This is a genomic window from Scytonema sp. UIC 10036 (assembly GCF_009725235.1).
Genome location: NZ_WJFC01000019.1, coordinates 57,672 through 103,514, shown reverse-complemented (window position 1 = coordinate 103,514; position 45,843 = coordinate 57,672). Strand labels below are relative to the sequence as shown.

36 protein-coding genes, 2 pseudogenes and 3 CRISPR repeat arrays (1 of these 41 cut by a window edge) are annotated in these 45,843 nt (G+C 40.8%); of the genes and pseudogenes, 25 read left to right on the top strand and 13 right to left on the bottom strand.

The window, feature by feature from the left end:
• The first annotated feature begins 214 nt into the window (after nt 1–214).
• Together F7734_RS11740 and F7734_RS11735 are read left to right on the top strand one after the other, a co-directional pair.
• Nucleotides 215–997: an SDR family NAD(P)-dependent oxidoreductase gene (locus F7734_RS11740; RefSeq protein ID WP_017742082.1), complete on the top strand. Its 783-nt coding sequence runs from the start codon at nt 215–217 to the stop codon at nt 995–997.
• 13 nt (nt 998–1,010) lie between these two features.
• Complete coding sequence (locus F7734_RS11735) at nt 1,011–2,111, top strand: serine hydrolase domain-containing protein (RefSeq protein WP_155744812.1); 1,101 nt, start codon at nt 1,011–1,013, stop codon at nt 2,109–2,111.
• A 297-nt stretch (nt 2,112–2,408) separates the two neighbouring features.
• Here F7734_RS11735 and F7734_RS11730 read toward each other — a convergent pair whose 3' ends face one another.
• The 3 genes from F7734_RS11730 to F7734_RS11720 form a co-directional block, all read right to left on the bottom strand.
• Entirely contained in the window at nt 2,409–3,653 is a 1,245-nt protein-coding gene (locus F7734_RS11730) for a hypothetical protein (RefSeq protein ID WP_155744811.1), read from the bottom strand.
• A gap of 9 nt (nt 3,654–3,662) precedes the next feature.
• Nucleotides 3,663–4,889 (bottom strand): serine hydrolase, encoded by a 1,227-nt coding sequence (locus tag F7734_RS11725; RefSeq protein ID WP_155744810.1) that lies wholly within the window; start codon nt 4,887–4,889, stop codon nt 3,663–3,665.
• A gap of 349 nt (nt 4,890–5,238) precedes the next feature.
• Entirely contained in the window at nt 5,239–5,430 is a 192-nt protein-coding gene (locus F7734_RS11720; RefSeq protein ID WP_155744809.1) for a hypothetical protein, read from the bottom strand.
• A gap of 6 nt (nt 5,431–5,436) precedes the next feature.
• On the opposite strand from F7734_RS11720, the gene F7734_RS11715 reads away from it, so the two are divergent.
• Nucleotides 5,437–5,751, top strand: a complete 315-nt coding sequence (locus F7734_RS11715) for a DUF3303 family protein (RefSeq protein ID WP_347566173.1) — start codon at nt 5,437–5,439, stop codon at nt 5,749–5,751.
• 76 nt (nt 5,752–5,827) lie between these two features.
• Nucleotides 5,828–6,034, top strand: a complete 207-nt coding sequence (locus tag F7734_RS11710) for a type II toxin-antitoxin system HicB family antitoxin (protein ID WP_155744808.1) — start codon at nt 5,828–5,830, stop codon at nt 6,032–6,034.
• Nucleotides 6,035–6,223: 189 nt separating this feature from the next.
• Here F7734_RS11710 and F7734_RS11705 read toward each other — a convergent pair whose 3' ends face one another.
• The 4 genes from F7734_RS11705 to cas1 form a co-directional block, all read right to left on the bottom strand.
• On the bottom strand, nt 6,224–6,454 hold the full coding sequence (locus tag F7734_RS11705; protein ID WP_155744807.1) for a type II toxin-antitoxin system HicB family antitoxin: 231 nt from the start codon (nt 6,452–6,454) through the stop codon (nt 6,224–6,226).
• Nucleotides 6,455–6,471: 17 nt separating this feature from the next.
• Nucleotides 6,472–6,669, bottom strand: a complete 198-nt coding sequence (locus F7734_RS11700) for a type II toxin-antitoxin system HicA family toxin (protein ID WP_166481856.1) — start codon at nt 6,667–6,669, stop codon at nt 6,472–6,474.
• 119 nt (nt 6,670–6,788) lie between these two features.
• A complete protein-coding gene (locus tag F7734_RS11695) occupies nt 6,789–7,040 on the bottom strand; it encodes a DUF3987 domain-containing protein (RefSeq protein ID WP_347566172.1) in 252 nt (83 codons plus the stop codon).
• Between the two features lie 39 nt (nt 7,041–7,079).
• A CRISPR array of direct repeats spans nt 7,080–7,474; the repeat unit is 35 nt; unit sequence GTTTCCATTAGTTCGACTTCCGAAGAAGTTCAAAG.
• A gap of 280 nt (nt 7,475–7,754) precedes the next feature.
• Nucleotides 7,755–8,759 (bottom strand): CRISPR-associated endonuclease Cas1, encoded by a 1,005-nt coding sequence (cas1, locus tag F7734_RS11690; protein WP_155744806.1) that lies wholly within the window; start codon nt 8,757–8,759, stop codon nt 7,755–7,757.
• A gap of 193 nt (nt 8,760–8,952) precedes the next feature.
• Between cas1 and F7734_RS11685 the strand changes: the two are divergent.
• Together F7734_RS11685 and F7734_RS11680 are read left to right on the top strand one after the other, a co-directional pair.
• A pseudogene (locus tag F7734_RS11685) lies at nt 8,953–9,551 on the top strand (IS607 family transposase).
• A gap of 78 nt (nt 9,552–9,629) precedes the next feature.
• Nucleotides 9,630–11,345, top strand: a complete 1,716-nt coding sequence (locus F7734_RS11680) for a hypothetical protein (RefSeq protein ID WP_155744805.1) — start codon at nt 9,630–9,632, stop codon at nt 11,343–11,345.
• On the opposite strand, the gene F7734_RS11675 is transcribed toward F7734_RS11680, so the two are convergent.
• On the bottom strand, nt 11,342–12,229 hold the full coding sequence (locus tag F7734_RS11675) for a reverse transcriptase domain-containing protein (RefSeq protein ID WP_347566171.1): 888 nt from the start codon (nt 12,227–12,229) through the stop codon (nt 11,342–11,344). The two genes, F7734_RS11680 and F7734_RS11675, sit on opposite strands and share 4 nt — an antisense overlap.
• A gap of 191 nt (nt 12,230–12,420) precedes the next feature.
• Here F7734_RS11675 and F7734_RS11670 point away from each other — a divergent pair, with 191 nt between their 5' ends.
• The 14 genes from F7734_RS11670 (at nt 12,421) to F7734_RS63355 (ending at nt 33,242) form a co-directional block, all read left to right on the top strand.
• Nucleotides 12,421–15,996 carry a hypothetical protein gene (locus tag F7734_RS11670; protein WP_155744804.1) on the top strand — a complete coding sequence of 1,192 codons (3,576 nt, stop codon included), beginning with the start codon at nt 12,421–12,423 and terminating at the stop codon, nt 15,994–15,996.
• Nucleotides 15,997–16,542: 546 nt separating this feature from the next.
• Nucleotides 16,543–17,487: a cytosolic protein gene (locus F7734_RS11665; RefSeq protein ID WP_155744803.1), complete on the top strand. Its 945-nt coding sequence runs from the start codon at nt 16,543–16,545 to the stop codon at nt 17,485–17,487.
• Nucleotides 17,488–17,647: 160 nt separating this feature from the next.
• Entirely contained in the window at nt 17,648–17,878 is a 231-nt protein-coding gene (locus F7734_RS11660; RefSeq protein WP_155744802.1) for a CopG family transcriptional regulator, read from the top strand.
• 145 nt (nt 17,879–18,023) lie between these two features.
• The gene (locus F7734_RS11655; RefSeq protein WP_155744801.1) at nt 18,024–18,182 is read left to right on the top strand and encodes a hypothetical protein; all 159 of its coding nucleotides are present in this window, start codon (nt 18,024–18,026) and stop codon (nt 18,180–18,182) included.
• Nucleotides 18,179–18,340, top strand: a complete 162-nt coding sequence (locus F7734_RS11650; protein ID WP_155744800.1) for a hypothetical protein — start codon at nt 18,179–18,181, stop codon at nt 18,338–18,340. The genes F7734_RS11655 and F7734_RS11650 overlap by 4 nt, the downstream gene beginning before the upstream one ends.
• A gap of 200 nt (nt 18,341–18,540) precedes the next feature.
• Nucleotides 18,541–19,290: a CRISPR direct-repeat array (repeat unit 35 nt; unit sequence GTTTCCATTAGTTCAACTTCCGAAGAAGTTCAAAG).
• A 525-nt stretch (nt 19,291–19,815) separates the two neighbouring features.
• On the top strand, nt 19,816–23,184 hold the full coding sequence (cas10, locus tag F7734_RS11645; RefSeq protein ID WP_155744799.1) for a type III-B CRISPR-associated protein Cas10/Cmr2: 3,369 nt from the start codon (nt 19,816–19,818) through the stop codon (nt 23,182–23,184).
• Between the two features lie 115 nt (nt 23,185–23,299).
• The gene (locus F7734_RS11640) at nt 23,300–24,493 is read left to right on the top strand and encodes a type III-B CRISPR module-associated Cmr3 family protein (protein ID WP_243146824.1); all 1,194 of its coding nucleotides are present in this window, start codon (nt 23,300–23,302) and stop codon (nt 24,491–24,493) included.
• Nucleotides 24,494–24,496: 3 nt separating this feature from the next.
• Nucleotides 24,497–25,402: an RAMP superfamily CRISPR-associated protein gene (locus tag F7734_RS11635; protein ID WP_155744798.1), complete on the top strand. Its 906-nt coding sequence runs from the start codon at nt 24,497–24,499 to the stop codon at nt 25,400–25,402.
• A gap of 2 nt (nt 25,403–25,404) precedes the next feature.
• Nucleotides 25,405–25,794, top strand: a complete 390-nt coding sequence (locus F7734_RS11630; protein ID WP_155744797.1) for a hypothetical protein — start codon at nt 25,405–25,407, stop codon at nt 25,792–25,794.
• 54 nt (nt 25,795–25,848) lie between these two features.
• On the top strand, nt 25,849–27,564 hold the full coding sequence (locus F7734_RS11625) for an RAMP superfamily CRISPR-associated protein (protein ID WP_155744796.1): 1,716 nt from the start codon (nt 25,849–25,851) through the stop codon (nt 27,562–27,564).
• A gap of 47 nt (nt 27,565–27,611) precedes the next feature.
• Nucleotides 27,612–28,922, top strand: a complete 1,311-nt coding sequence (locus F7734_RS11620; protein ID WP_155744795.1) for an SAVED domain-containing protein — start codon at nt 27,612–27,614, stop codon at nt 28,920–28,922.
• A 132-nt stretch (nt 28,923–29,054) separates the two neighbouring features.
• Nucleotides 29,055–29,912: an Rpn family recombination-promoting nuclease/putative transposase gene (locus F7734_RS11615; RefSeq protein ID WP_166481852.1), complete on the top strand. Its 858-nt coding sequence runs from the start codon at nt 29,055–29,057 to the stop codon at nt 29,910–29,912.
• Between the two features lie 861 nt (nt 29,913–30,773).
• Nucleotides 30,774–31,908: a CRISPR direct-repeat array (repeat unit 35 nt; unit sequence GTTTCCATTAGTTCAACTTCCGAAGAAGTTCAAAG).
• 894 nt (nt 31,909–32,802) lie between these two features.
• Nucleotides 32,803–32,994: a hypothetical protein gene (locus tag F7734_RS63360; RefSeq protein ID WP_243146823.1), complete on the top strand. Its 192-nt coding sequence runs from the start codon at nt 32,803–32,805 to the stop codon at nt 32,992–32,994.
• On the top strand, nt 32,985–33,242 hold the full coding sequence (locus F7734_RS63355) for a CHAT domain-containing protein (protein WP_243146822.1): 258 nt from the start codon (nt 32,985–32,987) through the stop codon (nt 33,240–33,242). The genes F7734_RS63360 and F7734_RS63355 overlap by 10 nt, the downstream gene beginning before the upstream one ends.
• A 221-nt stretch (nt 33,243–33,463) precedes the next feature.
• On the opposite strand, the gene F7734_RS11605 is transcribed toward F7734_RS63355, so the two are convergent.
• Nucleotides 33,464–34,354, bottom strand: coding sequence for a hypothetical protein (locus F7734_RS11605; RefSeq protein WP_347566170.1), 891 nt, complete (start codon nt 34,352–34,354; stop codon nt 33,464–33,466).
• A 241-nt stretch (nt 34,355–34,595) separates the two neighbouring features.
• Here F7734_RS11605 and F7734_RS11600 point away from each other — a divergent pair, with 241 nt between their 5' ends.
• Nucleotides 34,596–35,528: an Rpn family recombination-promoting nuclease/putative transposase gene (locus F7734_RS11600; RefSeq protein ID WP_155744794.1), complete on the top strand. Its 933-nt coding sequence runs from the start codon at nt 34,596–34,598 to the stop codon at nt 35,526–35,528.
• 280 nt (nt 35,529–35,808) lie between these two features.
• Nucleotides 35,809–36,144 (top strand): hypothetical protein, encoded by a 336-nt coding sequence (locus F7734_RS11595; protein WP_155744793.1) that lies wholly within the window; start codon nt 35,809–35,811, stop codon nt 36,142–36,144.
• 73 nt (nt 36,145–36,217) lie between these two features.
• On the opposite strand, the gene F7734_RS11590 is transcribed toward F7734_RS11595, so the two are convergent.
• From F7734_RS11590 to F7734_RS11575, 4 genes and pseudogenes are all read right to left on the bottom strand, one after another.
• Entirely contained in the window at nt 36,218–36,511 is a 294-nt protein-coding gene (locus F7734_RS11590) for a J domain-containing protein (protein WP_243146821.1), read from the bottom strand.
• Between the two features lie 291 nt (nt 36,512–36,802).
• Nucleotides 36,803–38,467, bottom strand: a pseudogene (locus F7734_RS11585) (dynamin family protein); the annotation flags it as partial.
• Between the two features lie 204 nt (nt 38,468–38,671).
• Entirely contained in the window at nt 38,672–40,753 is a 2,082-nt protein-coding gene (locus F7734_RS11580; RefSeq protein WP_155744791.1) for a dynamin family protein, read from the bottom strand.
• A 139-nt stretch (nt 40,754–40,892) separates the two neighbouring features.
• Nucleotides 40,893–41,225 carry a DUF3040 domain-containing protein gene (locus F7734_RS11575; RefSeq protein ID WP_166481851.1) on the bottom strand — a complete coding sequence of 111 codons (333 nt, stop codon included), beginning with the start codon at nt 41,223–41,225 and terminating at the stop codon, nt 40,893–40,895.
• Between the two features lie 382 nt (nt 41,226–41,607).
• Between F7734_RS11575 and iscB the strand changes: the two genes are divergently transcribed.
• From iscB to F7734_RS11560, 3 genes are all read left to right on the top strand, one after another.
• Entirely contained in the window at nt 41,608–42,984 is a 1,377-nt protein-coding gene (gene iscB, locus F7734_RS11570) for an RNA-guided endonuclease IscB (RefSeq protein WP_243146820.1), read from the top strand.
• Nucleotides 42,985–43,497: 513 nt separating this feature from the next.
• Nucleotides 43,498–44,355, top strand: a complete 858-nt coding sequence (locus tag F7734_RS11565) for a hypothetical protein (protein WP_155744790.1) — start codon at nt 43,498–43,500, stop codon at nt 44,353–44,355.
• Between the two features lie 9 nt (nt 44,356–44,364).
• On the top strand, nt 44,365–45,843 hold the 5' portion of the coding sequence (locus F7734_RS11560) for a caspase family protein (RefSeq protein WP_155744789.1). The gene runs 447 nt beyond the window's last position; 1,479 of the gene's 1,926 nt are visible here — the first part of the coding sequence; the start codon lies at nt 44,365–44,367; its stop codon lies beyond the right edge, outside the window.

Here is a 45,843-nt window from a genome sequence, read left to right as displayed (position 1 = left end):
GGACAAGGGGGACAAGGGGAACAAGGGAGACAAGGGAGACAAGGGGGCCAAGGGAGACAAATGGCTAATGGCTTATGGCGTATGGCTAATGGCTAATGGCTAATGACAGTAATTACCTATGTAAATTGATAGAGAAAGGCTTTCTACCATTAGCAGTATGAATAAATAGTGTTTTTCATGTTACACAGCTGTTGTAATAAAAATAAAAATATTTATGCAACTAGCAGGTAGAGTCGCTCTGATTACAGGGGCTGGTTCAGGTATCGCTAAGGCAGCTGCAAAGTTATTTGCTTCGTCTGGTGCTAAAGTTGGCGCATTGGGACGCACAAAGGAAGAACTCGAAGAAACTGTTGCGGAAATTCAAAAGAACAACGGTGAAGCAATACCTTTAGTTGCCGATATTTCAAATCCAGAACAAATGCAACAAGTCACGCAGGAACTTGTTGATAAGTGGGGAAGATTGGATATTGTGTTTGCTAACGCTGGCATTAATGGTGTATGGGCATCTATTGAAGAATTGTCTCCTGAAGAATGGGATAAGACTATCAACGTCAACCTGAAAGGAACATTCCTGACAGTTAAGTATGCCGTGCCTTACTTGAAAAAGCAGGGCGGTTCTGTCATCATTACCTCATCTGTCAACGGTACGCGCATCTTTAGCAACACGGGTGCAACTGCGTATTCTTGCTCAAAAGCTGCACAAGTGGCTTTTACAAAAATGGTTGCGTTGGAACTTGCCAAGCATCGCATTCGCGTCAATGTCATTTGCCCTGGAGCAATTGAAACTAATATTGAAGAGAACACTCAAAGAAGGGATTTAGAACACATTCAAGAACCTGTGGAGTTTCCTGAAGGCAAGATTCCTTTAACTGATGGTAAGCCAGGAACCTCAGAACAGGTAGCACAGTTAGCCTTTTTCTTAGCCTCTGATGCTTCGAGTCATATTACCGGTACCGAAGTTTGGATTGATGGGGGAGAATCATTGCTGAAAGCTTAGCAAACAATTCTCAATGCCGAAGGTTTTCTCTCGAAGACAATTTCTCAACCACAGCAGAAAGGCTTTCGTTAGTCTTTCTGCTTTTAGTCTGGTTAGCCTATACCGCAACCGTTCTGTTTTCTGTGCAGATAAAATCATTGCTCATTTAGAAGCCCAAGTTCCCGCACTCATGGAAGCTGAGTTAATTCCTGGTTTGGGGCTGGCTATTATTCAAAATGGAGAATTGTTTTGGACTCGTGGTTTTGGCGTCAGAAATAGATACACTAAAAAACCCGTCGGTGATAATACTATATTTGCTGCTGCTTCCTTAAATAAGCCTTTATTTGCTTATGCCGTGTTGAAATTGGTGGAACAGGGAAAGCTCGATCTAGATGCTCCTCTCTCAAAATATACTGCTAAACCCTATATTTCCGATGCGAGAATTCAACTCATTAATATTCGTAAGGTATTATCTCATACAAGTGGTTTTCCCAATTGGAGTGGTAACAACCCTCTGAGCATTAAATTTCCTCCCGGTACAAAATTTAGTTATTCAGGGGAAGGGTATCTCTACTTACAAAAAGTCGTACAAGACATTACTCAACAGCCTATAGATGAGTATTTGCGCCAACAAATTTTAGCTCCTTTGGAAATGAACAGTAGTAGCCTCGTGTGGCGAACTGCATACCAAAGCATAGCAAGTGACGGACACGATCGCAAAGGCAAACCAATACCCATGAGTCAACCAAAACGGGGAAGTGCAGCAGGGAGTTTACGTACTACTGCTACTGACTATGCCAAATTCCTCATAGCTATGATGGGTTCTGGTAAAGTTGATAGCCCCATACTGACACAAGATAGCTTGGAAGAGATGTTGCGATCGCAGATTAAAATCAATCAGTTTTTAGATTGGGGGTTAGGTTGGGGATTAGAAAGACTAGAAGGTAACAAATTTTTTTGGCATTGGGGCGATCTCGGTACCTTTAAAAGTTTCACCATTGCTTCTAGGGAATTAAAAACGGGAATTGTCATTTTTACCAACAGTCAAAATGGTTTAAAAATCTGCCCAAAAATTGTTTCCCAAGCAATCGGTGGAAAACACCCAGCCTTCAACTTCTCAATGATAGATTATTAGTTTGTTAGTGGTTGGTGGTTAGTTGTTAGTAGGGGCGCGACGCCTTGCGCCCGTACATAGTTAGAAAAGTTTTAGGCGAATGTAATGATAAGATTTTTCAATTCACCCCTCATTCCCTCTCGTTCCCAGGCGGAGCCTGGGAATGACTTGTAGGAGGCTCCGCCTCCAATACTGCTCGGTTAAGGAAATTGTCGCGGGAGACAAGCAGGGGATGCAGGGGTTGCACCTTTGTGAGGGGAGGAAAAAACGGCTTAACCGACAAGTATTGGCTCCGCCTCCAGTCACAAAACCTTGAGCCTAATTCATAACCTCAGCCAACATCAAATTTGAATTAGTCGCTTCATACTTATAGCCAATCCCAAAATCTAGAGGCTCAATACTCTTATTATTTCGATAGATTTTTCTCAAACTTGGTTGATAGCGATTGGCAAACAAACCAATGGGACTGATATATGAACCGTAAAACTTTAAATTCCATTTAGAACGATTAAAAGCAGTGAGAGGCATACCAGAATCATCTTGCAAGATATGACTGCTTTCAGCTAAAATTTGCTCTCTCATATTAGAGAATCCTCCATTGTACATTAAATACGAAGCAGCTTTTAAATAAGTAACCTTTTTTCCTAAATTTGTGATGAATCGGCTAAATTCTGGTTTTCTTTCCAAACCATAGTTGGATAAGTCATTGGAAAAGTAATATAAAGTACGCGATCGCTCTTCTCCTTTGGCGACAAAATCAATTTTTACTCCAGGAATCATCCCTTTTTTATATTGTTGGATATCGGCATTTTTATCTAATCCGATATACTGGAAATTGATAATGCGATTTTGAGTACGTGCTAGAAACACATACAAAATAGGTAACACTCCTTGGTTTCTTAAATCTACCTTCATATCATTAGTCATAAAAAAGCTAAATTGTAGGATTGCGTAAAGAGAACTTCTCACTTCCTGCAATTTCAGATTTCGCTGACTTTCTGAAAGATTTGACAGATTGGGAAGAATGCCTACTGGCTCTAAACCAACCAGCACGTATTTCTCGCTCTTTGGAAATAAGGAATAAGCATATAAAAAATCAGGGCCGCTAAAGGGATAAAATAGAGATGGAGAGGTAGCATTAATTTGATTGAGTTCTTGTTGCGACCAATTTCTTACTTTTTCTAACTGTCGTACTTCCAACTTTGTCCAAGCATTGTTAAAAAATTGTTGATGCGATCGCCAGGTATCACTTTGTTGAAACTTTGCAAGCGGGCTATTCTCGACTTGTATACCAGCCAGAAATTTTGCTGTATTGGTTAAATATTCAGCTTTGGCTTCATCCAATTTTGGCTGAACTTCCATCGCAGCTTTTGGATTGACTCTTTTTGGAGAAGCTTTGGTTTTTGAAGTAGAATTAACTAACTGTTGATTGTTAGCAGGTTGAATTGTGACATTTGCACTCTCATAGTTATTGGCAAAATGACAGCCACGTAGTAAAATAATACCTCCAGAAAAAAGGCAAACAATAGATAATAAAGCTTGAAAATTTGGATTGTTTTTCATAATTATCAATTACTTTTTTGAACTACGAGAAATCATGCGTTTATAAACAAGACGAGAAATTTTTGGAAAAATTTGAACATCGTCAGCATATGCTGAAGTTCCAGAGAAAACAACCAAAATGTAAGTTGTTCCTTTTTTCCCTGTATCAACCATTGCTGTTTCCGCCCGTGCAATAGATGTCCAGCCTGCTTTAGAATAAAGCTGAGCATCAGTGTTAGATAATCCTTCTCCAAAAAAGCTCCATATAGGATTAAAACCTGAATCTATGGTTTTTTTCCAAACTTTCGGGTTTAAGTCTCTTTTGAGCCATTCACACATTTTATAACTGGCTTGTTGAGAAACAGCTTGCTTGGCGTAACAAATTTCGTAAATCAATCTAGCAGCGTGTCTTGTGGTTATTTTATTCCAATTGCGAATTGGATCGCCCAGTAATTGAGATTCGCTTCCTTTTGGTTCTAAAAAATTGATATGGTAGATGGGAAAGGTTTTTTGAATAATGTTAATATTTTTGTAACCAGCTTCTTGAAAAAATCGGTTGAGTTGCTGTCGTTTGTATTTCCATGGTTTAAATTTTTCTTCCTTTAATGTTGGGCTAGAACGGGTACTTGTGATTAAGTCAACAATTAAGCTGGCTGCTTCGTTATCAGATTCCTTAATCATTTTGCTCAGGTAGGGAGTAAAGTCATCTTCACTTTCCCAGATATTATGTTCCAGTTGTGCGTACAACAAAACCATCCAAAACATTTTGATGACACTAGCAGGATACCTGGGGGTATCTTGTGTGTATCCCGCCGTTTCGCCAGTTTTTGCATCTATTAAAGTTATCGATATATACTGTCTGGGCAAATCTTGCTCAACAGCAACATTGACAGCTTCATTAACAATTTTTTGTAATTTTGGGCTATATTTGAAATTGGGAGGGGTTTTGAGATTGTAATGCACTTCTGAATCTTCTTGCCCTGCTTGACGGGAGGGAAAAGGCAGCGATCGAGCAATAGCCCAATCCGGTAACTCAGAAGGAGTGGGATGCGGTTTAACAGTTTTGCGATCGGATGTTTTGATAGATGCATGAACGGGAACGACTTGAGGTTCAACAGAGGGTTTTAAGATTTGTGAATGGAATGGTTGCGTAACAGAAGAATGTGCTGAGCCTTTTGTGAGAGATTTAGTCAATCGGATGCTTGCTGATAAGCCTAAAATTATCAGTAAGACTATTGCAGAATTTAATTTTTTCATATCTTTTGCAATGCACAACTTTGGGGTTTCTTGTGAAGAAACCTTAGCTAAGCACGATTGCTTTGTTATTCAATTGTTTATCACTTGTTTAATAGAATACGGCGTAATGTACCAGAGATACATCGTCAAGTCAATAGGTTGTGGTTAGGAGGTAGAGAACTAAGTAGCAATTCCTCATCTTTCTCCTCTGCGCCCTCTGCGCCTCTGCGGTTCAAAAGTCAATTATTTAACCGCCGAGACGCAGAGTACGCAGAGGGAATAAATGAGAGGGCTATTAATTTTCCAAAGTTTTTATCCACCTTGACAGGGCTAGGGATAGGGGCGCAAGGCTCTGCGATCGTACTGAGGTTCACACCGATTGTTTTGGCTTCATCACGAGTGCTACAAGGAAAGCAGCAATACCGCAAGTCAAACCTAAAAACAGCCACAGTCTCAAAGATCGACCTTTATACCAAGCAAGTACTGCAGCCATACCACCGACAAACCAATGAATGAGCAGTAGTAAGTAAAGAGTTTGTTCGCTACTAAGACTTAAAGTCATAATGAGGTGATTAAATATCAGTTGAGATGTATCAAGGAAGAAGACGGTATGTTATTTATGGTAGTCGAGCGATTTGGAGAGGGTAAGGCTAAAGAAATTTATCGTCGATACTTAGAAAAAGGGCGGATGATGCCAGAGGGCTTAAAGTATATCGATAGTTGGGTTGAGGTTAACTTTAACCGATGTTTCCAATTAATGGAATGTGATGATTTACGCCTTTTACAGCAGTGGGTGCTGGAGTGGCAAGACTTGGGAGAATTTGATATCATACCCGTTGTTTCATCAAAAGAAACTCTGGAGATAATTACACCTATGCTTTGATAAATATTCTCCGAGTGCTGAAAAAGCTGGAAGAGATGGAAAAAGCACAAAATAAGGAAAAAGAGGAACCAGAAGCATGGGCGATCGCTACAGCATGGTCATTCAATGGTCGCAGGAGGATCAACTTTTCTTAGTACATTTGCCTGAGTTTCCCTGGCAGCAATTTCATACCCATGGTAGAACTTATGAGGAAGCGGCTAAAAATGGTCAGGAAGTCATAGAGGCTTTTGTTGAGATGCTGACTGAAGAGAATCAACCACTACCGATCGCTTCACCTACATAATTTTTCCGTCATAATTCCTTGTATATCGGACTATAACACGCTACAGCTAGGATGGTGAGAGCGATAAGCGCTCTTTCAGCTTGCGCCGAAGCGATCGCTCATCCAAGAAACAAATAGACACATTGTAGGGGCGCAATGCCTTGCGCCCCTACGGTCTGTGCTTCCTGGTTTCTATTAGTTCGACCTATTTTAGGCGACTTGGACTTGGAAAGATTGCTCTAGAGTTTTTGGTTCTGGCAAAGGTTCACCGATTTCTATAGATGTTTCAATTAACATTTCTAGAACTTCTTGAGCGTTTTTCAGCGCTTCAGAGTAGGTATCTCCATGAGTATGGCAGAACTCTCCCCATTCGGGAAAACTAACGACATAACAGTTATCTTCATTAGACCATTGAATGACTATCGTGTAGTGAGAATTCATTCTTGTTCTTCCTCCTGTTAAGCTTTTCTAATTATTTCTACCCTTGCAATTGCATTCTTAACATCTTTTTCCTGATAAGATCTGGCATCGTCTCCATCTTTGCCCGATCGATTAACTCTACCTAATAGTAAAGGATGAAACCAGTTAGTGTGACTACCTTTCCCTGGTTTATATGTAAATCCTGCTTGTAGTAACAGGCTTTTTAGTTCTCTGATTTTTTTTGCATATACTCAAATTATATTCTTACCCAATACTGCAAGGTATCTTGAAGATTTTCCATTGAGACAAGCACCGAATGCAGTAGATGAACCTTTGTGCAGGGGAGAAAAAAGGTTTAACCGACAAGTATTGAACCAACCCCTAAGCCACCGCGATACCGATCGCGAGTTTTGAATAACCCTGCTAGTTCATCTCGGTAATACAGCAGTCCCCGTGGGTTTTCGCTATGAATCCGCTGTAACGTCTCTAGCATAATGTCCTTAGTCAAGTAGCGCTGGCGGACTGGGGAAGTTGGCAACTCTTCAGGTGAGCCGCTATTCTGCTTGTTGTTTTTACGTGCTGTCTGCAACTTATTGTATTCAACCACTTCTATGTGATATTTCCCCCCCTATTTTCTCTTAATCAAGCAGTATTGAGTTCGACTTCCGAAGAAGTTCAAAGATGCAGTACTCCTAAAGTTTAATACCGGTGAATATTACGGTTTCCATTAGTTCGACTTCCGAAGAAGTTCAAAGATGATTCTGGCACCCATAGTGCTGTTAACTGCGCTGTCGTTTCCATTAGTTCGACTTCCGAAGAAGTTCAAAGTTCTACTCCTGCTGAAGAACGAGACATAGTTGTTTGTTTCCATTAGTTCGACTTCCGAAGAAGTTCAAAGAAAAAAATGCCTTGAGTTGATCAGTAAGAAGTCATGTGTTTCCATTAGTTCGACTTCCGAAGAAGTTCAAAGCTTTTCTCTACAAGTTCAAAACAATTCTCTTCTAGAGTTTCCATTAGTTCGACTTCCGAAGAAGTTCAAAGGCTAGACTTGTGAAAGCCTTACCCTGACTGAATTATAAACCCCATTATCTGAGGGGGTCAAGTTTTCAGCCAAATTATTAGCAATTCTTCTCAATAAACTCATAACCAATCACCTTCAAACCCTTATTCAGCAAGTTATCTGAGGGGGTCAACGATAGAATGAGGCTTTCAGCCATTGCTTGACCCCCTCAGATGCTTATCAATGAGAATATTTTGATAAGCTGTGCTAATGCATTACTCAGAGTGTTGGGTTTCGTTCCTCAACCCAACCTACCCAAAATTATAACTTCCAAATCATTGGTCGATACATCTCAACTTCACCCATCAAACAAGCGACATACTCCCGTACCTGTAATTCCAAACATCTCCGGAAATTTACTTGATTTCCTGTATGGGGGTGGGTTATCTCTGATTGTAATTTTTCTTCCCAATGTTTGAGAAATTTTTTGAGCGAATGCGGTTGGAGGTAGACTCCATTTTTTTCGTCGGGTGGCGTAAACTCTTCTATTGTAAAAATGTTGGAGTTAATCAAATAAGCTACTAGCGAATCGACTAACTGCGCTCGAAATTCTTCCATCAAATCGCTGACTAAGGCTGGATGGTTGTCGCGGGGTACGTGAAGATTACCAAAGTGAGTGTGTAAACCTACTGCTTGGATAAATGAGAAGACGTTTTGACTCAATAATGTATATCCCAAACTCAATAAACTGTTAATGGGGTCTGTTGGCGGACGTTTTGTACGCTTATCAAAAGAAAATGCTCCTGTAAATAAAGAACCTAAAGCTTGAAAGTATAAGGTGGCTGCTTTCCCTTCATATCCCCGTAACGCATCCATTGAGTCAGCTTGCACTAAATTATCCATCAAATCGGCAATTAAGTCGATCGCAGATGCTGCTATTTTTGAAGGACGACGACGGTTTAATTTGAGAAGTAAGGCGCGGGAATTATGCAATTTTGCTGAGACAATATTCTCTGCTTGTTTTCTGGTAAACTCAGAGTCTTGCGAACAGAGTACCTGACGCATTAAGTATTCAACTTTTGCATTGCCTTCTGTTTGCAGTCTACCAAAATAACGCCCTCTTTGCGATAGGTACATAATTGGAATCCGTCGCTGTAATGCACAAGAAACAGCTCCATGGGATACATTACAACAACCAAACAAAACAATGTTGCTGACACGGTTTACGGGAACTTTTATCCGCAACTCTCGTTGATAAAAAACTTGAAACTGCTGATTTTGTATGCTCAAGTAAGCGCCTTGGTCGGTGACGTATAATGTAGACATAGAATCCTGCCAAATGTGAGAGATTGGTGCTTTGGGTAAATTGCTGGGTTTGCTAATATCGCAAGCCTTTGGGGGACGAGATTCAAACTTGAGTTTGCGTTCTTTGGGACGGAAGTAAGGGTTTGAGGCAGTTAATCAAAAATCTTGAGAAAGTTGTATAATTCTATAGAAGGCAAATTAAAATCTATAGAAAATGAAAAAGTACTTAGCGATTGGAGAGGTGGCAAAACTCAAAGGGGTAAGAGTAGAAACTGTCAGAGACTGGACAAACTCAGGAAAATTGGAGTTTATCACGACAGATGGAGGACATAGGCGATATCCTATTGAACAGTTTCTTGTTCAGCCCAACCAAAAATCTAGAATAACTATTCTTTATTCACGAGTAAGCTCTCACGACCAAAAAGAGGATCTAGAACGTCAGTGTCAAGTTCTACAATCTCTACAACCAATGCCGAACTTATTAAAGATTTGGTTCGGGGACTCAACTATAAAAAGAAGGGATTAACTCGTGTTATCACTTTGATAACTCAAGGATTGGTAGCGGAACTAGTGATTACTCATAAGGATAGGCTGTTAAGATTTGGGAGTACCTTGTATTTTCACTATGCGAACAGTTTGGAACTAAAGTGACGATACGATTGGCAGCCAACAGAAACAACCTTTGAGCAAGACTTAGCTACAGACGTGTTGGAGATTATCACAGTTTTTTCGGCGCGTCTTTATGGTTCCCGTAGCCGAAAAAATCTCAAACTCATGAAAGAACTGCACGAGATATCTTTGCAAGATATTTAAAAAAATCTGGTGTTGACCTTGCCAAATCTCCCTATATCTGTGGTATGATTTATAGACGCGCACAAAGAGGATGTTAGTGTGGCAGAATCAACCAAAACCTATACAGACCAAATAAACTTTTGGCATTGGGGAGAGTTATTTGCTATTTCCAATTTAATGGATTCTGCCCGCCATTATTGTTTGTCCATGATTTTAGCTGGAAAAAGCAAACTTGATTGCAATAAGGAATTACAAGCCAAATTTAATATAAATAAACGATACAGCAGTTCCATATACAGTGAAGTACAAGGAATTGTCACTAATGTCAATAAAAACAGAGCCAATCACATTAAAGTTTTAGAAGGTCAGCTTAAGTCCATAAAATCTGATATCAAAAAGCGCTCTAAGCAAATTAAAGAATTCGCCAAGCAAGAAAAGAAATTAACCAATCAGAAAAATTCTGCAAAAAAAGGATTTAAAACTAGTAAAACCAAAATCAAAAAGGCGTGTAGCGTTTACGCCAAGCCACGTGAAACAACGCAACTCCAAGACGCGAAATTTGGTTTGCATCAAAAGAAACGACGATTGTATGTACTTGAATCACAATTGGCTCATTTGAAGTCCAAATCACCAAAGTACACGCTACCAGATATCGCCAATAGTTTTGTATTGGTGGGTAGCAAGGATGAGTCATCAGGCAACCAACTAGCGCAATTCGATTACATTGAAAAGACGGATCAATTCGTACTATCTATCCGCACTCCCTATGCACTAGAAGAAAGATTGGGTGGTGACTACATTCGCATTGATGGGTTGAATTTCAAGCATGGCAAACACGATCTGGTTGAATCCATCTCAGAGCGTTGCTACAAGGTAAAAACTAAAGACGGGACTGAGAAATGGGCGATTGGATGTAGTGCCGTCACGTTGCGATTCTATTGGAAAGATAATTGTTGGTACGTTGCCGCCACAACGGATACTAATCTTCCAGAAATTACGTCTGAGTATTTGTCTGGTTATGTTGGTATTGACCTCAACGCCGATTCGATTGGATGGGCTGTCTGTGACGATAGCGGCAACTTACTCGAATATGGCGACTACAAGTTGGATTTGCATTCCAAAACTTCTAACCAGAGAGAAGCGATTCTCTGCGATGCAGCCACTTTTGTCGCATTGAAAGCACAGCAATACAACTTTCCCATAGCATCAGAACAACTAGACTTCTCCGCGAAAAAGAGACAACTTAAGGAGAAAGGGAAAAAATATGCCAGAATGCTTTCATCATTTGCTTATTCCCAATGGAATGAAGCTTTGGATAGTGCTTGCTCAAAATACGGGATTTATCATAAGAAAGTAAATCCTGCTTTTAGTAGTAAAATTGGGATGCTCAAGTTCATGTCTATGTATGGTATGAATTCAGCATCATCGGCAGCATTTACGATCGCACGTCGCGCCAGAAGATTTTCCGAACGATTGCCCAAACAACATCATTTACTTCATTCCAAGTCCGCCTATCCAATTGGAAAGCACGTTTGGTCGCAGTGGAGTAAATTGTCAAAGAACCTTAAGTTAGTTCCGAGACACCAATATTTTAATGCCCGTCTTAACAGGACACGAGTGGTTACGAGCAATCGTCACTCTACTTATTCTATAGGTGGGGACGGACTTTTGCTCAATCCAGTTCAACTGGAGCTATTCGAGCTTGGTGTAAATCCAAGGGGAAATGATGCAGTAACCGTTGCTGTGTCTAGGTCTAGAAAACCTCGTAGATGTACAAAAAATTCATTTACTCAGATTTCTCTAGATTTAAATTAGCGGTAACCAGATTCGTTTGTTACCCATTCCCCTTCCCGTTCAACTTGTCGTGGTGGCGGTGCGTAAACTTCGCCCTTGACAAATCGATAACCCAGGAAAGTAAACTCATCGCTTGGAGCAAAAATTTGTGTTTTCTCTGGCTGGAGATATAAATAAAGTTCTCCGAGCCAATCTGTGACTTTGTCCAATGTGCGGTTAGCTTCCAACCAACTGCTACAGGCGATCGCAAAATCATCTCCGTACCGCACCAAATTAATTCCGTAACTGAGACATTTTTTATCAAATTCAGTCAGGTATAAATTGGCTAACGCTCCAGAAAGGACACCGCCTTGTAACACTCCCTTACCTGGATACACGGGTTTTCCCGCAATGACAATTCCCGATCTCAGTTGTCCTTCTATTAATTGCACTACAATTAGTTCTAGCTGTAATTCCTCCAATGCACCGAACAACAACGCCCAACAGAGATTGTCAAAAAAGTCCGCGATGTCAGCTTTGATAATCCACTTTGGTTGGAACTTGTAGTAGGAATATAAATGCTGTACCGCCTGTTGAATATTCCTTCCGGGACGATAGGCGTAACTACAGTCAAGAAAAGCATCTTCTAGGGGAAAATACAGTTCTTCAAGTAGCAGACGCTGCACGATTCTGTCCCGAACGGTAGGAATACCAATCAAACGTTTACCACCGTTTTTTTTGGATACATAAAATCCTTGTGCGGGGCTGGCGTGGTATGATTCAAGTAGGACTTGACGGAGAATCACCTGCAACTCGGAATTGACAGATGCAGCAAACAAGTCTACAGTAATGCCATCCACACCAGCATTACGACTTCCCGCACGGACTTGAGACCATGCAAAAAGTAGATGTTCTAGAGTGAACATAATTGGGTAAAAAGTAAAAAGTGACAAGAATAGCAACCCAGGTACTTGGCTTACACCCGCCTGGGGACTAAGGAAAAAACCTTATATATTTATCATTGCAGGTGCGTATATGAGTTCGTATATGAGTTGTTGACTGATTTATATGAGTTCGTATATGACTTAAAAAGAGCAAGCAGATTTTGGGTAAGTTTATGGCAAAGCGTTCCCTTATCGCATCGTCAGAAGGTATCAAACGAGCCAGACTTGCTCTCACGCGCCGCAAACTGACGCAATCAGCTTTAGTTCAAGAACTGGGGACATCATGGTCTACTATAAATAAATTCTTCAACAGTAAGCCCGTTGACCGCTACATATTTGCCACAATTTGTGAAAGACTGGATTTAGATTGGCAAGACATCGCCGCGCCATTACCTGCTGATAAAGAGGAGGAGAGTGGAAAAGAAGGGGAGATCTCATCCGAACTTGCAGCTGTCAAACACCATTCACAACTTGCTAGAGCAGGTCTTGACCCATATATTCTACCTCGGATTCCCCGCGAACCTTTATTACAAAAATGTGTAACAGCCATTCAACGGGGAGTGAAGGAAAACAAACGCCGCGTTATCCCCATCCTGGGTGCAGCTGGATATGGTAAAAGTACGATTCTTGGTAGTATTTACGACGAGCTGGAGAAAGAGGAAACTGCTTGGGTGGCTTTGGTACGGTGTAGCGATCTGATTGAGACTGTTGACACTTTTGCTGTTGAACTTGGTGAAAAAATCAGCGGTGTTCGGGAATCTATTGTAAAAATAGCTCACAGGTTAACCGCTCAGCATGGTAGAGGCGTACTGCTGATTGATACTTTGGATTTAATTTTGGAGAAGAAATTAGTCCCAGTGCTACGCAGTGTTTTGTTGCAGTTATTGGAGAACGGGACGACTGTTGTCTTTACTTGTCGCGAGTCTGATTATAGAGATTTCTTTGAACCCCATCACGAAAGCTTTGCAGGTTTTACCGATAGTATAGAGCGATGTCTCATCCCTGAGTTTAACAATGATGAAGTTAAAGAAGCGGCGAAAGCCTTTTATCAAAAGGAGTTTGGCGTTGAGACACCAGAAGTTTCGATAAACTTTGCGGAAAAAATTATCGCACTCTCTACAGATAATAAATCTCTAGCAGATATCACTCGCAATCCGTTGTTACTCGCCTTGATGTGCAAGTTATTTGGCGAAGATGGTAACGTTCCAGAAGACTTGACTGTGAGTCAACTCTATCAAAAGTACTGGGATATGCGAATTGCGACAAGCCGCAAACAACACCCAGACAGCCGCCGTATTGGAATGGTGAAAAAAAATCTCTGCTTGGCGATCGCAGAAGCTATGTACAATTCTTCTGACGAACGTCTGCGTGATTTTGTTTATGAAAATCAACTGCAACTCAATGAAACGGAATTTCTGGCTTATGAGGAACTTCAAAGCGATGGAATTTTACAAGAGTTGGGTGCGGATAGGGTAAGTTTCTTTCACCAAACCTTTTTAGAGTATGCGATCGCTCGCTGGTTTGAGTCAACTCCCAAGGGAGAGCAAGAGAAACATCATCTATTGAACCAATTGACGCAACCTGAAAACGCCTACATAAAACACTATATATGGCCTGTTGTCCGTCAACTGCTCAACCTTGTCAACTTTGCTGAATTTTACCGCATTGCTGACACCTTGGAGAAAGAAAAACTTTTACCATTTCGTACAGTTGCTTTTGCATCGGTTTCCCGCACTGAAGTAGAGAGTTCCAACATCCTGTTGCAACTACTGCAAAACGCTCTTCAGCAGGGTGAAGCTTACCAAGATATACTGCTTGTTGCTGCTTCTAGCGCACCTAACCGCCATATTCAAAACGTGTGGACGCTGCTTTTAGAAATCATGAACAAAGCCGGAATGACATCAGCCTCTAAAGCAGCAGATATCGCCGGGGAGTTACTGACTCGCATGAAAATTTCCACAGAAAATCCTGTGGAACAAGCAATCTTGGCTGTGAGCGATCGCCAAGCTGCATCCAAGCGCGAACGAGAACAAAATTCTGTTAATATCTTTGGTAAATTGGTGACTTCTTACTCGAAGACACCGAAAACTTGGGGACACGGAATAGATGTTCGGGTATTGAATTCTCTGAAAGAGCATTATTTTTGGTTTGGGAGTTACACTCGTGCGGTAGTGATTCAACTGTATCTGACTCCTGGTGTTCCCATTGAATTACAGCAGGAATTTCTCTTTCATATCATTCAACGGCGAATAACGGAGCAAGAAAGTGAGAAAGAAAAAGCCATTGAGTTATTAGAACATTTGCTACCCAGTTTAATTCCATTAAAAACTTCAGTCTTTGGCTCTTCCTTTCTAGAAGCACTCAATGCATCCTTAGCTTCTGGTTGGGATTTAGTTCAAGCAACCGCAGTCGGTTATCGAGCGGTAACAGATCGGGAATTAGTCAAGATATTAATCCATGAGTTATTGCAAGAAAATGTTCCTGAAAGTGAAAAAGAGAAACTTCGTCGTTGTCTCATCGCCCTCAGTGAAGCTATCAATCATGGTGGAGGAAATTCTATTGCATTGAGTTTACTTGCTTTACCAATTGTTTCTATAAGTCAGAATCAACTATCTCTTATATTCTCCTTAATAGCTAGAATTACAAATCAAGCCCAGAATGGCAAGTCTATCTCAGAAGAATTAACCTTAAAATTGGCAAACTGGATTCTGCCAATAGCCAATATTTATCCTACAGAAGTTATCCCAATTATAGATTATTTATCTTCTTTAGAAGTTCAGTTAAAACCATCAGTGGAAGAACTCTTAGAACAAAGCTTTCCCCATCTCGCTCCGCAACAGTTAAACTTAGTCATCAAACGATTGCATAATATTCCTCCATTGCTAGAGTCTTATCTTATTTCAAACAAGAAGTCTAAAGAATCCAGACTAGCATTAGTCAGATTGTACAAGCAGCAGGTAGAAAATGTACAATCTAGAGCGGCGATCGCATCCCTTTTTGGTTTGTGTCTGGATGATAGCCGTGAAATCGCATTAGATGCTGGTAAAGCTGTCCTCCAGCTTGTAGAACAAAAGCATGAATTTAAAGCACTGGACTTTATCTCTACTATTGCTAAGACTAAGATTTTAGGAGTACGCCAAAACTGCTTGAAAGCATTAATTCAAGTTGTAGAATCGGGTGGAGAGACGACAGAATCTGATATTTTGGAAATTTGTCAAATTTTGAAAGATGAAAATGCTCCAGAACTTGTACAACCGTTTTATAGTTTAGCGATCGCATGGATTGAACGCACTAAGTCTATTACAGATGAGTTAGCGGAATTTATTTTTAATTTTACAAATCGCCTGGTTAGCTCCAAACAAGAAAAAACAATTCATAACGGAATTGCTAATTCTGCGTTTATAGCATTAAAAAATATTGCTAATTTAGAATATTCTCATCTTAGTGTGCAGTTAGGCTTGTGTACTAGGAATTTGCTGCGTTGTACAAATGTTATCAAGGTAAATAATGGATTTCTTATTGGTTTACTTGAGAAATTGACTAAGTTTGACCCTGATTTTCTGGCTTGTATAGTTCGAGAAGATTGTGTGACAGAAACTGATGTTTTACCCAGTGCAAATATTTCTGCGGTTACCGTAGCAATTTTATACACACAAGGACAATATTCACCTTTACTGGATGAAATGCTAAACAATGAGAGGATTCCTCAAGAAGTCAAGAATCTCATTATCAGAGAAAGAGAAGGGTGATAAAATACAGCGCTTTGCATCTGAATGAGGTACACCCCCCTTAGCAAGCTACGGTGGTGTACACAAGTTAGATTTACCCCACCCTAACCCTCCCCTTGGAAAGGGGAGGGAACTAGAAATTCAATTTCCCCCCTTTCCAAGGGGGGACTAAGGGGGGTAATTTTCGTACCTCACTAAGTTGAAATCTGCTGTAATTTGTCATTGAAAATTTTTTCTCTGCTCTCTGGTGCGTCTCTGCGGTTCAATAAATTATTTTTAAACCGCAGAGGCGCAGAGGACACAGAGGTAAGAGTGAGAAATTTAACTCCGGCGAATATAATTCGCGACTATACAAACGAAGTCCACCTACGTGGATTTTCATACACACTCACGAGAGCGCACTCCTCAAAAGTCGATATAGTATACCATCTAGTTCAATATTTGTCACTCAATTGGTATCATACGTGACCAATTTGCTCGGAGGCTGTCTCAAGGTATTTTATTGAACTATTTCTATGTAACTCTACATACAGAAGATTTCTGTAAAGATGGTGATAAGAGTTAAAAATGAGCAACCCGCAAACAGAATTTGATAGTCCTTGGAAAGACATACTACAAATATATTTTGAAGACTTCATGCGCTTCTTTTTCCCCCAAGCTCATGAGGAGGTGGATTGGACGCACGCACCAGAGTTCTTAGACAAAGAACTGCAGCAAGTGATGCGGGATGCAAAACTGGGGCGGCGATTGGCGGATAAACTGGTGAAAATTTACCTGAAAACAGGAAAAGAAGTTTGGGTACTTGTACACATTGAAGTCCAAAGCCAAGAAGAAAGCGACTTTGCTCAACGGATGTTTATCTATAACTACCGCATCTATGACTGTTACAAGCGCTCGGTGGCTTCGTTGGCGGTTTTAGGAGATGAACGCAGTAATTGGCGACCCAATCAATTTGGTTATCAGTTATTTGGTTGTGAAGTTGGTTTTAGATTTCCGATAGTAAAATTGTTAGACTATCGATCGAGGTGGTCAGAGCTAGAAGCCAGCCGCAATCCCTTTGCAGTGGTAGTGATGACCCACTTAAAAGCTCTACAAACCCGTAGCGATCGCACAAAAAGGCTTGAGTCGAAGCTAGAATTGACTAAACGACTATATGAGTTGGGCTTCAGTCGGGAAGATATTATTAACTTATTCAAGTTAATCGATTGGATTATGAGCCTCCCTGAAGAATTAGAGCAAGAATTTTGGCAGGAATTTCGGAATTTTGAGGAGTCTAAAAGTATGCCGTATATTACGAGTGTCGAACGATTGGGGATTAAAAAAGGTAAACAGGAGGGACTACTTGAAGGTATATCCTTAGGTTTGAAACTAAAATTTGGTGGATCTGGTCAAACTTTATTACCAGAAATCGAAGTAATCCAAGACGTGAGTTTATTACAAACAATTCTCAAAGCTTTGGAATCAGTCAGTACACTAGAGGAGTTGCGTCAAATTTATCAAACTCACAACTGATAGTTGGTAGTTACGAGCGTAGTATGGTGCAAAGCGCAAAGCTGAACGCACCATACTTATTCTTTTTCCCAGAAGCTCATGGGGAGGTAGATTGGATCTCAAAGCTGTAGAATCAGTAAGTACAGTAGAGGAGTTGCATGAAAAAACATAAATTTTGCATATGCTAGAGACTCAACTTTCTCTCTCCGAACAAATCCAAAATGCACTTGGCGAAATTTCTCAACGTACTGGTAAATCCGTGAATGAATTGATTTATGAAGCCATAGAGATATTTGTTAGCGAGAATCAACAAAAAAAACGTCGTGATTTAATGCATAAAGCACGAGGTATTTGGGCAGATAGGGAATATTTAAACAGTAGAGATATCAGACAAGAATGGGATCGTTTCTGATAGAAATAAGTAGTCATGCAAAATAAATTATTTAATCGGGAGAAGGAACTCTGAACGGAAAACAGGCAACAGTGCTGGATTACAGCGATTTTAGCTGCTTGACAAAATATATAAATATTTATCCATAAGTACTTAGACAATTAGTATGCCAAAAAGATTATTAATCCATACCGATGTTTTAATTGATTATTTGCGCGGACAACCTCAAGCTATCCAATATTTAGAAAGTTTAACTGAATCTCTACTAGTTTCTTCAATTACAATAGCAGAACTTTATTCGCTAACTGTCAAGCAGAGATTTTGATAGTCAATGAGCATCAAAACTTATTGCAGCTACCTGAACAAGTAGAAAAACTGCAAGCACAAGGTATAGAATCTTTGACAGAGTTGTCTGGTATTCGTGGGATTTCGCTAACTGTACTAATGGAAACTTTGGGAATTAAAACGTCGGAATATGTTTGATAGTCGAGTTACTATCCCACTCAAAGATTACCTAATTAAATGAACCGCAAAGACGCAAAGTACACGAAGAAAGAAGAGAAGATCGGTAATCTTATGGTGGGAAGGGAGTCGCTATACAGCACCTATTGTAGGCGTCCTTGCTCAGCATTTTCACGCTCCTGACAGAAGCAATAGCGTTTTTCAAAAAATTTATCAAGCAAAGTCTAGAGTGTCCAACTTCCGAAGATGTTCAAAGCTCTGTACCAGCAATACGCTGGCAATGGAGAACTATCGTTTCCATTAGTTCAACTTCCGAAGAAGTTCAAAGATAGCGTAGTTTCCAGTAAATGGGACTTGATATTACAGTTTCCATTAGTTCAACTTCCGAAGAAGTTCAAAGTTAATAAAGCGGGTACCAAAACAGGCGTTAAAACGGTTTCCATTAGTTCAACTTCCGAAGAAGTTCAAAGATTTTAACGCATTAATAACAAGCCATAGCTCGTCAGAAGTTTCCATTAGTTCAACTTCCGAAGAAGTTCAAAGCTTTAATCCGGCAACGTACCGGAGGAAGTGCCTAGTTTCCATTAGTTCAACTTCCGAAGAAGTTCAAAGCTTCCTATCGAGAAGGTGGTAGGTCACGTGACAAATTTGTTTCCATTAGTTCAACTTCCGAAGAAGTTCAAAGATTTTGTTGAAGGTTCTGACTCCTCAGTTACACAAGCAGAGTTTCCATTAGTTCAACTTCCGAAGAAGTTCAAAGAATTGAAAGTCCTTTACACTGGCAAGAAAGGCCAGTGTTTCCATTAGTTCAACTTCCGAAGAAGTTCAAAGTGTTGGGCTCAACTTATCTGTTGATGCCAATACACGTTTCCATTAGTTCAACTTCCGAAGAAGTTCAAAGATTACTTCTCTCGAGTGGATCCTAAGGAAGACCCCGTTTCCATTAGTTCAACTTCCGAAGAAGTTCAAAGGCTAGACTTTTGAAAGCTTTGCCCTGACCGAATTATACACCCCATTATCTGAGGGGGTCAAGTTTGTAACCAAATTATTAGTAATAATTCTCAATAAACTCATAACCTACCACCTTCAAACCCTTATTCTGCAAGTTATCTGAGGGGAGCAACGAAAGAATGCGGGTTTCAGGCATTGGCTGACCCCCTCAGATGCTTATCAATAATATAAAAATTATAATTTTATCTTATTAATAAAGAGTGCCATACATACGCACGCGTTCGTGAAGCGCAAGCCCTATCCAACTTATCGCACTACACCCACTCCCTCAAAAGCGCTTGCTCACTGCCATTTTCATACAACAGTAACATATAATTTTCAACAATGATTATTATCTCAGTATTTTTCCGGAATAAGTTCTGTTGCTAGAGAATTACTTAATTAATACACCAAAATTTCACTTAGATACATCTGTAAAATAACACACGCCTTGAAACACCGCTTATTTAACTGCTTTAGACTTTATAACTCTATACTCTAGCTATATGAATTTCTACCAGCGTAAGTTATATGCACTACTACAATCACCAGAAGTGCGGGAATGGAGACAAGACTTATTCTCTCAAGTAAAATGTCTCGAAAGTGACTTATCTAGACTTAAGGAATGGTGGGATCTCAAAGGGAGTGTGCTAGCACAAGATATTGGCTCTTCCTCCGATCGCGTTAACCTATTGCATCTAGAACGGAGTCAAACCGCAGAACAAGTGACTGTTCGTCATCCGATCAGTGCTCAAAAGCAACAGATTGCGGTGTTAGATCTAAAAAAACAGCCGAATATTAGTCATATCAAAGAAGAACCAGACGCTAAAAAAGTTTTTTGGTGGTTTTGGAGATTTTACCCAGAACTACTAGCAGAAGCGCAACACGATGCATTACTCTTCCCCGCACATACAGTCATACCCGACTGTCCGCTACACAGCCACCAAAGTACAGTATCAGCATTGACTGGTGCGATGTTTCCCGAATCTTGGCAAATTCCTGAATCTAGGGAGAACAAAGAACAATACGAACAACATCGAATTCCTTATCTATTAGTCTTTACCTTTTCACCAGTGCAGGATTTCATCAAATCCTCACGGAAATTCCTTGATTTTTGGGCGGGTTCGTACCTATTGCACTACCTCAGCACCCGGTTGTGCTGGCTTATCGCCGAACACCTTGGACCAGATGCTGCGATCGTACCCTCCCTCTGGAGCCAAGAAATTATCGACGCATTCATTGTGCAAAAGTATCCTGATTTTGCATCCGATCTCGCACGTCTCCACGATGGGAAAAATCCAGTAGAGAGGTTTAAAGAAAAAATATCTACCAGCTTAAGCACAGCAGGTTTCCCCAACGCAATTACCGTTTTAGTTTCAGGAGAAGAAGAAGCGAGGGAATGGGGAAAACGTCTCTCTAAAACACTCACTGAAGAATGGGTCACGATAGGTACGAAAGTCAAAAACCACATTAGAAAAAAAGTCATAGATTTTTTAGATAATCAAACCCCAGAAAAATTAGAAACAATACTGAACGAAGCCTTCCCCGAACTTAAAAATACACCCACCGCTCTTGACATTTACCGACAAGAACTGCAACTTCTAAGGCGACAATGCTGTTGGGAATGGAACAAGCTTTGGGAAGCCCAACTCAATCACACTTGGGAACCTTACTGGACAGCCATACCGCTAGGAAACCCAGAACAAGCATTAACCATTAATAAGGGAAACAATAGTTCCTTTGATAAAGATTGGATTGATTCCCAAACTGAAATAGCTCGACCGCTTTGGGACTTACGGTTTAATAATGTACCAATCCGATTTTGGACTTTTCTCGTTAATTCAGATTGTCTGGCTGGTATTTTATTTTTACGCGAGTTCCTTATCGATTTACCCAACCAATTTGAAAAAAAACTTTATACAGATCTAAACGTTGGAACCTGGTGGGGTAGCATCCAGCAACGCTTACGTCATTGCTTAACTAATGTTAAGTATACCCGTAACTGGCAAATTGCAACTGCTCCCGGCGAACGTTCTACAATATCAGGTCAATTGAGTGCTGTTCACCCTCGCTTGAATTATCAAGTCAGAGAATCTCCCGAAGGACAAATACGAGATTTGCGGGAGGGTAGCGGTGTAAAAGCAGGTTCGATGCGCTTATTTTGGTTCGTCATGTCCAAAGCGTATCCGGGTTTATTTAATGGTTCTGAGAAACTCAATGCACTAGAACTCACCAAGCGGATGGCTTGGGTGTATGGAGGTGTAGCAGAATCTTTGGGAATTCCTTTCCAACTTAGCGAAGAGTTGCTACCTGATGAAGTGGCTTCCGAATTGGAGGAAGAGCCAGAAACTAGCAACCAAAACTCGAACGAATTCACCAAAATCATTGATTACGAACAGTTAATCCGATTTCCTAACCTGAGTTCCATCGCCGCAGCTGCTTTTGCACGGGAATATCCGAATTTGGTGAAAGCTTACAGGAGTAATTTATATAAACTTTTTCAACAACACAAAAATCAGTTTTCACCGGAGCAGCGACGCGCCTTTTATGCTAAAACCAGCCGTCCCTTCCACGTTCCGAATACAGATAACGCAATTCAGCAGAAATTTCCTAACCTCAAAGGCGGTTACAACGGGGTGATGTTTTCTAGTAAATGGCTCATTGATGACATGGGCTTGCAAGAACAAGAACGCACCACTGCAAGCAGTAATACAGATTCATCCCGAGACCAAAACAATCAGAAACAGGTTAGCATTTTACGAGAAATTGTTCAAAAAGCCCATCAACAAACAGGTTTTGGTGATAGCAGTCCAGCCGATTGGTGGGTCATTCTTCTGGCTGATGGAGATGGAATGGGTGACTATGTCTCTGGCAAAAAACTCAAAAAATACAGGTATTATGTTGACATCAATGCTGTTAATAAAGACATCGAAGGTTTTGACAGGAGCTTGTTCGCTCAACTACTCGCTTGTACTCATAAACGCATGGGACCAGCCACCCATGTTGGCTTAAACCGCGCCCTACTAGACTTCTCCAATCGCTTGGTTCCTTACATAACAGAAAAGCGATTTTGCGGTCGTGTTATTTACAGTGGTGGCGATGACGTAATGGTAGTCTTACCTGTAGAAGATTTACCAGAATATCTATTATCATTACGTGCTGCTTGGAGTGGAGGAAAAGACCCCAAGAACGAGTTTGAAAACAACCGCAATGGGGTTTGTTCCGAGCCAAACAGCCAAATAGGAGAAGGTAAAACAACAGGTTACTGGTATCCAGGTCAACAAGTAAAAGAACTACCGAAACGTCCCCACTTCACCATGGGAAAAGATGCGACCATGAGTGCTGGTGTAGTCATTGCTCATAAAAGCGTTCCCCTACCCACCGTCCTCGAAAACCTTTGGGAAGCAGAAGCAGGGAGGGCGAAAAAAATGCCTGGTAAAGATGGTATTTGCTTCCGAGTCATATATGGAGGTGGTAACCAGTTAGAAGCACTCATGAAAGGAGAATTACTGGAGACATGGTGGGACTGGGTGAAGGAATACAAAGAATACCAAGAAAATCTTGCGCCCTTGCTGTATCGCTTAGCCGAAGAATTACCCAAACGTGCTTCTATCACAGAGAATGACCAACTGTTCTCTAAAGCAGCCAAAGTCATTATGGAAAGTCGGGAAAACAGCAAGAAACTGGATATTTTTTCAGACATCAAAAAATGGCTAGATCGATGGGAAGAATGGGCGAGAGGAAATCCTGAAGCTATAGGCGCAAAGCCTGAAGATTTAGGCAAACTCCTGAGATTTACCGCTTTTTGGGTCGATAAGCGAGTAGAACGTCACAAATGGAAGGAAAAATTAGACACTCACATTATGTCAAGTTAAACAATTACGATCTACCTCACGCAAAGGCGCAAAGACGCAAAGGTACATCAAATTATATCAATCTCATTGTTACAGAGAATTGGTATCAATACGCTAAAACTTTTACAAATGACCAATGACAAATGACATTCTCATGAAATGGTATAAAATAACCCCATTAGATGTACTACTTTTTCGCGATTGCAAACCTTTTAGCCCAGGAGAAGGTTCATGGGCGAAAGGATTATTCCCACCAATGCCAATAACAGTCTTTCAGGCGTTGCGATCGCTTCTACCAAAAACCGACAGTAAAGACCAACGAACCCAACGCGATTTGAGATTTCTTGGTCCCTTTTTATTAGATATCAACCATACCCTTTGGTTACCCACACCCAAAGATTTAATATGCTTGTATCCCCCTGGGGAAGACCGCAAAAGCGCCACTGATAACTGGAGCGAAATTCAACGCCTGCAACCCCTTGACCGTCAATGTAAGACTTGGAAGCACTTAGTATTTGATGAAGAACAAATCGACCCTCTCGTTCTAAATAAAACATGGAAAGGGAATATCAATCCGCCTCACCCTTGGATAAAAGCTGAAGCATTATTTGATTACCTTGGCGGTAGAAAAGATAGCACTAATTGGCGGAAAGATGACTTTCACAAGAATCCCTGGGACACACAAGTTTTACCTCACATCCATATGCAAACTGATAAGCGACAAGTTAAAGATGCTGATGGCTACTTTACCGAAGTCGCAGTTCGTCTTGAAGAAGAATGGTGTTTTATTGCAGCTTTGAGTGGTGATGAAATTCCAGAAGGCGTTGTGCGGTTGGGAGGAGAGGGACACCGGGCGTTAGTCTCGCCATTGCAGAACTTAGAACCCAAGCAATTACAAGAAGAAAGCAACAAAGACTATGAAAAGCGCCAAAAATTCTATGCAACCCTGCTTGAGAGGTTAGCAAATCCGAATAGTCCACAAAAATTATCGACAATTGCTTACCTTCTTACCCCAGGACTAGCACTGTTTGACGAAACAAGATATAGCTGCTATCCCAAAGCTTGGAAGCAACACCTAAAAGGATGCGCTACAGACAAAGCTTTACTGTGGGGTGGAGTCTCAACAATGCGTAAAGATATGGAGGACAAGACAACAAGGGAGGAGTTTGCACTGCTACCGCAACGGGCGTTTGTACCGCCTGGGACAGTGTACGTCTTTGACGGTGAACCACCTACAAACCCGCAGTTATTACCCGAAAAAGATGGGCGGTGGTGGAAAACTTTTCAACAGCTTAATTATGGAAAACTTTTGTGGGGACAAGGAACTTAATCAATGAATGATTTTCGTACTGGATATCTTTACACGCTTGCGCCAATTCATTGTGGTGGCGAAGGAGATTTAGGAAATATCTTAGATATTGTCCGCGAAGTACACACCGATTTTCCATACATTCCCGGTTCTTCCCTAAGAGGTAGCCTGCGCTGGGATGTAAACTCTATTAACCCAGCCGCCGCAGATAAATTATTTGGCAAAGAATTGAGCGCAGATGGACAAATGGGGATTCATCAAGTTTGGTTTGGTGATGCTCGTTTGCTATGGGTTCCGATGCGAACAATGTCAATGAATGGTAATCGAAATGTATTCACTTGGGTAAGTTGCCATTCGCTAATTCGCGACCATGCATTGCTATCTAGATTACCAGTAACCGGGTTTCCTGACAATCCTGTAGGAACTCACACGGGTACTTATTATGTCGCCGATGCTCAATTGCAAGTTTCTAAACCTGAGACAGAACTTCAACAGCAAGCGATCGCCTTAGCTGGGGATTGGACGCCATCGCTTTCTAGTGCAGTTAAGTCAACATGGGAGAAGAACCGTATTGTCCTCCCTGATAGTGATTTTCAAACCTTGATGGAGCATTCCTTGTGGACACAAATTCGCAATAAAATTAACAAAGTTGGTGAAGAAGAGGAAGACGATTCTGAAGGCGGTGCAGAAATTTTCTGGACTGATGTTTGCATTCCCAGAGATACTATTCTCTACTACTCTTGGGGTTACAAATTAAACAAACTTAATCCAGTCACCGAACCAGAACATAATTTATTAAAAGATGTTGTAACAGGGCTATTCCAAATTGGAGGACAAGCCAACATCGGACGTGGTTGGGTGCAAGGCTGGGTGACAAATAAAACTTTACCTACAGAACAACCAAATCAACTTACGCAGGTGGAGAGTTAGTCATGGTCAATCCAGAACAAATGAGCCTTACCGCTCACCAACATATTCAAACATACCTGAGCATCAGCGCAAAAAAAGCAATTGACAAAGAAGACTTGAACGCTATTTTAAGGCTATCTCAGCATTTGCGAGTTTTTGGATTGCTTTCAGCCGCAGCCTATGTCAACCAAACAAATGCTCAAGAAGGAAGAGTGCGATCGCGTACTGTTCCCGTGTGGAAATCGCTGCTCGGTCAACTGCTCGATTCCCAAAATCCACCTTCTGAAAAGGAATTACGTGAAGCGATCGTCAACATGGCAAAAGAAGAACCAGAGAAATATATAGCAACTTGGCGCAAAGTCATGATGCTATCTAACTATTGGAATTTCTGGGCGCGAGCTTATTCTGTATAAGCTATTTGCAAGAATTCTTACGGTTTATTTGCTGCTTTTAACTTTTAACTTGTTATGTATACTGGACCTCAGCTTGCTCAATTACTTGAAAATCAGCATCAACGCAGAGCCAATTCAGACTTATTCAAACAAGGGAATTTTACTCTATATTGGAGAACCAAAGTTGGCTCTTTTCCCCACCCCGATGTAGAGACAATAGTTTCTGCAGGAGAACCTTGCGGTGCATGGTGTCCTACAGAGGGACGACCGGAAGACAGACGCACTGTGGGTGATAACTTGGATCTAATGTCGGAACTTCCGCTCAATGGTTACATTCCTGCTTCCTCGATTCGGGGAGTTGTGCGTGCGTGGGCAATAAAACGTCCAAGCATCCGCAGTCAAATGTTAGAATTACTGGGGTATCAAAAAGGCAATGTCATTCAAGCTGGCAAAATCGAATTTTTAGATGCATGGCCTGTAGAACCGACCAAACTCGTCTTAGATATTGTCAACCCACAACAAGAGTTCCAAGTCTACCATCAAGGACAAGGAACCCCCCTTTCGCTTTATACCTTAGGAAACGGTGAAGACGGCGTTGAAGTCACGGTAGCAATTCGGGGAATTTCTGGTAAAGCTACCCGCCAAGATGTAGAAACAGTCTGGGAATGGGTACAGCAAGCTCTGGGTGTTTATGGAGTTGGTAGTCGTACTTCTGTAGGTTACGGATGTATTAAAGCACCTAATGGGTTTCAACCATCACCAGAACTGCGCCAAGCTGAAAATGGTTACACAAGCAAAACGTTTGAATTCACACTCTATACCCAAGGGTGTGCTGGACCCGATAGAGAACAACAGGAATTCCGCCCTTCCCATTGGCGCGGTTGGTTGCGTTCCTGGGTGTTGCGATTTCTGCTAGGGGTGATGTCGAAAGAGAATGCAGAGAAAACGCTATGGGAACTGATGGGAACACTGGAACCAAAAACTCACAAAGGTTGCGTGCGGATAAGCATGACTCCAAGAGAAACGTGGGGCGAGAGATCGACGAATTTACCCTACTTTTATGTTTGGCAGGGAAAATTACAAGTGACTGCACCAAGCAAAATTCTTAACACAATTATTCTACCAATTATGAAATTCGCAGTTAGCGTGGGAGGTGTCGGTAGAGGATGGCGGCGTCCGTTGCATATTTTTCATATGGATAATAGAAGGGCTTTCTCGCGAGGAAGTTTGTTGATCGTGAAACATCACGTTCGCAACCAAGAGGGACAATGGCAAATAAAGCTTTTTGGGTTACCACTCAACCCAGAAAGTTGGACTTCTGCATATGAAAGATGGTTGACAGATGTGCGATCGCAGTGGGCTGATAGAATCAACATTGATGCAAATCGGTTGTTAGCAGCTGAAGTATTTTCGCCAAAGACTTGCGCCATTTATGCAGTCCCCGGTCCCGATGCCAATCCAATTGATGAGAATGATTTTGAATGGTTGGAACCCAATGCCATACAAACGCGTGGAGAAGGTATGCACCTTATCTACGAACAAACCCCTCCCTACGATTACAAGCGCAATCCCGATGTTGGAGGAAATGCAGCTAATGGCGATCCTCATTGCTCGTGGGTCAGCATTAAGCGCGTGAACATCCGAAATCGGCAAGAAAATACAGAATGTCAAGAGATAGTTTGCTTGTTTATGGGCGGAAAAACACCTCAGTCAAATCATATTCGTTGCCACTTTCTTCAAGATTTAGATGAAATAACTGGAGCAGTACGTTTATTTGGAGTTCAGCCTTAGTACAAAGTCTTGTTGATTCATGCATACTATATATACCTATTAATACAATGGCTAATAACATAAAAAAATGTATCTTAATTCTCTCAGCCAACCCCACGAATACTACCCCTCTGCGCTTAAATAAAGAAGTTCAAGAAATCAAAACGGCAATAGAACGGGCTCAACAACGCGACCAATTTGAAGTAAAGTCGTGCTTGGCTGTTACTCACAGAAAATTACGACTGGCGATAGTGGAAGAAAATCCCCAAATTGTTCACTTTTGTGGACATGGAATGGGAGAAGAAGGGCTAGTCTTGGAAGACGATTCAGGTGAAGTAAATTTTGTCAATACTCGTGCCTTGGCAGAACTATTTAAATTATTTGCAGACAAGGTAGAATGCGTGCTTCTAAATGCTTGTTATTCAGAAGTCCAAGCAAAAGCGATTGCACAGCACATTGATTATGTCATTGGAATGAAACAAGCCATTGGCGATCGCACTGCCATTGAATTTGCTGTTGGCTTTTATGATGCGTTGGGAGCAGGTAGAGACTATGAATTTGCCTACAAACTCGGTCGTAGCAGCATTTCACTAGCAGGAATAGACCAAGCAGATATCCCGATTTTGAAAAAGCAGCCTAGAGTTCGCCTTTGGGTGCATGGTTGGGTCAAGCAGATGTATGACAACTCACCAACTGTTGAACTTGACTGGAGAGAATATTTTAGCATTGAGACTCCATCTCAACCCCGTCGTATTGCCAACCAAGAAACTTGGGATAACATTTTACTCCCAAGTTTACTACAAGTACGGGAAGAAGTATCCCAAGGACATACTGAATTAACTGTTGATATTCGCGGTAGGCTTCCTCTTTCAGCAGCAGTCGTCATTGGTCATGTTTTCCAAGATACTGGAGGATATACCTTGCAAGTAGAACAAAGAACCACAGGACAAAACGAGTTGTGGCGATCGGATATTAGTCCGTCAAAAGCAAAGTTTAACATTATCACGGAAACTGGCAAAGTTGGAGAACACCTTTTAGTGGCGTTGGGAATCACAGGTGATGCATCAGGAGATATAGGACAACTATATCAAGATTCACCCACTCCATTCAGTGCTGTTATTTACGCACAGCCAGAAGCGGGTACTGGAGAAAGGGCAATTAGTTCTAATGCAGATGCGATCGCACTCACAATTGATGCTAAAGAAATCATTCGCAAAGCTCGCCAAAAATACCGTGCAACCAGCACGCACTTAGTTTTATTTGCACCGGTTAGTTTTTGTTTCTTCTTAGGTCAGCGATTAAGAGTTATTGGTGATGTCACTTGTTACGAGCGGGTTGCTGAAAAATACTTGCCTTCAGTTAAACTTTGTACGGGGTAACAATTCAAAGGTACAGAGTTCCCCAACCAACCCTGCAATATTTTTTAAGCCAGTCTGGTTGTAATTGACACAAGATGATGGTATCGTTACAAGACAAATTTCTCAAACTCACCATCATTAGAGGAGTTACTTGTGAGACGCGATGCCATTTTTTATACAATTTTCAAGCGGTCTCCCAGATTGCTGTTTGAATTGGTGGAACAACCACCCGCAAAGGCTGAAAGTTATCGTTTTGAATCCGTAGAGGTGAAAGAACCCACATTTAGAATTGATGGTGTGTTTTTACCACCTCCAGATACTTCACCGCAAACTATTTTTTTTGCCGAAGTTCAATTTCAGAAAGATGACTTGCTGTACCATCGCTTCTTTTCAGAATCGCTACTATACCTGTATCGCAATCCGTCGCTGTATGATGATTGGTACGGGGTGGTAATTTTCCGCTCTCGCAGTTTAGAGCCGCAAAAGACCAATCTCCATCGATCGCTCATCAATAGTTCACAAGTCCGACGTATCTATTTAGATGAATTGGGTAACCCCGAAGAGCAACCAGTCGCGATCGGTTTGCTGCAATTAACTATAGCGTCGGAAGCGCAGATGGTGACACAAGCAAAACAATTAATTGAGCGGGTCAGGGCTGAAGAGCCAAGCACCTTACCTAAGGATGACATAATAGACGTAATCACAACCATCGCTGTTTACAAGTTTATTAATCTCAGTCGTGTTGAGGTCGAAGCCATGTTAGGAATTGATTTAGAGCAAACCAGAGTTTATCAAGAAGCGAAAGCAGAAGGTCGTCAAGAAGGTCGTCAAGAAGGTCGCCAAGAAGGTCGCCAAGAAGGTCGCCAAGAAGGTCGTCAAGAAGGTCGCGAAGCATTAAAATTGGAATTGGTGCCGCGAATGTTAGCACGTGGGATGACACAACAAGAGGTCGCAGATTTACTTGGGTTACCCCTTGCACAAGTCCGACAAATTGCCCGAGAAGAATCTTAAGAACTCCTGAGGCTAAAGGCGTTATTCGCGCAATATTATTTGATTAAATAACAACTAAGAAGGATTGATACTTAAAAAATTTGTCATGGTGTAATTTGATTATGCCTTGATTTTGAAACACCCGCTTGCCTATACCTTGCAAACAATTTAGTGAAGTAGGTCAAACTTTATTACCCGCAATCAAAGCAATCCAAGACGTAAGTTTATGAGAAGCAATTCTCAAAGCTTTGGAATCAGTCAGTACAGTAGAGGAGTTGCGTCAAATTTATCCGACTCACAACGGATACCTGATAGTTACGAGCGTAGTATGATGTAGAGCACAAAGCCTGACACACTATACAAAAACTACAAATAAGTCAGTCAATTTTGAGACAGCGATTCCCCTCCGGAGACAGTGCGCGATCGCTTCACTTACATAATTTGCCGTTATAATTCCTTGTATATGGGGGTATGATACGCCTCAGATAGAGTTGCGATCGTGCTTTTAAAAAAATTCAGCAAGCGAAGTCCGGAGTATACAACTTTTGTTCGTCTTGACCAATTTTCTAGGTAAGGAAGTTTTATATATCCATTATTTGGGTTGTGATTTTGGTCAGGAATTTCGTAACTTTCAAAGTAATTCCGGAACATTATTCCACGAAATAGGCTACCGTTTCCATTACTCCTATCCCGCTTGAAGATTACTTAATTATAGCGGTTCTCACTTGAATGAACTACAAATTTATCTGTGTTCATCTGCTATAGGTTGCGGTTGCTTAATTCTTTGATGTATTGCACCCAATTGACAACTGCTATAAATGAACCGCAAAGGCGCAAAGTACACGAAGAAAGAGGAGAAGAAGCTCGGTAATCTTATGGCGGAAAGGGAGTAGTTCAACTTCCGAAGAAGTTCAAAGTATCTTCTGCTTATGTTTCTACATGGCTGTTCAACAGTTTCCATTAGTTCAACTTCCGAAGAAGTTCAAAGTTAATGACTTTGAGTCAATTGCGGAAGCTCGGAAATTTAGGTTTCCATTAGTTCAACTTCCGAAGAAGTTCAAAGTTGAGACTATACAAGGAGCAGCCAGAACTCCATACTGTTTCCATTAGTTCAACTTCCGAAGAAGTTCAAAGAAATTGTAATCAAGTGTACACTCTTGGGGTCGATAAATGTTTCCATTAGTTCAACTTCCGAAGAAGTTCAAAGATTAAGAATGCGTTACCTGGGACGATTCCAGCCAATTGTGTTTCCATTAGTTCAACTTCCGAAGAAGTTCAAAGAAAAAATAATGTTAAATACAATCCAAGAAGCAATAGTTTCCATTAGTTCAACTTCCGAAGAAGTTCAAAGTCTGTAATAGTGACGGATGGACTGATGATGACACAGGTTTCCATTAGTTCAACTTCCGAAGAAGTTCAAAGCATACAATTATGAGTACGGTATAATTCATATAAACTTGGTTTCCATTAGTTCAACTTCCGAAGAAGTTCAAAGACTCCAAGTCTGGTGGTCAAACCACTACCTACACCTACGTTTCCATTAGTTCAACTTCCGAAGAAGTTCAAAGTTTTATCTTTATCTAAGAGCAGACAAGTTCGAGAAAAGACTAGTTTCCATTAGTTCAACTTCCGAAGAAGTTCAAAGAGAAAGTGTCAAAAGCTAATAAGCTATCTTTCTTAAAGTTTCCATTAGTTCAACTTCCGAAGAAGTTCAAAGGAATATTACCGAAGGTTTTTCCTCGAAGGATGGATCAGTTTCCATTAGTTCAACTTCCGAAGAAGTTCAAAGATTTTGACTGCTGAGGAAATCGAAGCAATCGGATATTCCTTCGGTTTCCATTAGTTCAACTTCCGAAGAAGTTCAAAGTATTAACCTATTTGGTTGGTGGTGGCTTTTTTTGATATTGTTTCCATTAGTTCAACTTCCGAAGAAGTTCAAAGTGAGCAGCTTTCTATTCTTTTTATCCAGCTTGGTAGTGATCGTTTCCATTAGTTCAACTTCCGAAGAAGTTCAAAGGCTAGACTTTTGAAAGCCTTACCTTGACTGAATTGTACACCCCATTATCTGAGGGGGTCAAGTTTTTACCCAAATTATTAGCAATTCTTCTCAATAAACTCATAACCAACCACCTTCAAACCCTTATCCAACAAGTTACCTGAGGGGTTCAACGAAAGAATGAGGGTTTCAGCCATTGCTTGACCCCCTCAGATGCTTATCAATAATACAAAAAACATAAACTTATCTTATGCGCTAAGCTCGCCATACACATTCAAGGGATCGCGAAGCGCAAGCTGTACGCAACTTATCGCACTTACCCACTCCCAACACTGCTCGGATAAGACGAATTTACCTCAACTATATCTTCCATTGCACCCACTTCCTCAAAAGCGGTTGCTTATTACGCTTATCATAAAATAGTAACATAGGTTCTTCACAAATGATTCTTGTCTCCGTATTTTTCCGGAATAAGTTCTTTTGCTAGGGAAGTACTGAATAAATACACTAAAAATTCATTTAGATAAACCTATAAAATAAAATTCACCCGGAAAGACAATTATTTGAATGCTTAAGACCTTATAACTATATACTCTAGCCATATGAATTTCTCCTATTGTAAGTCATATGCACTACTACAAGCACCAGAAGTACGGAAATGAGTACAAGATTTATTATCTCAATTAGAATGTCTCGAAAGTGACTTACTAGAACTTAAGAAATGCTGGGAGCATGAAGGTCAGAATAAGCTCACGGAGGTTTGCTAGCACAAGATATTGGCTCTTTCTCCAATCGCGTTCACCTACTTCATATAGAACGAAGTTAAACCGCATTGGGAGGAGAGGGACACCTGGCGTTAGTTTCTCCACTGATGGAAGCAAATGACACTGCAAACGCAAACTCAACTATCAACCTATGACTAATAGTTCAATAAAACGTATCCTCATCCTCGCCGCCAACCCCACGAACACTACCCGTTTGCGCTTAGATGAAGAAGTGCGAGAAATCGAAACAGCAATAAAACAGGCTCAAAAACGCGACCAATTTGATTTAGTACACGCTGGGCTGTCACTCCGAGAACATTACAGCGGGCAATATTGGAAGTAAATCCCCAGATTGTACATTTTTGCGGTCATGGGATGGAAGACGAAGGGCTGGTATTACAAGATGAAACTGGTCAAGTTAAGCTCGTCAGCACCAATGCCTTAGCTGGACTGTTTAAATTGTTTGCAGACAAGGTAGAATGCGTGCTCTTAAATGCCTGTTATTCAGAACTTCAGGCGGAAGTCATTAAGCATCATATTGATTATGCGATCGGTATGAATCAATCCTTAGGCGAATCGCGCAGCCATTGAATTTGCTGTTAGAGGATATTTGAAAAGTTATGATTGATGTATCAAATATTTTTTACCCCACCCTAACCCTCCCTTAAGAAAGGGGAGGAACTGAATTTTTCTTGTTTCCCCCTTTACAAGGGGGGACTAAGGGGGTAATTGGCAATAAAAATCACAGCCAACTACTTTTCAAACAATCTCTTAGCCCTACCTACTGAAATTTGTCAAGTTAAACATTTCAATCAACATTTATTCCAAGCATCAGCAACATAAGCTGAATCAACCACAGTACCCATTAAATTGACAGGTGTATTTGCTGAAGCGTAGTATTTAACCTTTCGCGACAGTTCATCAATAGCATTTATTCGTTGCTTACCCGGTCGAATATAAACGACTAAAACAGCTTTATTGGGAAGCGCATTCAGAATTTTTTGAATTTGTTCGGCGACTCTTTCTTCTGTTAACCTAGCAATTTCCACTTCTGATAACCTATTTTTTTCTTCATCTAAGATTAACTGATAATTCACTAAATCCAGAACAACAACATCGCCGGATATTTTAAGGCGTTTGGAAGCATCTAAAATTTGTGTAGATTTAAAACCACGTTCTGCAAGCAGTTGATACTCTTCTGGATAATCATCACTCAGCAATGGTTTGTCTTGTGGAAGAATGTAATTAACATTTATCCCACCAAGAACCTGTTCCCGATCTAAAATTCGTTTGAGATTGTCAACTTGTTGTCCGATCGCTTCGCCAACCGATATTTGGAGTCGTCGTTCAACTTCCTCACGAATTAACTGTCGTGCTTCTTTAAGACTTTGATTAAACAAGTAAACGCTAATAGCTCCCGTCACTCCTAAAATGACTCCAAAAACTACAAACGAAAGATTAATTGCACCAACAAAACTACCAAAACTATTATTCAGGCGGGTGTTAGCATCTTGTAGAAACTGGATTTGTGTTTTTAGCAGTTCGACATCTGCGGTTGGTGAGGGTGAGGGTTTGGGAGTTGATGCAGGTAGCCCAGGAGTTTGCGCGATGAATAACATCCACACTTTCAAGAACCAAACTCCCGTTAAATTAAATAAATTTTGCCAATCCATATCTTCCTCTATATTTAGTACTTTTGTCACATCACTGACCGTATATAGTGGTATGATAAGCGACAAATAGGGCTGCGATCGCCGAGCCATAGCATACCAGCGTTCAAGCTCCCAAGCGGCTAAAGTATAGCATTGAGTTCAATATTTGTCACACAATTGGTTCCAAATGAGACCAATTTGCTCTGAGACGGTCTAAATGTGTGCCATCAAGCCATTTCTATGTGAATCTACATAGAGCAAACCTCTATGAATATGAAGATAAGAGTTCAGTATGAGCAACCCGCAGACAGAATTTGATAGTCCTTGGAAAGATATCCTACAAATATATTTTGAAGACTTCATGCGCTTCTTTTTTCCACAAGCTCATGGGGAAGTAGATTGGACGCAAGCACCAGAGTTTTTAGATAAAGAACTCCAGCAAGTCATGCGGGATGCACAACTGGGGAGGCGATTGGCAGATAAACTGGTGAAAATTCATCTGAAAACAGGAAAAGAAGCTTGGGTGCTTGTACACATTGAAGTGCAAAGCCAAGAAGAAAGCGACTTTGCACAAAGGATGTTTATCTATAACTACCGCATCTATGACAGGTACAAGCGTTCTGTTACATCTTTAGCAATTCTGGGAGATGAACGCAGCAGTTGGCGACCGAATCAATTTGGTTATCAGTTATTTGGTTGCGAAGTTAGCTTTAAATTTCCGATAGTAAAATTGCTAGACTATCAATCAAGGTGGTCAGAACTGGAAGCCAGCCGCAATCCCTTTGCGATGGTCGTGATGGCACACCTGAAAGCTATTGAGACGCGTAATAATCGTCTTCAACGCAAGCAGTGGAAGTTGGCATTAGTTAGAAGATTGTATGAGTCAGGTATGAGGCGAGAAGATGCCATCAATTTACTAGCGTTTATAGACTGGTTATTGACACTCCCTCAAGATTTGGAACAAGAGTATTGGCAAGAAGTAGAACAATTGGAGGCACAGCACCGTATGCAGTATATTACTAGTTTTGAACGTCGTGGTATTCAAAAAGGTTTACAAAAGGGTATATCCTTAGGTTTGAAACTAAAATTTGGTGAAGCTGGTCAAAATTTATTACCAGAAATCGAAGCCATTCAAGACGTGAGTTTATTAGAAGCAATTCTCAAAGCTTTGGAATCAGTCTCTACACTAGAGGAGTTGCGTCAAATTTATCAGAATCACAACTGATAGTTGGTAATTCCGATCGCATTATGGTGCGAAGCGCAAAGCCTAACGCACCATAGAAGAACTACAAATTAAGTCAATCAATTGTACTCCCTTTCCGCCCTAAAATTACCGATCTTTGTAGGGTGGGCAGTGGTAGCCCTGTCAAGGTGACTTATAAAATTTTGATTCAGGCAGCAATTCCCCATCTTCCCTCTGGTGCGTACTCTGCGTTCTCTATGGTTAAATAAATGACTTTTGAACCGCAGAGTACGCAGAGTACGCAGAGGTAAGAGGGAGAGCTATGAGGCGAGAAGATGTCATCAATTTACTAGCGTTTATAGACTGGTTATTGACACTCCCTCAAGATTTGGAACAAGAGTATTGGCAAGAAGTAGAACAATTGGAGGCACAGCACCGTATGCAGTATATTACTAGTTTTGAACGTCGTGGTATTCAAAAAGGTTTACAAAAGGGTATATCCTTAGGTTTGAAACTAAAATTTGGTGAAGCTGGTCAAAATTTATTACCAGAAATCGAAGCCATTCAAGACGTGAGTTTATTAGAAACAATTCTCAAAGCTTTGGAATCAGTCTCCACACTAGAGGAGTTGCGTCAAGTTTATCAGAATCACAACTGATAGTTGATAGTTCCGATCGCATTATGGTGCGAAGCGCAAAGCCTAACGCACCATAGAAGAACTACAAATTATCTTAAACGTCCAACAGCGCGTAAGCTTCGTTAATTAACCGCATTTTCTCTTGAGCCTGTTTTTGCTGTTGTGGATTATTCATAAATAGATCGGGATGCCATTTTTTCACCAAAGTTCGATACGCCTGTTTTACCTCAGACTGTGAAGCACCAGGTTGCAAACCCAAAATAGTATAAGCACTCTGAATTTTTTCTTTCTCTGTCTGTGCTGATGGTTGATTTGGTACTTTGTTACTTTGAGTCGATCGCTGTTGCTGACTCGCTTGAGAACTAGATGAACCCATGTTTGCTTTCATCTGTGCTAATCTTCATCAATTTCCAAGCACGGAATTTTGCTTCTACATCTTTCTTGTTGGGAGGTGGAGTGATGGAATTCGCGAAGCTCCAGCAAAATTTCCTTACCCCCCTTGTCTCCCTTGTCCCCCTTACCCCTGATCTCCCTTGTCCCCCTTATCCCCTTGTCCCCTGCACCCTTGTCCCTACTTCCTCCTTCACTCCCTTACCAGATTGACGTACACCGATCGCAAATCTTAGGTTTAGCATTTCCTCTGGACCTTCACGTCTGGAGGAATGGGAATTTTCAAAGTTTTTTCTAACTGTTTATGCAATTGATACAAACCATTTTGTAACTGCCATAATTCCTGACGCTTTTGAGCTATTTCTAAAGGCTCTTGTTCTTGACTTTCTGAAAAACAAATGACTCTTTCGGACTTTTTCTCACAATCACCTAGTATAGATAATCCGCGATCGCTAAGACAAATCAAATAATCATCAACAGCATCAATACAAAGTCTAGCCACTTTTTGATGGTAAGATTCCTTTGTTATTTTTTCCCCCTCTTGTTGTATTTTCTTATTCACTAAATAAGAAATACTACCAACAACAGCAGCGCCTACAGGACCACCCAAAAGCCACCCGATACCGCCTCCAACAGCAACGGAACCAGGTTCGCTCAAACCATCAAAACTCCCTGATTGAGGAGGTAAAATGACTTTTGGCTCATCCGGTAAGGGAATTAATAAATCCTCTGGACGTTCTGCTTGAAAAAAATCGTATGCCTGGTATAACCATTTTACTATATCTTGCTGAAACTCTTTCAAATCCTTTTTCAGAGTATCTCTCTCCCAATTTTTAAAATTACCTTGGGCTAGAGCAACAGCTCCATCAGCTTGATACTTACTACGTAAATTGGACACAGCCAACCAATCGCGTAACTTAGAGAGACTAGCAGCAAAGCCTTGTTTGATTATTTGTTCTGCACGAGTTTTTATATCATTTTTAGCATTTTGTTTCTCATCAAATCCTTTGATTTCACTTTGCAAAGGAGTTATTTTAGCTTGTAAAGATTGTCGCACTTTCAAAGCTATAGGTTCTACTCTTGGCAAACGCACCTTTTGGCTGTTTTGTTGAAATGTTGATACAATATTTTGCAAAGCAGATTCAAAAGCAACCAAACCGCTACTACTAGCAGCTGCAACATCCCCTTTCAGCCTTGCTCTTAACGCAGGTAAAGCATCAACACGATATAAATTGCTAAAACCAGACGGTAATTCGGCTCGAAAACTTTCAGCGATAAACCGCAAACGATTTTGGACTTGTTTTTGCTCTTCTGGCTCTAGTAAATTAATAAAATTAGCAACAAAAATAACTGTTTTAATACCACGTTCTAATAACCAATCCCGTAAATTCTCCCTTTCACCTAAAGTCATTAACTTGCGAGCATCAAGAAGTTGTACGACTAGATCTGCACTCAAAAGTTGTTGGCGAACTAAATTATCTTGTTCTTCTCTGTCATTTGTTCCTGGTAAATCCAAGAATTCTACACCAGTGTCTAAAAAGGGATGGGGACAAAAAACTTCTACAGATGCTACATCGCTTCTCATCCGCCTGTCATTATCTAAAACAGCAAATTGCTTTAAAACTTCAGTTCCACTGCGATAAACTTCTGTCCCATCTGTTAGAATAACCCGAGTTCTGAGGCTAGTTCCATACCTAACAATAATTGCAGCACCAGTTGTGGGAATTAAATCAATTGGCAAAGCGCGATCGCCCAACATGGCATTAATTAGGGTAGACTTACCGTGATTAAACGGTCCAAAAACTGCAATCCGAAAGTTAGGATAAGTGAGGTGATTGCAGATAGCGATCGCATCTTGATACAGTTGCGATTTAGGAGCTAAATTGAGCAAAGCAGATGCCGATTTTAGAGCATCTGCGAGTTGTTGGTAATCTTCTTTTTGCTGTGGTTGCATCCTTTTCTTCTCCTCGTTTTCTTCTTCTCGTTCCCAGGCTCAGCCTGGGAATGACTTAGTAGAGGCTCCGCCTCCAGTACAATTGTGTATATGAGGCAGAGCCTCAATGAATGCATTCCCAGGCTGAGCCTGGGAACGAGTGTGTTAGGCTGAGCCTGGGAACGAGTGTGTCAGGCTCAACCTGGGAACGAGTAACAAGGAAAGCTAACTGTAGTAAGCTAATAAATTGTTGTAAGCTGACTCAACTGTCTGCAATTGAGTAAAGATGTCTTCTTCCAACCTTTTCAACCGCTTCAATTCAGTTTCGCGATCGATCTCGCGAGTTTCCTTTTGCTTGAGCAAATTATCCAACTCGGATTTCCGGGCGGAGATATCATCATTAATGCGCGTGCTGACTTCCTTTTCATAAGAGTCAAAGCACTCTTTAACTGCCTTATGAACTGTATGCCATTGCTCGTGGGCGACTTGTGGCAAATACTTGACTAACTCTTTCTTTGCTGTTTTCACTAACTCTTTACGCGCTTGATCTGCTTGTAAAAAGCCAACACCCAAACCCAGCAAAGCAAAGCCAATCGGTCCGAGGAAAACTCCCGTGACTGCTGTAATTATCCCACCAATCCCAATCACAGTGAAGTAGTTTAACAGGATATTTTTCCAGTCAAAGCCGACACCAGCCATGGCTACACCCGCTAGGTTACCCTTAGAAAGGGATAACAATCCCATCGCCCACTTTGCCCAACCAGGAGACTTATCTTCTTCAGTTGTGGTGTTCGTGTTAACTTTGACTTTTTCTCCTGTCAATTGTTCTGTGATTCTGTCTGTGACTTGGGTGTAAGATGCACCATACTGCGCTGCACTTCTGGAAAGTTGGGCAAATGCTGCACTGATGTCTTTTTCAGCCGTCAAAGTCCAAGCAGCAGATTTATCGGTGATATATTGTTCAAAAGCTTTTTGCAGTGCCATATTAAAGGCTTCTCGCTTCCCATTGCTGAGAAAATCAAACAGATTTAATTCTGGCTGATAGCGGAGGAAATCTGTTTCAAAGGTATTTCCCAAGCCCAAAACATAGTCGCGGAAAGAATCTGCCACAGCTTTAGATTTGGTGTCACTGGTGTTTCTGATTTCTTGCTGAAATTGATCTCGGATATTTGTGAGTTTTTTGAATTCGGGTTCTACAGAGTTAATTCTTGTTCGCAATTGGTTGACATCTTGGTCAAGTAATGGGATTCTTCTTTCAATGGCTTCGCGAGTGCGATCGCATGCTTGTCTTGCTAACGTTCTGACTTGGCGCAGTTCTGCGATCGCTCTTTCACGAGTCAGAAAAGTATTCAACGAACCCATAAAATTAGGAAAGCCAGTTCCCTCCAAAGAAGCTTGAGGGTTTTTCAATCGACGACGCAGTGCTTGAATGGAAGAGATTTCAAACACTCGTTCATCATAGAGATCGTGTCCATCTACATAACAGTATTCAGCCAGATTAGCTCGGAAAACCTGTCTCAATCTATCCTCAGCCGATTTTAATTCCTCTTCATCGTCAGGATCAATCAAAGATTCCTTCACTTGATCCCAAGCATTAATCAGAAAGAAAACTGACAGCCCCCGTCCTTTGATATAATTCTCCAAATAGCGCCGTTCCCCAAGGGTGCAAGGTTGCGATGCTCTCATGACAAACAAGATGGCATGACAGTTATTCACGTAACCCAACGATAATTCGTTTCTTGCTTCCGTATCATTCAATCCTGGGCTATCAACAATTTCAATTCCCTTGGAGAGTAGAGGTAAAGGGTACTCAACCACTGCATAATCAACATCTGGGAAAGCTTGCTTTTTCTCTTGCTCTAGTTTTTTTGCTTCTTGTGGATCGATAGTGTATTTAAACTTAAAGTTTTGAAAATCTAACTGCTGCGGGCTTTTGCCATCATTATAATAGACAGTGACTTTTTTTTCCGCGCCGTAACGTAAAATTGTTAATACTGCCGTACAAGGATTCACATCGCTTGGTAATAAATTCTCACCCAGTAAGGCATTCAGTAAGGTACTTTTACCCCGTTTCATATCTCCCAGAACGAGCAAGCGAAAGACACCCGTGCGGAGGTTTTTACTAGCTACTTTAATATCTTCAATATCGCGTTCTAAACTGAGTTTTCCAGATGTTGTGTCTCCAGCAACTTCCGCGTGCTCGATTGTATTAGCTATTTGATTTAAAGCAACAGCAACCTCAGCGCGAACTTGTACGACACGCTCTAAGTCATTGAGAAATGTATCAGTTCCTGCTTGAGTCACCATGTTTGTTGAATTATGAATTATGAAGGATGAATTATGAAGGATGAATTATGAAGGATGAATTATGAAGGATGAATTATGAAGTAAACTCCATCAATGGATTGAGGGGCTTGCTTCCATCTATTAACCTATTTTTCATCCTTTATCTTTTATCCTTCATCCTTTTTTGGTCAAAAAAAAGTTTATATGCAACAAATCCTAGCAATCCAATAATGACAATTCCTGCTATAAATGATGCTACTTTGACAGCAACAATTGCTATAACTCCGAGAGCAAATAATTTAGCTCCGAGAATAGCTTTCTTTTGCCACGGTTTTTCAAAGTTTTTAGACTGATGCTTTACGGTTTGATAAACCTCAGCATTGTCAGCATTCATTTGATTGTCTAACTCACGCAGTCTCAGTTCTGTCTCTTTTTCCCGGAGTTGACGCTCAACCCGTTCTAAGTCTTTATACTTATCTTCTGGAGATTTCACCCTTGGTTACTCCAATCAATTAGGATAATATCAGCACTAAAAATGGATAATAAGTAAAATAACTTCCATTTAATTGGAATAACATCAGTGCAAGTACTGTTTTTGTTCTCACTAGCTCCCCGAGAAGTGCGTGAAACGGAGCAATTCGTTAGAAATCGAAGTAATTCGGTTTTTGACTTCACCAAGACTCAGTGTAGAACTGTTGATTCCACATTATCCGTAAGGGTTTAAGTCCGCTTAAAGGTCATGACTTAATGAGATTAGCCAGTCTCAAGCGTCGGAGAAGGAACATGGCTGCTCACGACAGCGCAAAACCGTAATCCACTGACAAACTTTTAAGCAGTGTCGAGGCACACCATACCCCAATAGGGAGATTCATCAAATGATGATTACTAATTCGGTATTTGTTTTAAGTAAAAACGGAAAAATACTAAAACCAACGACTCCAGTTAGAGCAAGGTTCCTACAGTCTCAGGGCAAAGCTAGTTGCCTAAGGCTATTTCCATTTACTTTAATTCTAGATAAGGATGTTGATGAAAATGTAGAGCCATATTTAGAACTACGAATTGACCCCGGTTCAAAATTTACAGGGATTTCTCTAGTGGATTTAAATAAGAATGAAATTGTCTGGGCAATGGAATTAGAACACCGAGGCGATCGGATTAAAATGGAGATGATTAAAAGATCTGGTGTTCGAGGTTCTAGAAGGACCAGAAGACTTCGCTATCGGAAAAAACGGTTCGAGCGTCAAAAACCAAATGGTTGGCTAGCACCATCTTTAAGGCATCGGTTGTTAACTACCCAGACTTGGATAAAACGATTGCTGAAAATAGCTCCAATTAAATCAATTGCAATTGAATCGGTAAAATTCGACTTGCAAAAAATGGAGACACCAGACATAGAAGGTATTGAATATCAGCAAGGTACTTTATGGGGCTACACTCTACGCGAAGCGTTGCTTGAGCATTGGGGTAGAGAATGTGTTTATTGTGGTCAAACAGATGTCCCCTTACAAATTGAGCATATTAATGCACGTAGCAACGGAGGTAGTGACCGATTCTCAAACCTGACTTTATCTTGTGAAAAATGCAATCAGAAAAAAGGGAATAAGCCAGTAGAGCAATTTCTCAAAGACAAAGGCGAAATTCTCCAAAAAATTACATCACATCAGAAGAAGTCATTAAGTGATGCTGCGGCTGTTAACTCTACCCGTCAAGCCATATTTGAAATGGCACATCAATTTGGATTGCCTGTAATCAGTGGAGACGGTGCATCTACTAAAATGATTCGTATTAAAAGCGGATTGCCAAAAGCACACTGGATTGATAGTGCTTGTGTAGGAACCGACCAAATTGTCAAATTGCGAATATGTCAACCATTGCGGATTACCTGTACTGGACACGGTACTAGACAAGTGCAGAGAGTCAATGCTAAAGGTTTTCCGGCTATCGCTAGTATCAAGAAAAATCCTGTTACTGGTAAAAAAGAAGTTAAGCTAGTTAGCAAAAATCAGAAATATACTCATGCAACCGCAGGCGATTATGTGATTTGTAATTTGCTAAAAGATCGCAAACACGTTCGCTCGGGAATTTATCGAGCTAGAGTTAAAACGCCCACTGACAAAGGAGTAGAAGTGCTAATTAACGGTCATCGGATTGCTGTAGATCGACAATACGTCAAACTAATTCATCAATCTGACGGTTACGAATACAGTTTTACTACGATTGACCAGGATTTACTTCGTTTTAGCGCGATTTGATAACTAGACAACTCCTGCGGATGCGCCCATCGCGAATGAAGAGTAACGCCACCCATCTCGTCCATCTCGTTCCCAGGCTCCGCCTGGGAATGCCTTAAGAGAGGCTCCGCCTCCTGTGTGTAGCACAACGCTCTGCAGCAGCCCACCATAAGAGTACTGACTGAGAGGTACCCCATTAACCCGCTGTATCCGCAGAAGTTGTCGGGGATCTAGAGGATCTTGCAGAACGTCAAGTTTAAGAGCGATAAGCTGAGTACAGCTTGTGCTTCGCAGCGCACTCTAGTTTGTTTGCTTTAAGCTGATTTCAAAAGACAACTTAGAGGTGTAGAAGCAGACATCAAAATCTGAAAAATTAGCTTACATTTTTCTTTTTTCAGAGTGACTACAAAGGGTTGACGATCGTTTAATTACAAGCAGAACATCCCAGAATAACAAAGAATGACAAATGGATTTAGTAGACGAAAATATGGTATTTAGACTACAATCACTCCGTAGAACTCAACTTAATTAGCTATGGCTAAAATTGTGGCTGTTCATGGAATTAACCAAGAATTTAGAGGTAGCAATACAATTCATGCCGAGTGGTTGCCAGCACTCAAAGATGGTTTGGAACGCGCTGGGGCTAAATTAGAGTCTGAGCAAGAATTTCGCTGTGCATTTTACGGAGACCTGTTCAGGGGTCGCCCGAAGTCAGGAACTGGGATACCTAATTATGATGCCAACGATGTTGAGTCAGATTGGGAGAAGGAACTCCTTTTGCAATGGTGGGAAGAAGCGGCAAAAGTAGAAGATGGTATTAGAGGCCCAAGTGAGCCATCAAGAGAAAAATCAACACCCGGATTTGTTCAAAAGGCTCTCACAGTCTTAAGTAATTCCAAGTATTTTGGTGGCGTCGCTGAGAGTATCGTAATATACTACCTCAAACAAGTTCGCAATTACTTACATAGGCAGGATTTAAGACAGCAGATTCGAGAGCGAGTTGTGGAGGCCATTGATGAAGATACCCGCGTACTTGTGGGTCATTCTTTAGGGTCAATTGTTTGTTATGAGACCTTATGTCAGCATCCAGAATGGCCTGTCAAAGTTTTTGTTACTCTGGGTTCCCCCTTGGGAATAAGACGGCTAATTTTTGACCGACTAGACCCAGCGCCCCAAGATAATTTAGGTCAGTGGCCGGGAAGTGTAGAAAAGTGGATCAATATTGCCGATCAAGGAGATGTTGTTGCTCTGGTAAAACGGCTAAACCCTTTATTTCATGGATCTGTAGAAGACAAGCTAGTTGATAACGGTGCTAATGCTCACGATGCAAGTCGTTATTTCACAGCAGCCGAAACAGGAGAAGCAATTAAGTTGGGTCTTATTGATGAATGAGAGAGCAATATGCATGGAAAAACTCGGTACTACCTAATTGCTTGTGGAACAAGTGAATATGATGATAATTATAATCCATTACCTAGTGTTAATGAAGATCTAAAAACGGTAGTCGAGGTATTTACTCAACATTTCGGTTATGAGCGAGTTTTGGAAGACTTGCAATCTAATCCGAGGGCTGAGGAGCTCAAAAGACAATTTGCCGATTGGCTTCAAGATAAAGATCGGCGCGAAACTGATATTGTAATTTTCTACTATTCTGGTCATGGGGATTCTCTGCCAGGAGATGGACATTACTTGGTAATGAAAGATACCATTATTGACCAAATTGGAACGACCGTTTTACTCACAAAAGATTTAGTCCGCCCTCTAATTAATAAGGGAGTAAAAATATCCCAAATTCTTTATATTATCGATACTTGTCATTCGGGATCTGGTGCAATAGATGTTACGAATTTTGCCTTAAACGTAATTCAGCAATATCAACCAGTCGAAAAAAAGACGAATATTGCCGTTCATGCTATTGCTGCCTGTCGTGCGAAGCAAACAGCAAACGAAGGTGTATTCTCCAATGCACTTGCAAATGCAGTTAAGAAATTGTGTCAGGATGTGGGTTTACAGACTCTGGGGTATATCAATCTAGATAAGCTAATAGAAGAGATTAAACAAAATAATACCTCTGAAGAGCAACATGTTCAATATAGCATTGCGGGAACTGAGACTTCGGCTAAATTTTTTCCTATTTTACCTAAAACTTTGCAGACATGGAAAGAAAACCGCTATGATTTTATAGAAGAATTGTTAAAGTTTTTAAGGGAAAGATTGGACGATAGTTTGTTTTTAATCAATTCTTTTCTTTTAAGTAGCAAATTTATTGAAGAATTTGTCTTAGATGAGCCAGACCTCAAAGAGAAATTAAAAGATTTATCAATTACACCAGTGTCAGATGGAATTTGCCCGCTGATTGCCTGTTCAGAATGGTGTAGGAAAAGATTCAGCGAGCGCGGTAATTACTACCAGCCAAGTCTCGCTCAGAATATTGAAGAATGGCAAAGACAAGTAATTGAATATAGAACAGGAGTAGATTTACGGAAAATTCAAGAGTTGGTCAGGAATTCATTTAACCAACTAAAAAAATATCTCAAAGATAGCGAGATCCGGCTTCAAATTGAAATTGAACCGGAATTAGATCACGATAATAATACAGGACAACTTTCTGGCTCATTGCTTTTAAATATGAATCTTTGGGTAAAAAGTAAGGATTTGCCATTGGCTCGATATGCCGAGAATGTGCGTTTGGATCTGAAAAAAAATAAACAGAATACTGAATCCGAAAGCGACAGTTTATATACTTGTCTCCAAGATATATTCCCAGATTTAATTCAGAAAGCTCATTATAGTCTGCACATTTTGCTAAAAGGGGTTAAGCTTGAGATTGAGTTTTTTCTCCCATTAGACTACTACAATACACCCATAGATAAAATTAGC

What these genes read in the sequence shown, in the direction of transcription:
- F7734_RS11740 (WP_017742082.1), top strand. Translation starts at nt 215, where the DNA reads ATGCAACTAGCAGGTAGAGTCGCTCTGATTACAGGGGCTGGTTCAGGT.
- F7734_RS11735 (WP_155744812.1), top strand. Translation starts at nt 1,011, where the DNA reads ATGCCGAAGGTTTTCTCTCGAAGACAATTTCTCAACCACAGCAGAAAG.
- F7734_RS11730 (WP_155744811.1), bottom strand. Translation starts at nt 3,653, where the DNA reads ATGAAAAACAATCCAAATTTTCAAGCTTTATTATCTATTGTTTGCCTT.
- F7734_RS11725 (WP_155744810.1), bottom strand. Translation starts at nt 4,889, where the DNA reads ATGAAAAAATTAAATTCTGCAATAGTCTTACTGATAATTTTAGGCTTA.
- F7734_RS11720 (WP_155744809.1), bottom strand. Translation starts at nt 5,430, where the DNA reads ATGACTTTAAGTCTTAGTAGCGAACAAACTCTTTACTTACTACTGCTC.
- F7734_RS11710 (WP_155744808.1), top strand. Translation starts at nt 5,828, where the DNA reads ATGGGCGATCGCTACAGCATGGTCATTCAATGGTCGCAGGAGGATCAA.
- F7734_RS11705 (WP_155744807.1), bottom strand. Translation starts at nt 6,454, where the DNA reads ATGAATTCTCACTACACGATAGTCATTCAATGGTCTAATGAAGATAAC.
- cas1 (WP_155744806.1), bottom strand. Translation starts at nt 8,759, where the DNA reads ATGTCTACATTATACGTCACCGACCAAGGCGCTTACTTGAGCATACAA.
- F7734_RS11675 (WP_347566171.1), bottom strand. Translation starts at nt 12,229, where the DNA reads ATGTTCACTCTAGAACATCTACTTTTTGCATGGTCTCAAGTCCGTGCG.
- F7734_RS11670 (WP_155744804.1), top strand. Translation starts at nt 12,421, where the DNA reads ATGGCAAAGCGTTCCCTTATCGCATCGTCAGAAGGTATCAAACGAGCC.
- F7734_RS11665 (WP_155744803.1), top strand. Translation starts at nt 16,543, where the DNA reads ATGAGCAACCCGCAAACAGAATTTGATAGTCCTTGGAAAGACATACTA.
- F7734_RS11660 (WP_155744802.1), top strand. Translation starts at nt 17,648, where the DNA reads ATGCTAGAGACTCAACTTTCTCTCTCCGAACAAATCCAAAATGCACTT.
- F7734_RS11655 (WP_155744801.1), top strand. Translation starts at nt 18,024, where the DNA reads ATGCCAAAAAGATTATTAATCCATACCGATGTTTTAATTGATTATTTG.
- cas10 (WP_155744799.1), top strand. Translation starts at nt 19,816, where the DNA reads ATGAATTTCTACCAGCGTAAGTTATATGCACTACTACAATCACCAGAA.
- F7734_RS11640 (WP_243146824.1), top strand. Translation starts at nt 23,300, where the DNA reads ATGACAAATGACATTCTCATGAAATGGTATAAAATAACCCCATTAGAT.
- F7734_RS11635 (WP_155744798.1), top strand. Translation starts at nt 24,497, where the DNA reads ATGAATGATTTTCGTACTGGATATCTTTACACGCTTGCGCCAATTCAT.
- F7734_RS11630 (WP_155744797.1), top strand. Translation starts at nt 25,405, where the DNA reads ATGGTCAATCCAGAACAAATGAGCCTTACCGCTCACCAACATATTCAA.
- F7734_RS11625 (WP_155744796.1), top strand. Translation starts at nt 25,849, where the DNA reads ATGTATACTGGACCTCAGCTTGCTCAATTACTTGAAAATCAGCATCAA.
- F7734_RS11620 (WP_155744795.1), top strand. Translation starts at nt 27,612, where the DNA reads ATGGCTAATAACATAAAAAAATGTATCTTAATTCTCTCAGCCAACCCC.
- F7734_RS63360 (WP_243146823.1), top strand. Translation starts at nt 32,803, where the DNA reads ATGACTAATAGTTCAATAAAACGTATCCTCATCCTCGCCGCCAACCCC.
- F7734_RS11600 (WP_155744794.1), top strand. Translation starts at nt 34,596, where the DNA reads ATGAGCAACCCGCAGACAGAATTTGATAGTCCTTGGAAAGATATCCTA.
- F7734_RS11595 (WP_155744793.1), top strand. Translation starts at nt 35,809, where the DNA reads ATGAGGCGAGAAGATGTCATCAATTTACTAGCGTTTATAGACTGGTTA.
- F7734_RS11590 (WP_243146821.1), bottom strand. Translation starts at nt 36,511, where the DNA reads ATGAAAGCAAACATGGGTTCATCTAGTTCTCAAGCGAGTCAGCAACAG.
- F7734_RS11580 (WP_155744791.1), bottom strand. Translation starts at nt 40,753, where the DNA reads ATGGTGACTCAAGCAGGAACTGATACATTTCTCAATGACTTAGAGCGT.
- iscB (WP_243146820.1), top strand. Translation starts at nt 41,608, where the DNA reads ATGATGATTACTAATTCGGTATTTGTTTTAAGTAAAAACGGAAAAATA.
- F7734_RS11565 (WP_155744790.1), top strand. Translation starts at nt 43,498, where the DNA reads ATGGCTAAAATTGTGGCTGTTCATGGAATTAACCAAGAATTTAGAGGT.